At 65.5% G+C, this 57,671-nt stretch carries 44 protein-coding genes, 2 tRNA genes and 1 pseudogene (2 of these 47 only partly in view); 21 read left to right on the top strand and 26 right to left on the bottom strand.

Going from position 1 to position 57,671, the window contains the following annotated elements; genetic code table 11:
* The 7 genes from folD to ACW7G3_RS02890 all read left to right on the top strand — a co-directional run.
* Positions 1–699: the 3' portion of a bifunctional methylenetetrahydrofolate dehydrogenase/methenyltetrahydrofolate cyclohydrolase FolD gene (gene folD / locus ACW7G3_RS02920; RefSeq protein WP_456980969.1), read on the top strand. Its footprint begins 189 nt before the window's first position; only the last 699 of its 888 coding nucleotides appear in the window; its start codon lies beyond the left edge, outside the window; the stop codon is at positions 697–699.
* 252 nt (positions 700–951) lie between these two features.
* A complete protein-coding gene (locus ACW7G3_RS02915) occupies positions 952–1,806 on the top strand; it encodes a hypothetical protein (RefSeq protein ID WP_456980968.1) in 855 nt (284 codons plus the stop codon).
* A gap of 1 nt (position 1,807) precedes the next feature.
* Positions 1,808–1,987 carry a hypothetical protein gene (locus ACW7G3_RS02910; protein WP_456980967.1) on the top strand — a complete coding sequence of 60 codons (180 nt, stop codon included), beginning with the start codon at positions 1,808–1,810 and terminating at the stop codon, positions 1,985–1,987.
* Between the two features lie 195 nt (positions 1,988–2,182).
* Positions 2,183–3,640, top strand: coding sequence for an IMP dehydrogenase (gene guaB / locus ACW7G3_RS02905; RefSeq protein WP_456980966.1), 1,458 nt, complete (start codon positions 2,183–2,185; stop codon positions 3,638–3,640).
* Between the two features lie 183 nt (positions 3,641–3,823).
* Positions 3,824–5,392, top strand: a complete 1,569-nt coding sequence (gene guaA, locus ACW7G3_RS02900) for a glutamine-hydrolyzing GMP synthase (protein ID WP_456980965.1) — start codon at positions 3,824–3,826, stop codon at positions 5,390–5,392.
* 90 nt (positions 5,393–5,482) lie between these two features.
* Complete coding sequence (locus ACW7G3_RS02895; protein WP_456980964.1) at positions 5,483–5,695, top strand: AbrB/MazE/SpoVT family DNA-binding domain-containing protein; 213 nt, start codon at positions 5,483–5,485, stop codon at positions 5,693–5,695.
* A complete protein-coding gene (locus ACW7G3_RS02890; protein WP_456980963.1) occupies positions 5,695–6,111 on the top strand; it encodes a PIN domain-containing protein in 417 nt (138 codons plus the stop codon). Before ACW7G3_RS02895 ends, ACW7G3_RS02890 begins: the two co-directional genes overlap by 1 nt.
* A gap of 133 nt (positions 6,112–6,244) precedes the next feature.
* Here the strand turns inward: ACW7G3_RS02890 and ACW7G3_RS02885 are convergent, their stop codons facing one another.
* Positions 6,245–6,985: a TorF family putative porin gene (locus tag ACW7G3_RS02885; RefSeq protein ID WP_456980962.1), complete on the bottom strand. Its 741-nt coding sequence runs from the start codon at positions 6,983–6,985 to the stop codon at positions 6,245–6,247.
* Positions 6,986–7,083: 98 nt separating this feature from the next.
* On the opposite strand from ACW7G3_RS02885, the gene ACW7G3_RS02880 reads away from it, so the two are divergent.
* From ACW7G3_RS02880 to orn, 6 genes are all read left to right on the top strand, one after another.
* A complete protein-coding gene (locus tag ACW7G3_RS02880; RefSeq protein WP_456980961.1) occupies positions 7,084–8,262 on the top strand; it encodes a polyamine ABC transporter substrate-binding protein in 1,179 nt (392 codons plus the stop codon).
* A gap of 3 nt (positions 8,263–8,265) precedes the next feature.
* The gene (locus ACW7G3_RS02875) at positions 8,266–9,423 is read left to right on the top strand and encodes an ABC transporter ATP-binding protein (RefSeq protein ID WP_456980960.1); all 1,158 of its coding nucleotides are present in this window, start codon (positions 8,266–8,268) and stop codon (positions 9,421–9,423) included.
* Entirely contained in the window at positions 9,420–10,412 is a 993-nt protein-coding gene (locus ACW7G3_RS02870) for an ABC transporter permease subunit (protein ID WP_456980959.1), read from the top strand. The genes ACW7G3_RS02875 and ACW7G3_RS02870 overlap by 4 nt, the downstream gene beginning before the upstream one ends.
* Positions 10,409–11,212 (top strand): ABC transporter permease subunit, encoded by an 804-nt coding sequence (locus ACW7G3_RS02865; RefSeq protein ID WP_456980958.1) that lies wholly within the window; start codon positions 10,409–10,411, stop codon positions 11,210–11,212. Before ACW7G3_RS02870 ends, ACW7G3_RS02865 begins: the two co-directional genes overlap by 4 nt.
* A gap of 36 nt (positions 11,213–11,248) precedes the next feature.
* Entirely contained in the window at positions 11,249–11,758 is a 510-nt protein-coding gene (gene tadA / locus ACW7G3_RS02860) for a tRNA adenosine(34) deaminase TadA (protein ID WP_456980957.1), read from the top strand.
* A gap of 69 nt (positions 11,759–11,827) precedes the next feature.
* A complete protein-coding gene (gene orn, locus ACW7G3_RS02855; RefSeq protein ID WP_456981149.1) occupies positions 11,828–12,394 on the top strand; it encodes an oligoribonuclease in 567 nt (188 codons plus the stop codon).
* Between the two features lie 159 nt (positions 12,395–12,553).
* Here orn and ACW7G3_RS02850 read toward each other — a convergent pair whose 3' ends face one another.
* Together ACW7G3_RS02850 and ppsA are read right to left on the bottom strand one after the other, a co-directional pair.
* Positions 12,554–13,417 carry a mechanosensitive ion channel family protein gene (locus tag ACW7G3_RS02850; protein ID WP_456980956.1) on the bottom strand — a complete coding sequence of 288 codons (864 nt, stop codon included), beginning with the start codon at positions 13,415–13,417 and terminating at the stop codon, positions 12,554–12,556.
* Positions 13,418–13,429: 12 nt separating this feature from the next.
* On the bottom strand, positions 13,430–15,802 hold the full coding sequence (gene ppsA, locus ACW7G3_RS02845) for a phosphoenolpyruvate synthase (protein WP_456980955.1): 2,373 nt from the start codon (positions 15,800–15,802) through the stop codon (positions 13,430–13,432).
* 96 nt (positions 15,803–15,898) lie between these two features.
* On the opposite strand from ppsA, the gene ppsR reads away from it, so the two are divergent.
* Positions 15,899–16,738 (top strand): posphoenolpyruvate synthetase regulatory kinase/phosphorylase PpsR, encoded by an 840-nt coding sequence (gene ppsR, locus ACW7G3_RS02840; RefSeq protein WP_456980954.1) that lies wholly within the window; start codon positions 15,899–15,901, stop codon positions 16,736–16,738.
* A gap of 18 nt (positions 16,739–16,756) precedes the next feature.
* Positions 16,757–17,266, top strand: coding sequence for a DUF1249 domain-containing protein (locus ACW7G3_RS02835; RefSeq protein ID WP_456980953.1), 510 nt, complete (start codon positions 16,757–16,759; stop codon positions 17,264–17,266).
* On the opposite strand, the gene ACW7G3_RS02830 is transcribed toward ACW7G3_RS02835, so the two are convergent.
* From ACW7G3_RS02830 to ACW7G3_RS02785, 10 genes and pseudogenes are all read right to left on the bottom strand, one after another.
* On the bottom strand, positions 17,239–17,895 hold the full coding sequence (locus tag ACW7G3_RS02830) for an SAM-dependent methyltransferase (RefSeq protein WP_456980952.1): 657 nt from the start codon (positions 17,893–17,895) through the stop codon (positions 17,239–17,241). The two genes, ACW7G3_RS02835 and ACW7G3_RS02830, sit on opposite strands and share 28 nt — an antisense overlap.
* On the bottom strand, positions 17,892–19,256 hold the full coding sequence (locus ACW7G3_RS02825) for an APC family permease (RefSeq protein ID WP_456980951.1): 1,365 nt from the start codon (positions 19,254–19,256) through the stop codon (positions 17,892–17,894). Before ACW7G3_RS02825 ends, ACW7G3_RS02830 begins: the two co-directional genes overlap by 4 nt.
* Positions 19,257–19,484: 228 nt before the next feature.
* Positions 19,485–19,560: transfer RNA gene (locus tag ACW7G3_RS02820), tRNA-Glu, on the bottom strand.
* Between the two features lie 52 nt (positions 19,561–19,612).
* A tRNA-Ala gene (locus ACW7G3_RS02815) sits at positions 19,613–19,688 on the bottom strand.
* Positions 19,689–19,774: 86 nt separating this feature from the next.
* Positions 19,775–20,260 (bottom strand): pirin family protein, encoded by a 486-nt coding sequence (locus tag ACW7G3_RS02810; protein WP_456980950.1) that lies wholly within the window; start codon positions 20,258–20,260, stop codon positions 19,775–19,777.
* On the bottom strand, positions 20,236–20,367 hold the full coding sequence (locus ACW7G3_RS02805) for a hypothetical protein (RefSeq protein WP_456972231.1): 132 nt from the start codon (positions 20,365–20,367) through the stop codon (positions 20,236–20,238). Before ACW7G3_RS02805 ends, ACW7G3_RS02810 begins: the two co-directional genes overlap by 25 nt.
* A gap of 76 nt (positions 20,368–20,443) precedes the next feature.
* Positions 20,444–21,943, bottom strand: coding sequence for a catalase (locus tag ACW7G3_RS02800; RefSeq protein ID WP_456980949.1), 1,500 nt, complete (start codon positions 21,941–21,943; stop codon positions 20,444–20,446).
* Positions 21,944–22,132: 189 nt separating this feature from the next.
* Positions 22,133–22,705: an NADPH-dependent FMN reductase gene (locus ACW7G3_RS02795; RefSeq protein ID WP_456980948.1), complete on the bottom strand. Its 573-nt coding sequence runs from the start codon at positions 22,703–22,705 to the stop codon at positions 22,133–22,135.
* 327 nt (positions 22,706–23,032) lie between these two features.
* Complete coding sequence (locus ACW7G3_RS02790; RefSeq protein ID WP_456980947.1) at positions 23,033–24,217, bottom strand: Fic family protein; 1,185 nt, start codon at positions 24,215–24,217, stop codon at positions 23,033–23,035.
* A 214-nt stretch (positions 24,218–24,431) separates the two neighbouring features.
* Positions 24,432–24,614, bottom strand: a pseudogene (locus ACW7G3_RS02785) (DUF3653 domain-containing protein); the annotation flags it as partial.
* Positions 24,615–24,723: 109 nt separating this feature from the next.
* Here ACW7G3_RS02785 and ACW7G3_RS02780 point away from each other — a divergent pair.
* Together ACW7G3_RS02780 and ACW7G3_RS02775 are read left to right on the top strand one after the other, a co-directional pair.
* Positions 24,724–24,936 (top strand): DUF3653 domain-containing protein, encoded by a 213-nt coding sequence (locus ACW7G3_RS02780; RefSeq protein WP_456980946.1) that lies wholly within the window; start codon positions 24,724–24,726, stop codon positions 24,934–24,936.
* Positions 24,937–25,137: 201 nt separating this feature from the next.
* Positions 25,138–25,446, top strand: coding sequence for a hypothetical protein (locus ACW7G3_RS02775; RefSeq protein WP_456980945.1), 309 nt, complete (start codon positions 25,138–25,140; stop codon positions 25,444–25,446).
* Positions 25,447–25,642: 196 nt separating this feature from the next.
* Here the strand turns inward: ACW7G3_RS02775 and ACW7G3_RS02770 are convergent, their stop codons facing one another.
* From ACW7G3_RS02770 to ACW7G3_RS02740, 7 genes are all read right to left on the bottom strand, one after another.
* Positions 25,643–26,524 carry a DUF3553 domain-containing protein gene (locus ACW7G3_RS02770; RefSeq protein ID WP_456980944.1) on the bottom strand — a complete coding sequence of 294 codons (882 nt, stop codon included), beginning with the start codon at positions 26,522–26,524 and terminating at the stop codon, positions 25,643–25,645.
* A complete protein-coding gene (locus ACW7G3_RS02765; protein ID WP_456980943.1) occupies positions 26,521–28,221 on the bottom strand; it encodes a GmrSD restriction endonuclease domain-containing protein in 1,701 nt (566 codons plus the stop codon). The genes ACW7G3_RS02770 and ACW7G3_RS02765 overlap by 4 nt, the downstream gene beginning before the upstream one ends.
* Before the next feature lie 42 nt (positions 28,222–28,263).
* Entirely contained in the window at positions 28,264–31,752 is a 3,489-nt protein-coding gene (locus ACW7G3_RS02760; protein ID WP_456980942.1) for a DEAD/DEAH box helicase family protein, read from the bottom strand.
* A gap of 57 nt (positions 31,753–31,809) precedes the next feature.
* Positions 31,810–32,931, bottom strand: a complete 1,122-nt coding sequence (locus tag ACW7G3_RS02755; protein ID WP_456980941.1) for a Fic family protein — start codon at positions 32,929–32,931, stop codon at positions 31,810–31,812.
* A 219-nt stretch (positions 32,932–33,150) separates the two neighbouring features.
* Positions 33,151–33,324 carry a hypothetical protein gene (locus tag ACW7G3_RS02750; protein ID WP_456980940.1) on the bottom strand — a complete coding sequence of 58 codons (174 nt, stop codon included), beginning with the start codon at positions 33,322–33,324 and terminating at the stop codon, positions 33,151–33,153.
* A gap of 3 nt (positions 33,325–33,327) precedes the next feature.
* The gene (locus ACW7G3_RS02745) at positions 33,328–34,374 is read right to left on the bottom strand and encodes a restriction endonuclease subunit S (RefSeq protein ID WP_456980939.1); all 1,047 of its coding nucleotides are present in this window, start codon (positions 34,372–34,374) and stop codon (positions 33,328–33,330) included.
* Positions 34,375–34,406: 32 nt separating this feature from the next.
* Positions 34,407–35,888: a type I restriction-modification system subunit M gene (locus tag ACW7G3_RS02740; protein WP_456980938.1), complete on the bottom strand. Its 1,482-nt coding sequence runs from the start codon at positions 35,886–35,888 to the stop codon at positions 34,407–34,409.
* Positions 35,889–36,062: 174 nt separating this feature from the next.
* On the opposite strand from ACW7G3_RS02740, the gene ACW7G3_RS02735 reads away from it, so the two are divergent.
* Positions 36,063–36,215 (top strand): hypothetical protein, encoded by a 153-nt coding sequence (locus ACW7G3_RS02735; RefSeq protein WP_456980937.1) that lies wholly within the window; start codon positions 36,063–36,065, stop codon positions 36,213–36,215.
* Positions 36,216–36,483: 268 nt separating this feature from the next.
* On the opposite strand, the gene ACW7G3_RS02730 is transcribed toward ACW7G3_RS02735, so the two are convergent.
* The 3 genes from ACW7G3_RS02730 to ACW7G3_RS02720 all read right to left on the bottom strand — a co-directional run bounded on the left by ACW7G3_RS02730 (position 36,484) and on the right by ACW7G3_RS02720 (position 49,563).
* Positions 36,484–36,981, bottom strand: coding sequence for a glycine zipper domain-containing protein (locus ACW7G3_RS02730; RefSeq protein WP_456980936.1), 498 nt, complete (start codon positions 36,979–36,981; stop codon positions 36,484–36,486).
* A 76-nt stretch (positions 36,982–37,057) separates the two neighbouring features.
* Positions 37,058–45,673: a GH36-type glycosyl hydrolase domain-containing protein gene (locus ACW7G3_RS02725; RefSeq protein WP_456980935.1), complete on the bottom strand. Its 8,616-nt coding sequence runs from the start codon at positions 45,671–45,673 to the stop codon at positions 37,058–37,060.
* Positions 45,670–49,563 (bottom strand): GH36-type glycosyl hydrolase domain-containing protein, encoded by a 3,894-nt coding sequence (locus tag ACW7G3_RS02720; protein WP_456980934.1) that lies wholly within the window; start codon positions 49,561–49,563, stop codon positions 45,670–45,672. Before ACW7G3_RS02720 ends, ACW7G3_RS02725 begins: the two co-directional genes overlap by 4 nt.
* A 105-nt stretch (positions 49,564–49,668) precedes the next feature.
* Here ACW7G3_RS02720 and ACW7G3_RS02715 point away from each other — a divergent pair, with 105 nt between their 5' ends.
* From ACW7G3_RS02715 to gnd, 3 genes are read left to right on the top strand one after another with little or no spacing between them, the layout of a single operon-like run.
* Complete coding sequence (locus tag ACW7G3_RS02715; protein ID WP_456980933.1) at positions 49,669–51,072, top strand: glucoamylase family protein; 1,404 nt, start codon at positions 49,669–49,671, stop codon at positions 51,070–51,072.
* Positions 51,072–52,574 carry a mercuric reductase gene (locus tag ACW7G3_RS02710; RefSeq protein ID WP_456980932.1) on the top strand — a complete coding sequence of 501 codons (1,503 nt, stop codon included), beginning with the start codon at positions 51,072–51,074 and terminating at the stop codon, positions 52,572–52,574. The genes ACW7G3_RS02715 and ACW7G3_RS02710 overlap by 1 nt, the downstream gene beginning before the upstream one ends.
* A 33-nt stretch (positions 52,575–52,607) precedes the next feature.
* Complete coding sequence (gnd, locus tag ACW7G3_RS02705) at positions 52,608–53,513, top strand: phosphogluconate dehydrogenase (NAD(+)-dependent, decarboxylating) (RefSeq protein WP_456980931.1); 906 nt, start codon at positions 52,608–52,610, stop codon at positions 53,511–53,513.
* 12 nt (positions 53,514–53,525) lie between these two features.
* On the opposite strand, the gene tkt is transcribed toward gnd, so the two are convergent.
* The 3 genes in view from tkt to pgi are tightly spaced (at most 32 nt apart) and all read right to left on the bottom strand, a layout consistent with a single transcriptional unit that may run on beyond the window.
* The gene (gene tkt, locus ACW7G3_RS02700) at positions 53,526–55,598 is read right to left on the bottom strand and encodes a transketolase (RefSeq protein ID WP_456980930.1); all 2,073 of its coding nucleotides are present in this window, start codon (positions 55,596–55,598) and stop codon (positions 53,526–53,528) included.
* A 32-nt stretch (positions 55,599–55,630) separates the two neighbouring features.
* Complete coding sequence (pgm, locus tag ACW7G3_RS02695) at positions 55,631–57,280, bottom strand: phosphoglucomutase (alpha-D-glucose-1,6-bisphosphate-dependent) (RefSeq protein ID WP_456980929.1); 1,650 nt, start codon at positions 57,278–57,280, stop codon at positions 55,631–55,633.
* Positions 57,280–57,671 carry the 3' portion of a glucose-6-phosphate isomerase gene (gene pgi, locus ACW7G3_RS02690; RefSeq protein WP_456980928.1) on the bottom strand. Its footprint extends 1,279 nt past the window's final position, so 392 of the gene's 1,671 nt are visible here — the last part of the coding sequence; its start codon lies off the right edge, out of view — the gene reads right to left on this strand; the stop codon is at positions 57,280–57,282. The genes pgm and pgi overlap by 1 nt, the downstream gene beginning before the upstream one ends.

The raw sequence follows: 57,671 nt of genomic DNA, 5'->3' as shown, positions 1-57,671 counted from the left end.
CGCGCGCTTGATTACGACATGCCGGCCGGCACCACCGAGGCCGAGCTGCTGGAATTGATCGACCGTCTGAACGTTGATCCGGAGGTGCACGGGATCCTGGTGCAGCTGCCGCTGCCGGGCATTCCCGACGCCACCCGCCTGATCCACCGCATCGACCCGCGCAAGGACGTGGACGGCTTCCATCCGGAGAACGTCGGTCATCTGGCGCTGCGCCAGTTCGGCCTGCGGCCCTGCACCCCGCGCGGCATCACCACGCTGTTGGCGTGGACCGACCGTCCGGTGCGCGGCCAGAACGCCACCATTGTCGGGGTCAGCAACCACGTGGGTCGGCCCATGGCGCTTGAGCTGCTGATCGCCGGTTGCACTGTCACCTGCTGCCACAAGTTCACCCCGCGGGAGGTCCTGCGCCAGAGCGTCGCCAACGCCGACATCCTGGTGGTGGCTGTGGGCCGCCCGGACCTGGTGCCGGGCGAATGGGTCAAGCCCGGCGGGGTGGTGATCGACGTGGGCATCAACCGGCTGGACGATGGGCGCCTGGTGGGTGACGTTGGATTCGAGGCCGCCGCGCAGCGCGCCAGCTGGATCACGCCCGTGCCGGGTGGGGTAGGGCCGATGACCGTGGCCACCCTGATGCAGAACACGTTGGAAGCGGTAGAGGCCAGTGAGTCGGGTGAGCTGAGCCTGCGCGCTGCCCGATAGGCAGTGTTTCCTCGGACGGTCGCTAGAGTCCGGAATATAGGTCGCGCCTATCGCATTCAGGGGTGTGGCTTTTCTAAGAGGGATTAAACGTTTAGAAAGACGCAAGTCTCTATTGCTCGGCGGCAACGCACTTGACATTTGGAAATCTGGCGTTACGGTTGCTCTTGGGTCCGTTGCCAGGTGTTGCTATCATGGAATCCGGTAGCGAGGAAAATGCCCATAGTGAATGTTGAGTGGCCAAGGAGGGTCGATATGAAGTTCATAAAAGTCGTATTGTTCGCGTTCCTGTTTTTGGTTCTAGACAATTCGTATGCGCAGTCCGGCATAAAAAAAGTGTCTACGGACCCGATTGGGCAGCAAGCCATAATTCAGCTGTCCAATGGCAATCGTGTAGTGGCCGATTACGCTACCGATACACTGTATATCAGTGATAATGCGACGGGTGATGTGGTCGAAGTCGGCTTCTCAGACGCTGTCAGCTCTATTGAGGCTACACCCGCGCACCGTCAGCAGTTGCTCAACGAACTTCGGGCGTCTCTTCGTGACCCCGAGCACCTCATCACAATCGCACCCCCGAGAGTAGCGACAGACACATCCCTTTGGACGCCCCCGTGGGAATGGTGCGGAGACGTGGTATGTATTTCCCCTTTTTCTGATACAGATTTAAGCCTGTCTCATGAAACAAGCGCACTCCAAGGCCACCAATGCGGCGCTCCTCCCCATCCGGATTGCGTGCTTCCTTGTGATTTCGGGCCTTGTCATCCGAATCCTTGGCCTGGCGGCGATGGCAAGCTCTTCTACAGCGGGTTTGGCGCGGGGTGGGAACCGGATGCGGGGGGTGGGACTGTGACCATGCAGGAACTGGTTGCATACGATAAGGATAGATTTGAGGCCGCGCGCCAACAGGCTTGCGGTGCCAAGGTCGAGTATGCAGCGACAACCGCAGCGACGGGAGCAGTGACGGTCGGAAGCTGTATGGCCTGGGAAACGGTCGTTGGTGCTCTTGGGTGTGGCGGTGGTGCAATCCTCTATCTAATCGGATTACACAAGACTAACCAGGCCAACAAGCAGTGCCAAGCTGCCTATCCCGGATTGGGCCGGTGGTGAGATGATCTTCGACGCAACTTCGATCGTTCTCCTGGCCGTTCCGCTTATTGCCGGAATTTTTGCATTCTATGTCGTGCGTCAGCGGCCGCGCTGGAAAAGGCCCTTGGCCTGGATGGGCGCAGGCGTCGTGTTTTTTTTCCTTCTCAAGCTGACGTTGGAGTTTCTTCTGGACATCGCGTAGTACCGGATCCGGCTTTTTAGGCTCCCTCATTAGCAAGACGTCCGACGACGTTGAATATTTCACATGGGCCATGGGGGCTCGATTATTTGCAATTGACGCGCGGCACCGCCCCGCCTGAGCGCGGGGTGGATGCCACTGGCGCACGCAGCCTTCCGGCGCGGTACAATGGCGCGCTTCCCCAGATCCGGACCGCCCATGCTGCGCATCCAGGCCGAAGCGCTCACCTACGACGATGTTTCCCTCGTCCCAGCGCATTCCACCGTCCTGCCCAAGGACGTTCTGCTCACCGCCCGGCTGACCAGGAGCCTGCACCTGAACCTGCCAATCGTGTCCGCCGCCATGGACACGGTGACCGAGGCTCGCCTGGCCATTGCCATGGCCCAGCTCGGCGGCATCGGCATCATGCACAAGAACATGAGCCCCGAGCGCCAGGCCGCGCACGTGCTGCAGGTGAAGAACTTCGAAGCCGGGGTGATCCGCGAGCCGTTCACCGTCAGCCCGCAGACCTCGATCGGCGAGGTGCTCAAACTCACCCGCGCGCGCAACATCTCCGGCGTGCCGGTGGTCGAAGGCGACCAGCTGGTGGGCATCGTCACCGGGCGCGACATGCGCTTCGAGAAGAAGCTCGACGATCCGGTGAAGAACATCATGACCCGCAAGGACAAGCTGGTCACGGTGAACGAGGGCGCCAGCGACGAGGAAGTGATCGAGCTGCTGCACCGCCACCGGATTGAAAAGGTGCTGGTGGTCAACGACCAGTTCCAGCTGCGCGGCCTGATCACCGTCAAGGACATCCAGAAAGCCCAGGACAACCCGAACGCGGCCAAGGACAACTCCGAAAGCTTGCTGGTGGGCGCCGCCGTCGGCGTGGGTGGCGACACCGAAGAACGCATCGAACGCCTGGCCGCTGCCGGCGTGGACGTGATCATCGTCGATACCGCCCACGGCCATTCCCAGGGCGTGCTGGACCGCGTGTCGTGGGCCAAGAAGAACTACCCTCAGCTGCAGGTGGTGGGCGGCAACATCGTCACCGGCGATGCCGCGCTGGCGCTGATGGATGCCGGCGCCGACGCGGTCAAGGTCGGCGTGGGCCCGGGTTCGATCTGCACCACCCGCGTGGTGGCAGGCGTGGGCGTGCCGCAGATCACCGCGATCGACATGGTTGCCGAAGCACTGCAGGACCGTATCCCGCTGATCGCCGATGGCGGCATCCGCTATTCCGGCGATATCGGCAAGGCGCTGGCCGCTGGCGCCTCCACGGTGATGATCGGCGGCCTGTTCGCCGGCACCGAGGAAACCCCCGGCGAGACCGAGCTCTACCAGGGCCGCAGCTACAAGAGCTACCGCGGCATGGGCAGCCTGGCGGCGATGGAAAAGGGCTCCAGCGACCGCTATTTCCAGGAAGCAGCCACAGCCGAAAAGCTGGTGCCGGAAGGCATCGAGGGCCGGGTGCCGTACCGCGGCCCACTGGGCGGCGTGATCCACCAGCTGATTGGCGGCCTGCGCGCCACCATGGGCTACGTTGGCTGTGCCAACATCGAAGAGATGCGCACCAAGCCCCAGTTCGTGAAGATCACTGGCGCGGGCCAGCGCGAAAGCCACGTCCACGACGTGCAGATCACCAAGGAGCCGCCGAACTACCGCATGGGGTGAGGCAGCGGCGACCCCGGTTTTTCAGCTCGCGCCCTCGCGGAGGCAGGCTCCCCGCAGGAGCTCGCCACGCGCGCGAAACCGCGTGACTTCCGCCACTCCCCGTTCAATGACGACATCCGCTCCTCCGGATCACCCCGGCCAACCGATCCCCAGCTCCCAGCACCCCGGTACAAGACCCCGCCAATGACCGACATCCATGCCGACAAGATCCTGATTCTCGATTTCGGAGCGCAGTACACCCAGCTCATCGCCCGCCGGATCCGCGAGATCGGCGTGTACTGCGAAGTCTGGGCATGGGACCACGACCCATCCGAGATCGCCGATTTCGCGCCGAAGGGGATCATCCTTTCCGGCGGCCCGGAATCGACCACGATGGAAGGTTCGCCACGCGCGCCGCAGGAAGTCTTTGACAGCGGCGTGCCGCTGCTGGGGGTGTGCTACGGCATGCAGACCATGGCACGCCAGCTGGGCGGACAGACCGAATCGGCCGACCAGCGCGAATACGGCCACGCCGTGATCGAGCGCCTGGCCCAGGACCAGCTGCTGACCGGACTGGCCGACCATCCCGGCACGCCCGCGCGGCTTGACGTGTGGATGAGCCATGGCGACCACGTGTCGAAGGAACCCCCAGGTTTTGTGGTCACCGCCAGCACCGATCGCGTGCCTGTGGCCGCGTTCGCCAACGACGACAAGCGCTGGTACGGCGTGCAGTTCCACCCGGAAGTCACCCACACCACCCAGGGCCAGGCGATGTTCCGCCGCTTCGTGGTCGACATCTGCGGCTGCCAGACCCTGTGGACCGCGGCCAACATCATCGAGGACCAGATCGGCCAGGTACGCGCCAACGTAGGCAGCGACGAGGTGATCCTGGGCCTGTCCGGCGGCGTCGATTCCTCGGTCGTTGCCGCGCTGCTGCACCAGGCGATTGGCAAGCAGCTCACCTGCGTGTTCGTCGATACCGGCCTGCTGCGCTTCCAGGAGGCCGACCAGGTGATGGCCACCTTCGCCGATCACCTCGGCGTGCGGGTGATCAAGGTGGACGCAGCCGACCGGTTCTTTGGCGCACTGGCCGGGGTCAGCGACCCGGAAGCCAAGCGCAAGATCATCGGCAACCTGTTCATCGAGATCTTCGAGGAACAGGCCGGCAAGCTGAAGAACGCCCGCTGGCTGGCGCAGGGCACCATCTATCCCGACGTGATCGAATCGGCCGGCAGCCGCACCGGCAAGGCCCACATGATCAAAAGCCACCACAACGTGGGCGGCCTGCCGGAACACATGAACCTGGGCCTGGTGGAGCCGCTGCGCGAGCTGTTCAAGGACGAGGTGCGCCGCCTGGGCGTGGCGCTCGGCCTGCCCGAGAAGATGGTCAACCGCCACCCGTTCCCCGGACCGGGCCTTGGCGTCCGCATCCTCGGTGAGGTGAAGCGCGAGTACGCCGAACTGCTGGCCCGCGCCGATGCGATCTTCATCGAGGAACTGTTCCGCGCCGGTCTGTACGACAAGACCAGCCAGGCGTTTGCCGTGTTCCTGCCGATCAAGTCGGTGGGCGTGGTGGGCGATGCACGCGCCTACGAATGGGTGATCGCCCTGCGCGCGGTGGAGACAGTGGACTTCATGACCGCCCGCTGGGCGCACCTCCCGCATGAGTTTCTGGGACGCGTCTCAAACCGCATTATCAATGAGTTACGGGGCGTTTCTCGCGTTGTTTATGACATCAGTGGGAAGCCGCCGGCCACGATTGAGTGGGAGTGATGACGAAACCGCCGGCGCGGAGCCGCTGGTTTTCGCAACCGCAATGACACATTCTTACCTAATCCTCATCGATGCGGATAGGGTATGAAAATGAACGCGACAACCACTCTTTCCAGCAAATACCAGATTTCCATCCCGAAGGCCGTGCGGGAAGAGCAGAACTGGAAAGCCGGGCAGGAATTTGTGTTCATCCCAAAGGGCAAGGGTGTTCTGCTCATACCGGTGCCCGAGCTGGAACAATTGGCCGGAATTGCCAAGGGCGCCCGTACTGACGGATACCGCGACCGCGAGGATCGCTGCTGATGGCGGCGGCGCTGCGCTTGGTCGACACCTCGGCCTGGATCGAGTGGCTGGTCGGCAGCGCACTGGGCAAGCGCCTGGGTAAGCAGATTCCGGACAAGCAGGAATGCATCGTACCGACGATTGTCCAGCTCGAACTCTCGAAATGGCTAGCGCGTGAACTCGGCGATGACCAAGCCGATCAGATGATCGCTTATACCCAGAAGTGTGTCGTGGTGCCTCTGGATACGTCTATCGCTCTGCTCGCGGCGCACCTCACCGTGAGCACAAATTGGCCACCGCCGATGCCATCGTTTACGCAACAGCCCGGCACGAGGGGGCGGAGCTGCTCACCTGTGATGGCCATTTCCAGGGATTGCCCGACGTGGCATTGTTCGCCAAGACCGCTTGAGGATACGCACAGCACCGATGCGCCATGAGCGGACAGTCGCAGGCCGCAGCGGCTCGCGGGTTGTAGGGAGTCACTCTCAGGGGAAGGGCCTGATCAACTGCTCCGGCAAGTCCTACAACGAAGCCTATGGCTCGGCCTGCCGACCCGATTGAGCCGCAGGCTCAGAACGCCCAGCTCAACACCAGCGCCACGCGTCCATCCGCCAGGCGTGCATCACCCACGGATTCCGCCACCAGCTCGCTGTAGCTGGAGGTATCGCTGTACTGCAGGCGGGCGTTGATCGGCCCGAAGTCACGGTCAAGGCCCACCAGCCAGTCGCTGTAACTGTCTCCGGCCGCATCATCCAGGTCGTAATGGCCGGCCTGCAGGCCCAGGGTGAGGCCGGTGTCGCCCAGCGGGAAGTCGGCGCCGGCGTAGTAATACCAGCCCTTGCCGCCGAGGTTGAAGATGTCGGGCGAGTAGGCCACACCGACGTTGTAGTACCCGGCGAATGCCAGGTTGGCCTCGATTTCGGTGTAGTCGATGTCGTAATCGGGGCCGTTGTGGCCGGGGTAGGCCACACGCGAGATGAACACGTCCAGCTCCGTGCCGGCACCCAGCTCGCCGGCCCAGCCGAGATAGGCACTGACTTCGTAATCCATCCCGTCATCGGGATCGCCGAAATCCACGTTCGAGCCGGCGGCTCCCAGGTAGAACCCGCTGGCATGTTCAACCATCAGGTCCAGCTGCAGCGCCGGATCTTCCATGGTCTGCGAGACGCCGCGCCAGACATAGTCGCTGGCGGCGACCACTTCGCCGCCGAACGACCAGGCGGAATCCCCGTCGGCCTGCTGGGCGTGGGCGGGCAGGGCGGCAACGGCAAAAGCCGCCGTCAACGCAACGCAGATCGTGGACTTCATCATTTCCTGGACTCCAGCCCCGGAGGGGCAAACCGGGCGACAATATACGCCAGCGGCCCCTGCGTAAATTCGCGTTGACAGGGCAGGGGTACGCTCCCACCATGCCTGCCCCCGAAATTTCCCCGGAGAACGCCGTGTCCCTGCGCTTTGGACCCCTTGCCTGCGCCCTGATCCTCTCCGCCTGCGGTGGCAGCCAGCCCGGTGCCGATGGTTCCGGCACAACCGGTGGCGCCGAGGAAAAGGTCCTCAACGTCTACAACTGGTCGGACTATGTGGCCGCGGATACGATCGCCAACTTCGAGGCGGCGACCGGCATCAAGGTCAATTACGACGTGTACGCCGAGAACGAGACCCTGGAAACCAAGCTGGTGGCCGGAGGCTCGGGCTATGACGTGGTCTTTCCTTCGGCGCGCCCGTTCGCGCAGCGCCAGATCCGCACCGGCCTGTATGCGCCGCTGGACAGGTCGCAGCTGCCGAATCTCAGGCATCTGGACCCGGACATCATGGAGGGGCTGACCGACATCGACGAGGGCAACGCCCATGTGGTGCCCTATATGTGGGGAACGACGGGCCTTGGCATCAACGTTGGGAAGGTGACCGCCGCGCTGGGTGCGGATGCGCCGCTGGACTCCTGGAGCCTGCTGTTTGATCCGGCCAACGCGGCGAGGCTGGCCTCCTGCGGCATCCATGTACTGGATGATGACCAGGAAGCCTTCAGCGCGGCGCTGATCTGGCTCGGTCGAGATCCCAATGCCGGTTCCGCCGACGAGATCGACGCGGTCAGGGAGGCCTATGCTGGCATCCGTCCGCATATCCGCACTTTCAACAACGCTGAATACAAGGACGCGCTGGCCAACGGCGACGCCTGCCTGGTGATGGGCTATTCGGGCGATATCGGCCAGGCCCGCGACGTGGCCACCGAGGCCGCCGAAGCCACCGGCCGCGCCGCGCCCGACATTCGTTATGTGATCCCGAAGGAGGGGGCGGTGCGCTGGATGGACGTGATCGCGATTCCCAAGGACGCCCGCCACCCCGGCAACGCCCACGCGTTCGTGAACTATCTGATGGAGCCGGAAGTGATCGCCGCCATCACCGACCACGTGGCCTATGCCAACGCCAACCTGGCGGCCACGGAGCTGATTGATCCTGACATCGCCGCTGATGTGGGTGTTTATCCGCCTGAGGATGTGCGCGAGCGGCTGGTGGATCCGGTCTCACTTCCCGATGACGTGCAGCGCCAGCGCGTGCGCGCCTGGACCGGCATCAAGAGCGGCCGCTAGGCAATGTCGGTTCCAGCGCGCAGCGTGATTGCCGAACCCTGGCGCGATCCGGGTGCACAGCCTTTCGTCCGCATCGAGGGCGTCACCCGGGTGTTCGGCCAGACCTACGCCTGCGATGACATCTCGCTGGATATCTACCGCGGCGAGTTCTTCGCGCTGCTCGGCGGCTCGGGCTCCGGAAAAAGCACGCTGCTGCGGATCCTGGCCGGGCTGGAACAGCCCGACCAGGGACGGATCCTGATCGACGGCCTGGACGTGACCAACCTGCCGCCGTACCAGCGGCCGGTGAACATGATGTTCCAGAGCTATGCGCTGTTTCCGCACATGACCGTGGCGCAGAACATTGCCTTCGGCCTGCGCCAGGACCGCATGCCGTCCGGTGAGATCCGCGACCGGGTGCAGGAGATGCTGGAGCTGGTGCGCATGCCCCAGCTTGGCAACCGCAAGCCGCACCAGCTCTCCGGCGGCCAGCGCCAGCGCGTGGCCCTGGCCCGGGCGCTGGCCAAACAGCCCAAGCTGCTGCTGCTCGACGAGCCGCTGGGCGCACTGGACAAGCGCCTGCGCGAGCACACCCAGTTCGAACTGGTGAACATCCAGGAGCGCGTCGGCACCACCTTCATCATGGTCACCCATGACCAGGAAGAGGCGATGACCATGTCGTCGCGAATCGCAGTGATGGATACCGGGCGCATCGTGCAGGTGTCCACGCCGGCGATGCTGTACGAGTACCCGGCCACGCGCTTCGTGGCCGAGTTCATCGGCGGCATCAACATCTTCGAGGGCCGGGTGCTGGGCATGGACGAGGCGTCCGGCCAGGTGCGGATCCAGTGTGATGCGCTGGATGCAGAACTGCTGGCCCGCCATACCGACCCGCTGCCCGAAGGCACGGCGGTGAGTGTCGCGGTGCGGCCGGAAAAAGTGGACGTGCACGAGACCGAGCCGCAGCGCGGCACCGCCGCCACCGAGAACGTGGTGGTGGGCAAGGTGCGTGACATCGCCTATCTGGGCGACGTATCCATCTACCGGGTGGAGACGGAAGCCGGCGCCATCGTGCGGGTGCAGGAAACCCACGTGGCGCGCAGCTCGGAGCCGCATTACGACTGGGATGACACGCTGTGGCTGTCCTGGGAGGCGGCCAGCGCGGTGGTGCTGGCCACATGAGCAGCCGGGGGCGCAACGCCGGCCTGTGGGACTTCTGGTTCGACGTGGTGCGCAACCTGTTCGGCTGGTTCCGCGCGGTCGGGCAGGAGTTCCGCACCCGCCGCGGCCGCTTCCTGGTGACCGCGCTGCCGATGCTGTGGCTGGGGCTGTTTTTCCTGGTCCCGTTCCTGATCGTGCTGAAGATCAGCTTCGCCCAGGCCGTGTTCGGGCAGGCGCCGCCGTACACCGCCTTGATCGAGCACACCGCCGACGGGGCGGCCTCGCTGCGGTTCCACGTCTCCAACTACGCGATGCTGCTGTCCGATCCGCTGTATGTATCGGCCTACGTGAAATCGCTGCTGTTCGCGTCCGTGTCCACGGTGTTCTGCCTGCTGCTGGGCTACCCGATCGCCTATGGCATCGCCCGCGCACGCCCGACGGTGCGGATGCTGCTGCTGGTGCTGGTGATCCTGCCATTCTGGACCAGCTCTCTGCTGCGCACCTATGCGCTGATCGGCATCCTCAAGACCAATGGGTTGCTGGCCCAGGCGCTGTCGGCGCTGGGCCTGGTGGGCCCTGATTTCGCGCTGCTGCATACCGATATCGCGGTGTATATCGGCATCGTCTACAACTATCTGCCGTTCATGATCCTGCCGCTGACCGCGACGCTGATGCGGCTGGACTTCACCCTGCTGGAAGCCGCGGAGGATCTGGGCTCCCGGCCGTGGCAGGCGTTCCTGCGGGTCACGCTGCCGCTGTCGATGCCGGGCATCATCGCCGGCGCGCTGCTGGTGTTCATCCCGGCGGTGGGCGAGTTCGTGATCCCCGACATCCTCGGCGGGCCGGATGCGCTGACCATCGGCCGGGTGCTGTGGATCGAGTTCTTCACCAACCGCGACTGGCCGCTGGCGGCCGCGGTGACCATCGCCATGCTGGTGCTGATCGTGCTGCCAACGCTGCTGTTCGAGTACTTCGAGAACCGGCGCAACGAGCGGGAGGCCGAGGCATGAGGCGCAACCCGACGCTGCTGTACACGGCCATGGTGGCGGGATACGCGTTCCTGTACATCCCGATCATTTCGGTGATCGTGTATTCGTTCAACGCGTCGCGGGTGTCCACGGTGTGGGGCGGGTTTTCCACCCGCTGGTATGTGGAACTGCTCGGCAACCAGCAGCTGCTGGATGCAGTGCAGCGCAGCTTCCTGATCGCCGCGTTGACCGCCAGCGCGGCGGTGATGCTGGGCACGGCCTGCGGGCTGGCGCTGTCGCGCTTCGGCAGGTTTCCCGGCCGCGGTCTGCTGAGCCTGATGAACTCGGCGCCGATGGTGATGCCCGATGTGATGATGGGCCTGTCCTCGCTGCTGCTGTTCGTGACCCTGCAGCAGGCGTTCGGCTGGCCTGACCGGGGCATGGTCACCATCACCCTGGCGCACATCACGCTCACCGCCTGCTACGTGACCGTGGTGGTGCGATCGCGCATGGCCGGCATGGACGACAGCCTGGAAGAAGCCGCCATGGACCTGGGCGCCAAACCCTGGCGGGTGTTCTTCGTGATCACCCTGCCGTTGATCTCGCCCGCGCTGCTGGCGGGCTGGCTGCTGGCGTTCACCCTGTCGCTGGATGACCTGGTGATTGCCAGCTTCACCTCGGGCCCGGGCTCCAGCACCTTGCCGATGGTGGTGTATTCCAAGGTAAAGATGGGCGTGACGCCCGAGATCAATGCCCTGGCCACGATCATCGTGGTGCTGGTGGCACTGGGCGTCTGCCTGGCCGGGATCCTGATGCATCGGCGCACCCCGGCGGATACCTAGGGCGGGGCGCTCGGAGCGGAACGGTAGAATGCGGCCATGCAGCCCGAAGCACCTTTGATCGCTGACAGTGATGCCGATGGGCCGGACCAGGTCTGGATGCGTCGCGCCCTGGCCTTGGCCGAGCACGCCGAACGCGAGTTCGATGAGATCCCGGTCGGTGCGCTGCTGCTGGGGCCGGACGGAGATGTGCTGGGCGAGGGTTGGAACCGCAACATCACCGATCACGATCCCACCGGCCACGCGGAGATCATCGCCATGCGCCAGGCGGGCAGGGCGCTGGGCAATCACCGCCTGCTCGGCTGCACCCTGTACGTGACCCTGGAGCCCTGCGCCATGTGCGCGATGGCCATGGTGCATGCGCGCATTGCGCGTGTCGTTTATGCAGCCCCGGATCCCAAGACCGGCGCGGCCGGCGGGGTGTTCAACCTGCTGGAGGATCCCCGCCACAACCACCGCGTTGAGGTGGTGCGCGGGGTGCTGGCCGAAGAAGCGGGCCGGCGGCTGACCAATTATTTCCGGCGCAAGCGGGGCAAGGCGCCGCTCTGAAAACGGCAGGGGCCGGCGCCATCGCTGCGCTATCATGACCGGCTAACCCAGCCGGACCCGCGTATGAATATTGTCTCCCCAGATGCTGCTGAAACCCGCCTGATCTGGCTCGACCTGGAAATGACCGGGCTGGACCCGCGGCGTGATTCCATCCTGGAGATCGCCACGGTGGTGACCGATTCGCAGCTGGAGATCCTGGCGGAAGGCCCGGTGTTCGCCATCGGCCATGATTCGGCAGTACTGGAGGCGATGGACGACTGGAACCGCAACCAGCACGGTGGTTCCGGCCTCTGGCGCCGGGTGCTGGAAGAAGGAGTGCGGATGGATGAAGCCGAAGAGCAGACCCTGGCCTTCCTGCGCGAATGGGTGCCAGCCGGGGTGTCTCCCATGTGCGGCAACTCGATCTGCCAGGACCGGCGATTCCTGTACCGCCGGATGCCGCAGCTGGAGCGCTATTTCCATTACCGCAACCTCGACGTGAGTACGCTCAAGGAACTTGCCCGCCGCTGGGCACCGGAGGTGTTTGCCGGGGTGAAAAAGAACGCCGCCCACACCGCACTGAGCGATGTGCACGATTCAATTGCGGAACTGCGTCACTACCGCAAGCACATGGCGCAATTGGCCGGCACCTCGTAGGAGCGCGCCACGCGCGCGAAACCGCGTGACGCATCGCCATGGAATGCGGTTTTGGCGGGAACGTCCATTCCATCCGGCCCTTCGCGGCATGGACATGATTCACGCGGTTTCGCGCGCATGGCGCGCTCCTACCGGGGGGTATCCATCCGGCGGCGGGGATTACCGGTGGGGCGGTGCTTTGGGGCGGTCGGCCTGGGGCAGGGGCGCGCCTTGGGGATCGTGGTGGAACACGCGCACGTCGCGCGGCGCCGAGCCGGGATTCATGCCCATCTCCTGCAGGCGGCTGCGCACGCCCAGCAACAGGTCGCTGCGTGTGCTGCCCAGCTCGTAGGACTTGGCCCAGGCGAACAACGTCAGCTCCACGCCGTTCTCGCCCAGCTGATTGAACACCACTGCAGGCGCTGGATCGTCCAGCACGCCGGGGTGTGCACCGGCGAGCTCCAGCAGCGCGTCGCGCGCCTGCTCCGGGTCGTCCCGGTAATCGAGCAGCAGGGGAATCTCGAAGCGGCGCCGGGGATAGGCGGTGAAATTGACAATCGCTGCGGTGGTGATGCTGCTGTTGGGCAGCACCACCACCCGGTTGTCCGCCGTGCGCAGGCGGGTCTGGAACACGCGGATGTGTTCCACCGTGCCTTCCTGGCCAGCCACCTGGACCACATCACCTTCGCGGAAAGGACGCAGCACCACCAGCATGATCCCGGCGGCGATGTTGGACAGCGAGTCCTTCATCGCCAGCGCGATCGCCAGGCCGGCGGCGCCCAGCACCGCCACGATGGAAGCCACCGGCACCCCGAACTGCTGCAGGGCGGCAACCACCGCCACCACCAGCATGGCGGCGTACGACAGATAGCGCAGGAAGCTGGAGACCGTGCTTTCCGCGCCGATGCGCTTGAGCACCAGCTCCAGACGCTGGCTCAGCCGGCGTGCCAGCCAGACGCCTACCAGCAGGATCAGGGCCGCCCCGAGCAGTTTCAGGCTGGTTTGTTCCAGCCAGTGCAGGTAGCGGCCCCAATCGATTGCCATTGCCGGCTCCGGTCAGCCCGCTTTGGACTTGGCCAGCCGCAGCCAGGTGTCCACCACGGTGTCCGGGTTCAACGAGACCGATTCGATCCCTTCGTCCATCAGCCACTGGGCCAGGTCCGGATGGTCGCTCGGACCCTGGCCACAGATGCCCACGTACTTGCCGCGGGCGCGGGCGGCCTTGATAGCCATCGACAGCAGCTTCTTCACCGCCGGATCGCGCTCGTCGAACAGGCCGGCCACGATCGAGGAGTCGCGGTCCAGGCCCAGGGTGAGCTGGGTCAGGTCGTTGGAGCCGATGGAGAAGCCATCGAAGATGTCGAGGAACTCGTCGGCCATCAGGGCATTGGAGGGCACTTCGCACATCATGATGATCTTCAGGTCGTTCTCGCCCTTGCGCAGGCCGTTTTCGGCCAGCACCTCGATCACGCGGCGACCTTCATCCAGGGTGCGCACGAACGGGATCATCACCCACAGGTTGTCCAGGCCCATCTCCTCGCGCACGCGCAGCACGGCCTGGCACTCCAGGGCGAAGGCGTCGGAGAAGGACGGGTCGACATAGCGGCTGGCGCCGCGGAAGCCGATCATGGGGTTCTCTTCCTCGGGCTCGTAGCGCTGCCCGCCGATCAGATTGGCGTACTCGTTGGACTTGAAGTCCGACATGCGCACGATCACCGGGTTCGGCGCCACCGAAGCGGTGAGGGTGGCAATGCCTTCAGCCAGGCGGTCGACGTAGAACGACACCGGATCGGCATAGCCGGCCGTGCGTTCATCGATCTGGCGCTTGATGGCCGCGTCCTGCTGGTCGTATTCCAGCAGCGCCTTGGGATGCACACCAATGTGGCTGGCGATGATCATCTCCAGCCGCGCCAGGCCGATGCCGGCGTTGGGCAGCTGGCCAAAGTCGAATGCGCGCTCCGGGTTAGCCACGTTCATCATGATCTTCAGCGGCGCCTCGGGCATGGCATCCAGATCGGTGGTGATGCGTTCGAAGGGCAGGGCACCGTCGTAGATGAAACCGGTGTCGCCCTCCGCGCAGCTGATGGTTACTTCCTGCCCGTCCTGGATCAGCTCCAGCGCGTTGCCGGTGCCAACCACCGCCGGCACACCCAGCTCGCGGGCGATGATGGCCGCGTGGCAGGTGCGGCCGCCGCGGTTGGTCACGATCGCCGCCGAGCGCTTCATCACCGGCTCCCAGTCGGGGTCGGTCATGTCGGCGACCAGCACATCGCCGGGCTGCACCTTGTGCATGTCGTCGATGCTGCGGATCACCCGTGCGGTACCGCTGCCGATGCGCTGGCCGATGGCGCGGCCTTCAGCCACCACCTTGCCGCGTTCGCCGAGCTGATAGCGCTCCATCTGGGTGGCCTTGGCGCGCGACTTCACCGTTTCCGGGCGCGCCTGAAGGATGTACAGCCGGCCGGTCACGCCGTCCTTGCCCCATTCGATATCCATCGGGCGGTCGTAGTGTTCTTCGATGGTCAGTGCCTGGCGGGCCAGCTCGTGCACATCCTCGTCGGTGATCGAGAATTTCGAGCGCAGTTCGGCCGGGGTGTCCTCGGTGCGCACGCGCTCGCCCGGGACATCGGAATACACCATGCGCAGCTGCTTGCTACCCAGAGAACGGCGTAGGATCGCCGGCTTGTCCTTCTTCAGGGTGGGCTTGTAGACGTAGAACTCGTCCGGGTTCACCGCGCCCTGGACCACCATTTCACCCAGGCCATAGCTGGCGGTGATGAACACCACGTCGCGGAAGCCGGACTCGGTGTCCAGGGTGAACAGCACCCCGGATGCGCCGGATTCCGAGCGCACCATCAGCTGCACGCCGGCAGACAGGGACACTTCCTCGTGCTTGAAACCATGGTGCACGCGGTAGGCGATCGCCCGGTCGTTGTAGAGGCTGGCGAAGACTTCCTTGACCTTGAGCACCACGTCATCGGCGCCAGTCACGTTCAGGAAGGTTTCCTGCTGGCCGGCGAAGCTGGCGTCGGGCAGGTCTTCGGCGGTCGCCGAAGACCGCACCGCCACCGCCACGTCGCCGCCGCCGTTGTCGGCGCACAGCTTCGCGTAGGCCTCGCGGATATCGCGGTCCAGCTCGGGCTGCAGCGGCGCGTCCACCACCCAGCCGCGGATTTCCCGGCCGGCCTCGGTCAACGCCTGCACGTCTTCCACATCCAGCGCACTGAGTCGGTCGAAGATCCGCTGGTACAGGGTGTTGTGGGCGATGAATGCCTGGAATGCATCGGCAGTGGTAGCAAATCCGCCCGGTACGGTCACCCCCAGCTGGGACAGGTTGCCGATCATCTCGCCCAGCGAGGAATTCTTGCCGCCCACCTGGGCCAGGTCATTCAGCCGCAGGTCTTGCAGCCAGAGGGTATTGGCGCTCAAAGCGATGCTCCGGGAGGAATTTGGAAGTGGGATGCCGGGCACGGTCCGGCGGAAACCGCGCTATTTTAGCAACCCTCCACGCTTTAAGGCCCTTTCATGCCCACTGATTTGTCGCAACTTCCCGTCAGGCCGGTGTTCTACGTCTCCGACGGCACCGGAATCACCGCCGAAACCATCGGCCACAGCCTGCTGACCCAGTTCGCCCAGGTCAATTTCCAGACCGATCGGATGCCGTTCATCGACACCGAGGAGAAGGCTCATAAGGCGGTCGCCGAGATCATCGCGGCGGGGGAAACGCACGGCACGCGTCCGATCGTGGTGAATTCCTGCGTCAACCCGGAGCTGAACAAAATCCTGATCGGCAGCGGGGCGCTGATGCTGGATGTATTTGCCCCGTTCATCCAGCCATTGGAGGACGTGCTCGGCACCAAGCGTCAGCTCAACGTGGGGCAGGCCCACGGCATGGTGGATTTCGACACCTACCACCGCCGTATCAACGCCATGAATTTCGCCCTCAGCCACGATGACGGCATGTCGGTGAACTACGACGAGGCCGAGGTGATCCTGGTCGCGGTTTCACGGGCGGGCAAGACGCCCACCTGCATCTATCTGGCGCTGCACTACGGCATCCGCGCGGCGAACTACCCGCTGACGGAGGAAGACCTGGAACAGGACCGGCTGCCCGCACGGCTGCGCAAGCACCGCCGCAAGCTGTTCGGACTCACCATCGATCCCCAGCGCCTGCACCAGGTGCGCCAGGAACGGCGGCCCAATTCCCGCTACGCCGAGTTGGAAACCTGCAAGCGCGAGGTGGCGGCCGCCGAGACCATGTTGCGCATGGAGCGCGTCCCCACGCTCAGCACTACCCACGCTTCGATCGAGGAGATTTCCAGCCGGATCCTGTCCCATCTGGACATTCATCGGGAAAAGTTCTGAGCGTGTAGCATCGGTTGCATGTCACACGTTGCCACCCGCACCAGGCGTCTCCCCGGGCTCAGCCGCCTGAGCTGGCTGATGGCGCTGTACGCGGAAAACCACGCGCTGCTGACCCGGCTGTTCGAGCCGGCCGACCTGCTGCCCGGCAGCTATCTGTCTCGCGCAGGGGATGGCATCGACCTGCGGCTGGATGTGATCGAGTGCCACCGTTACACCACCGAGCTTCGCCTGAGCTACGGGCTGTGCGACCCGGTCACCGGCCAGCCCGATCCCTCCGCCTACCTGCGCTTTTACCACGATGCCAAGCAGGTGGAGGCGACCCACTGTTACCTCGGCCGGCGCTGGCAGGACGTGATCGGCATGCACCCGCCGCCGGCGCGCCTGGTCGGACACCGGATGCGCATGAACACCTTTCTCGGCAAGTGGCTTCACTACCTGGGTGAACGTGGCCACGGGGTGGCCACGCTGGTGCGTGACGATGCGGCACCTCTGCCCGCGGTTCAGCGCTCGGGCACCGTCCACAGATAAACCATGCTGCCGTTGACCTCGCGGGTCTGCTCCGGCTCCCACTCGTTGGCCATGTCGAACGAGTGGCTGACGATGCGGGTCCCCGGGCGCAGTTCGCTCAGCAGCTTCGGGCGCAACTTTACGTTCAGGCTCTGCAGCAGGTAGAGGGTCACCACCGTGGCGTCGCTGATGTGCGCGTCGAACAGGTCGCCTTCGATGAAGGTCACCTTGTCGGTCACCCCAGCCTCTTCGGCGTTGGCATTGGCTTCCATGATCCGCACCGGATTGATATCGATGCCCACCGCGCGGATCCCGAACCTCTTGGCTGCGGTCACCGGTATGCGGCCGTCACCCGAGCCCAGGTCGTACAGCACGTCGTCAGGGCCCACTCCTGCCATTTCCAGCATGGCGTCCACCACCGGCTCGGGCGTGGGCACGTAGATCACGTCCGGCGTGCGGGCTGGGGGCGGGGCGCCATCTTCAAACGGTGACTCCGGGCCGGTCGCGGCCGTGATCGGAGGCAGGGTCCCGATGTCGTCCTGCCCGGCTGCCTCCACGGTGTGCATGCGCGCTTCCACGGCTTCGTCCGCACATGCGGACAGCAGCGGTACCAGCAGCACCAGGCAGGCAAGGGTTTTGATCACTTTCATTCGCGGCTCTCCCGTTCAATTGGATCGGATGGTTTCAGATACAGCAGCAACACCCCGCCGGCCAGCAGCACCGCTACGCCGGCCACCGCCCCGGCGCCGGTATAGGCCAGGCTGGAATAGAGCAGGTACGCGCAGGTCAGGCAGAACACCAGCGGGAGCAGGGGATACATCGGCACCCGGAACGGCCGCTCGATGCCTGGCGAACGGCGGCGCAGTACGAACAGGCTGATGCCCACCAGCAGGAAGAACAGCCAGAACACCGGCGCTGTGTATTCCACCGCCATCCGGAAGCCATCCAGCGCCAGCGCTCCCAGACCCACGAGAAGCAGCGCAAGCCCACCCTGGACCAGCATGGCGGTACGCGGCGACCCGCTGCGTTCGTCCCAACGGCCGATGAAGGCCAGCGCCGGAAAATCCCGGCCCACCGCATAAACGCTGCGTGCGCCGGTGATCATCGTGGCATTGGCTGAAGTCAGCGCCGCCGCCACCACGATCCCGCTCATCAGCCATGCCCCACGGTCACCGAACACGTGCGCCATCAGGTCCGCGGCCACTGCGTCGGAGTCCGCCATGCCTCCCAGCCCAAGCACGCGCAGGTAGGCGAAGTTGATCAGCAGATAGAGCAGGGAGATCACCACCAGGCTGAGCACCAGGATCCGCGGCATCCAGCGCTGCGGATCGCGCACCTCGGCGGTGATGTAGACGGCCTCGTTCCAGCCGCCGAAAGTGAGCAGCACGAACACCAGGATCAGGCCCATGGCGCTGTCCCCGCCGGCAGGCGCCGCAACCGCGGTATCTCCCGGCGCCAGCAGCAATCCAGCGACGATGATCAGCACCACGCCGCCGATCTCCAACACCGTCAGCCAGAACTGCGCCGCAGCACCCTGGCGGATCCCCAGCCAGTTGATGGCGGTGAGCACCACCACCGACAGCGCAGCGTAGAGGGCGGCCGACCCGGCTCCCAGGCTGAACACCTGCGACATGTAATCGCCCACTACGAAGGCCAGCAGCGCGATCGATCCAGTCTGGATCACCGCCAGCCGCGCCCACGCGTACAGAAACGCCAGCCGCGGTCCATAAGCCCGGCGCAGGTAGTTGTAGTCGCCCCCGGCCTGGGGATAGGTGGTAGCAAGCTCCGCGTAACAGAGCGCGCCAATGATCGACAGCAGGCCGCCCACCAGCCAGGCGCCCAACATGACCGCTTCGCTGCCCGACGCCCCGGCCACCAGCGACGGCATGCGGAAGATGCCAGCACCCACCACGATGCCGATCGTGATCGCAAACGCGTCCCGGGGACGCAGGATGGGGCGGGGCAGGGCAGAGGCCAAGGAGGAGCCGGGCCGCTGTCGTTTCAGATCCATGAAACTCCGCTATTCGAAGCGATGCGCCACAGGCCGCACCGCCGGAATGGCCGGCGTTGGAACAGCCGGGGGATTTCGGATGACGTGAACCAGACCGATGGTACCCGGTACGACGATGGATGAAGACGGGCCCGCGGAACGCACGAATGGAGACTGCAGCAGACAGGCGCTGTGCGGATGACAGACAGCAAAAAGGCCCGCCGAAGCGAGCCTTTTTGCTTGAATAAGTGGCGTCCCCACGGGGATTCGAACCCCGGTCGCAACCGTGAAAGGGTTGTGTCCTAGGCCTCTAGACGATGGGGACGCTGATGCAGTCATGATATCCGACCGGCCTGTGGCCGGATACCTTCAAATTGTGGTGGAGCCAGGCGGGATCGAACCGCCGACCTCCTGCATGCCATGCAGGCGCTCTCCCAGCTGAGCTATGGCCCCACATCGTGTGGAGCCGGAAATTGTAATGGGGGTTTTGATTAAGCGCAACACCCTGCTGATCCGTCAGCTGTCTTCTACCGGAGGGTTCAAGCATCTTGGTGCTCCAAGGCGCGGCGTGGCTCCGGAGCGGGACCTTGATCAGGACATGGGTTCCAAACGAAGTTCCAGTCGATGTAGCGCGGGCCTACCGGCTCTCCGCCCAAAGCCATCACCACCGCGTCGCTCAGTGCAGTGATGTCGGCGGATTTTCCCGGAGCCAACACGGCCATGCTTCCGACTTCCACGCGTTGGCCGGCAACTTCGACGTCACCCCTGGCCACGTAAACGGCGCGCTCGGTGTATTCAGGCGGCAAAGATGTGCGCGTGCCGCCTCGCAGCTGCCAATGGACGTAGAACTGGGGCGAATCCACCTTCACCGGCGACTCCACGCCGGCCAGGCGCCCGGCGATCAGGCGTCCAACAACGCCATCCCCGCTGAACACCGGGAGAGCTTCACTGGTGTAGTGCCAGAAACCCGGATCCATTTCTTCACGCTCATTGGGCAGGGCTACCCAGGCCTGGATGCCATCCATGGGCCCGCCGAGGGACCGATCATGCGGCGCTTGGCAAACGGCAGCACCCGCCCGACTTCAAACGCCCCCAGGTCACGACGGCGTTGCTGGATGATGAGTTCGATCATCTCGAACCTCCGGTGCTCGTGGCGATCAAGGCAGCCCGCGCACCGCTGGCGACAGCCGCCAGCGGTGCAGGGTGCATCAGCTTTCGCTCATGCCCGAGGCTGGCTCGGGTGCGCTTCCGTGACGCACCTTTTCCTCGATCCGGCGGCCCACGTCAGGATCGATCGACTTCCAGTATTCGAACGTGCGTTCCAGCACCGGGCTGCGCACGCCGCCGAGAAGGGCACCGGCGACCGTCTCCACCAGCCCGTCGCGCTCGGCATCGGTGAACACCTCTCGCACCATGGTGCCGGGCTGGATGAAGTCGTCATCGTCCGCACGCAGGGTGTAGGCGCTGCGTACCATCTGGCCGTCGCACTCCCAGCCGTCCTCCACCGGCCCGGTCTCGTCGGCCCAGGTGCGGCCGCCGCTGTTGGGGGCGTACACCGGTGCCGCGCCGCTGTGGTGATAGGTCATGTGGCCATCAAACATGTAGGTGTTGACCGGCACCTTGGGCTGGTTGACCGGCAGCTGGTGGAAGTTGGTGCCGATCCGGCGGCGCTGGGCGTCGTTGTAGGCGAACGCGCGGCCGAGCAGCATCTTGTCCGGCGACAGCCCAATCCCCGGCACCGTATTGCCTGGCGAGAACGCCGCCTGCTCGATCTGGGCGAAGAAGTTCTCCGGATTGCGGTTGAGGGTCATGGTGCCCACGCGGATCAGCGGGTAGTCGGCGTGCGGCCAGACCTTGGTCAGGTCGAATGGATTGAAGCGGTAGGTCTTGGCGTCCTCATACGGCATCACCTGCACCGACAGCACCCACTGCGGGTGGTCGCCGCGGGCGATGGCATCGAACAGGTCGCGGCGGTGGAAGTCGGCATCGCTGCCGGCCATGTCCATGGCCTCGGCGTTGGAGAAGAACGCCATGCCCTGCTGGGTGTGGAAGTGGTACTTCACCCAGAACCGCTCGCCGGCTGCGTTGATCCACATGAAGGTATGCGAGCCATAGCCGTTCATGTTCCGCCAGCTGCGCGGCAGGCCGCGCGGGCCCATCAGGTAGGTCACCTGGTGGGCTGATTCCGGGTTGGAACTCCAGAAATCCCACTGCATGTGGTTGTCGCGCAGGCCCGAATCCGCCAGACGCTTCTGGCTGCGGATGAAGTGCGGAAACTTCATCGAATCGCGCACGAAGAAGATCGGGGTGTTGTTGCCGACCAGGTCGTAGTTGCCTTCGTCGGTGTAGAACTTCATGGAGAAGCCGCGTACGTCGCGCCAGGTGTCGGGGCTGCCCGACTCCCCGGCCACGGTGGAGAAGCGGATCAGCATGTCGGTCTTCGCGCCCGGCTGGAACAGCGCCGCCTTGGTGTATTTCGAGACGTCTTCGGTGGTCTCGAACACGCCGAACGCACCGCCGCCCTTCGCATGCGGCTGGCGCTCGGGCACCTTCTCGCGGTTGAAGTGCGCCATCTGCTCAAGGAAGTGCACGTCGTGCAGGACGACCGGACCGTCGGGCCCGATGGTGAGCGAGTTGCGGTCGCTGGGTGCTGGCGCGCCCGTGCTCATGGTCGAACCGGTCACGTGTCTGTCTTCTTTCTTTGCCATGCGAGGTCTCCTTCTCGGCAGGTACCGGGGAGATGATGCCCCCCGATATGTTGCAAGGACGTTAGATGTATAGAGGCCCGAAATGCCCGGGCCTTGGAGAAGTGATCATCCAGCCGCGCTCATCACCTGCACGTCGCCGGCCTCGGTGCGGCCCTTGTTGCCCAGGCTGTCCTGATCGGTGATGAGCAGTCAGGCACCCCTGGGAAGAACCGTCAGGACGCGGGCGATGAAGTCGTGGAACTCCTTGAGGTAGTCCCCAAGGAATTTCGCCGTGGAATCATCCGCGATCTCGCCGGCCTCGTTGATCATCCCGTCCTTGAACTGGATGTAGGCCTCCGGCGCGTTCATCTGCGGGGAGTTGAGGAAGCCCAGGATGCTGCGCAGGTGTTGCTGGCCCACGGCGGTCCCGATCGAACCCGGCGAAGTCCCGATCACGCCCGAAGGAATGTTGGCAAAGGAGTTCGTGCCCCAAGGGCGGCTGGCCCAGTCGATGGCGTTCTTGAGTCCACCGGGTATCGACCGGTTGTATTCCGGGGTGACGATCAGGATCGCGTCCGACTCCTCGATTGCCTTCTTGAACTTTCGTCCGACCTCGGGATAGTCGTCGTCATAGTCGTAGCTGTACAGCGGCAGATCCTTGTACGGGATCTCCTGGAACTGGAGTTGTTCCGGCGCCAGTTTGAACAGCGCGCTGGCGAGCTTGCGGTTGATCGATTCGGTAGCGAGGCTACCGACCAGGTAGCCCACTTTGTACGTTTTCATTGTCATCTCCAAGGTGGCGAATTGGCCTGCAGCGGACGCTAAACCGATGCCTCAACAAACCTATCGCACTCATTGTTCAAAAAGCGCATAGCTTGAGGCTGGCGATTCGCGGTCGCATTGGGGTTCGCATCGCTGGCCATGCCCGCGAGCGCTGCTGAGCGGCGCTGGAAGCGGCGGGCCTTCAGCGGGCGCGGAGTGAAGTACTGGCCGGCGCCGGACTTGGTCTCGGTGGGCGCTTTTCTGCAGCAGACCCTCGTACAGCTCAACCAGGCCGTCGTCGCGAAGGACGTCGCAGAGTCCAGAGCTTCTGGACGATGTCCTTGTGGGTCATGCCTTGGGTTCTTCTGTGGAAGTGGGGCAGGGCGGCAGCGGGATGCCCGGTGCCAGGGCGTTGATCTCGTAGCGGGTGCTGCGACCGCCACCGGGCAGGCGGCGGATGCAGCCCTTCTCCAGCAGGTCGGCCAGATGGCGGGTGGCGGTGGCCTTGGAGACCTTGGCGACCGCCTGGTAATGGCGTGCGGTCAGGCCCTGTTCGAAGCCGCGTTCACCACCGTCCAGCAGGCGGTTGAGCACCTTGGCCTGCTCGGCCGACAGGGCCTGCTCGCGGTGGGCCTGCCAGAAGCGCGCCTTGGCCAGCACGCGGTCGATGCGGTGCAGGGCGCGGGTCAGGCTGTCGTGCAGGGTGCGCAAGAACCAGTGCAGCCAGGCGGTGATGTCGAGGCCGTCCTTCTGGCTGGCTTCGAGCACGCGGTAATAGCCTGCGCGGTCGGCAAGGATGCTGGCCGACATGGCGTGGAAGCGGATGACCTGCGGCTGCGCCTGGGCGAGCGCAAGGTCGGTCAGGGCGCGGGTAAGGCGGCCGTTGCCGTCGTCGAAGGGATGCAGGGTGACGAACCAGAAGTGCGCGACACCGGCCCGGAGCAGGGGATCGAGCGCGCTGTCCTGCCGCGAGGCGTTGAACCAGGCGATGAAGTCATCCACCTGCGCTTCGAGTCCTTCGCGGGGTGGGGCTTCGAAATGCACGGTGGGGCGGTCGATGCGTCCCGAGACCACCTGCATGGGGTCGCTGCCGCGCAGCGCACCCACCTGGATGCGCGCGGGCAGCAGGTCGTCGCTGGCGGCGAACAGCCAGCGATGCCACTGCAGCAGCCGCGGCAGGTCGAGCGGGGCGTCGGCATGCCGGGTAGCGTCGAGCATCAGCTCGGCCAAGCCTTCGGCGTGGGCGGTGGTGCGGCGCGCCGCTTCGTCGGCCAGGCCCAGGCGGCGGGCCAGCGACGAGCGCACCGAACCCACGTCCAGCTGCTCGCCCTCGATCGCCGAGGAGTCGACGATGTTGGAGAGCAAGGTGTCAAGCGCGTCCTCGTCCTGCAGGTCGCCAGCGGCGGCGCCGGCCATGCCGAGCAGCTGGCCCTGCACCTGCTGGCAGTCGCGCAACAGGCAGGCCAGCGCCGTGGCATCCCATGTGAAGCGGGGCCAGGCGGGCTGCCGCCAAATCCAGCGGGGCGGGGTCATCGGGTGGCTTGCATGAGCTGAATTCGCGGTCTATTTGGCTCGAAAGATGAGCCGAATATACCCCGTAATCGGCTCATCTGCATCTTAGCCGACTTGGTTCCAGAGCTGCTCCCCGATATCGTCCAGGATCCGGTCGAGCTGGCCATCGAGCAGTTTGTCGAGCCTGGGGGCGCCGCTGCAGAGGAGTCCAGGCACGGCTGGCGTAGATCGCCTGCATGCTTTGCCACTCATACTTCAGCGACAGCCACCGGAGATCGTCGTGGTTGAACTGGTGGCCTTCGGGTGAAATCAGGGTGTTGTTTCGGAACTCGTAGCCGGACCATTCTCCGGACAATTTCAGGTCATGCACAGATGGCGCCTCCGAACCGGCGTCATAGCAAGCAGACCACACCGGCATTGCACCGATCCTGCGCCCATTGTAATTGACATAATATACATTATGCGCAGTTGGATGCGGAGGCTGGTCGCGGCGTTTGCGAACATGATCCGCCGATTTGGAGCCTTGCATGCGCCCGCCTTGCTGGCTTGAAGGTACACCCTGTCCCAACTGGTGCGCCCGCGAGAACTACAGCCGAACCGTCCACAACCATCACCATCTGCCTGGACCATGGACCGGCTGGCGCTTCGCCGGTCGCTGGCTGATCAACCCGGACGGCGAGCGCATCGCTCCCCATTTGCTTGATCGGTGGATGTACCGGCATGGGGCCATGTTCCGCTGAAAAGCGGTCTACAGGTGGAACAATGCGGGCTGGCAATTCATGCCGGCCCGGAATTTGACCCGGATTGCATGCACCACCGCAACAAGAGCGGTCGCCGTGGTCAGGCCTGCGGACCGTGGCCCAGCACCTCGACCACGATGACCCGCAACGGCCCCGGCTGGTATCTTGCCCCCTGGCAATTGCGGAACCGGGGAACGAACCATGCTTGCAAGCCTGATCCTAGCCACAACGCTAGGTGCGCCGGAAGTGCGCATGCCACCCGACTTCTACCATATGTGCATCACCGAACACCCGTACGAATCGCAAGAGTTCTGGCGATGCGCCGTTGAAATGGACGAAGCGAACCGTAAGAACATCGGCCCAGAAGGCTTCAAGCAACTAGAAGTTTGCCGGGACGCCTTGGCTGTGCTAGACGCCGGCCAAGTCCACCGATTAAAACTTACCATCGACGGTATCGAAATAGAATGCGAGGGCCGGCCACCCTCGGCCGCTACAACACCGAGCGCGTGATCGTGCCGAACTCAACGGCAACTACGTCCCCGCCGCTCTGCGTAGTTGTCGCTCTCGGCAAACGCCTTGCGCAACTTCAAGCTCGTCCGCCACCATTTCGACCCGGATGAGGTAAGGAGGAATCCTTACCCATGATAAACATCCCTAATCCCCTACCCAATGGTGATCGACGCCACGCTATGGATCGGCCGGAAGGCTATACGTCATCGGCCCCATACGTTCCTGGAGCAATGCACCACATGAACGACTGCACATCAATCATGTCCCTAGGTTCGACCTCCGAGATCGAATTCATCAGATGGCTGGAGAAGTCAACGATCGAGCGATAAGTCTTCGCATTGACCTCAGGCCGATAGTTAATCTCGTAAGCGCAAACCTCCGCAGCATTCTGCGTGATGGTCGGCTTCACGAACATGTGCCGGTCCGGGTACATGAAGAACAGGAAATACGTTGCGACCGTCCATTTGCAGGCACCGATATCCTCAAGGCAGGCGGCGTACCTGTCGAACCTGCCGTCAAAATCCCCTTCGCCGTGAAGCACGTCGAACAGGGATTCCGCAAACGTCTTTTGGGATTCTTCGGACTTCAAGCCGTCCCGCATTGCCATCTTCTCGTTCTTGAAGATCATGGCATTCGCACGGACACCCGTCAGCTTCAGTGCCCGGTTACATATGTCCCGATACTCCCCCGCATCAAGCATGGCGCGCATGGCGGTACGATCCAGCCCGACCTGCACATCACCCGAGATCTCTTCCTTGTGGTCGCGTTCGTGGGCTCGGAATCGCTCTCCCGAGAAACCGCCGGGGAACTCCTTAAGGAAGTACTGCATCGATGCGGTGAGGCTTTTGTAGCGAACGCTGACCTTGCCTCCGTCGATCTTGAGATTGTCCAGAACTGGGCTTTCCGCGTCCAGCCCTGAAACCACGACCGGTTCCACATGACTGAGCACAACGGTTTTCTCGCCGACATCCACGAAGAAGATCCGCGCTCTAGCGCCGTCGCTGTCCTCCAGCACGAGTCCCAACCCCCAGGAATCCATCCTGGGATGCCGAACCCTATCCCCCTTTCTGTACTTCATTTCTGTACTCCATCCTCGGACAGATAGGCGTTGAGCCGTTGGGCGATCGCTTCACGCCGGGCCTTTAGGAATTCGCTGTAGGCATCAACGCCAAGAAGCGCTGGGGCGAGTGGAATGCATTGTGCGTCGAATGGCCCGGCACCGACCTTGTCCAGGTAGCCCGGCAGGTATTCGACTGGCGCCTTGTCGCTGATCTGCCGATTGGTCTTGCCTGCAATGAACGAGAGATTGGCGATATCGTCGGCTTCGCGTGGTGATCGACCCGCCTTCCTCAGCAACGCTTTGGGAAAGATGTGATGAAACTGGAGCCGATGTTGCGACCCGGCATGAGCCAATGAAATTGCCAAGTTGGATCGCCAGTCCCTGGCGCCGGCGGCATGGAAGGCCAGAAACATCGTCTTGAACAAGGCACTGCGCTGATTCCGCCCTTCAAGCTCTTCGGCAGAGATATCCAGGCGCCCCATCTGCAGGCGCAAGCGGTCGATCATCTCGGCCGTGCCGCCGCCTTGCCGCAGCGAGGCCAAATCCTGGTCGAGGATCGTTTCGCTTGATCCACGCGAAAATCGCCCCTTAGCATTCGCAAGCAGTGCCCAGTAGCGCAACCGATCGGCTTCTTCGAGGCTGAGGTGATAGTCGCGCTTGTGCCCGAAGTACGCCATCGCGATCAGGATGAAGGGCGACGACAGCAGGGCCGGACTTGCGATTCCTGCATTGCTCCGCATGAAGTTGAGTGCGAACTCCATCCCCAGGCGACTCTCCTTCCACGCCGCCTGCAACGTATCGAGGCTGAGGTTTCCCACAGTCAGGAAGCGGGATTGACCCGTGGCAAAGGCAACAAGGTTCTTGAGATGGATGCCAAGGTCCAGATCGAAACCCATTCCGGCACAGGTCTTCTGGAAGGACTGGAACTCAGCCAGCGAGTTACGCCACTTTGCCGTGATTTGCGCCAGCGCCAGGTCAGAACTGCGCAATTTCGCCCCAAGCGAGTTGACCCGCACAAAAATCTCCGTGACTTCGTCGTAACTCAGGCTGCTTTCGAGGACATCCATGCGGTAGCTGTACTTGCGGACATTCCTGAGTCGCGCCAATCGCTGGCAGTACTTCTCCATCCTCGGGTCATCCATGCTTGTGATCCCGGCGGCCTTGAGGAAAGGCATGTCGCTTGAATCCCGGAACACATCCGACACCTTGACCCACTGCGGCAGTTGCTCCAGCTTGCGGGTCGCCACCACGAATGCCATCTTGCTGAAGCGCTGCATCATCTCGTCCTCGGATGAATCCGCCTCATCCTCGTCCTCGATATCAGCATCTTCGTTGACCTCTGTGACAAGGGACAGGTGGTCTGGATGTTCCAGGTTGAAAAGCAGCTCAATCGGTCGCTTGCGGCCGCGAACCTGCACCGGTTCACCACGGATCACCGCCGATAGCGAGGTCAATCGCTGCTGGCCATCCAGCAGCAATTGCGTTTCTTGGTAACGGTTGTCTTTCTGGGCAACCGCGAAGTCCTGCAGGGGAACCGCTTCGTTGGTTCGCCATAGCAGGATCGCGCCGGAAGGATATCCGCGATACAGAGAGTCCATCAGGTCGCGTACTCGTGGCGAGCGCCAAACGTAACGACGTTGCATCTCGGGCAGGCGCAGCTGCCCGCTTTCGATCATGCCCACCAGTTCCTCAACGGTAGCTTCTGCCTTCGCCATGCTCTCCCCCGTTCAATGCATCATTACTTGCAACCCGGCAGCTTATGCCGCCGCCCGGCGATTGATTTCCTCGATAACCCCGACGATGGTGTCGGCATCTGCGTCACCGAAGGCGCCGTCCAAGCCCTGATAGTGCAGGCTCGTAAACGGCGGCTCGTAGAGTTGCCCCGGCTCCATCACCCCGCCCTGCGTCAGCCGGTCGATGATCATCTCGACGAAGCGGATCTGCTGACTGGTGTAGCGGTTCTCATCCAGGAACTCGCCGAAGGCGTCCTTGGCCGCGTTGCGGTCCAGACCGACCAGTGAGCGAATGAAAGCGGTCAGGGGCCTGTCACTGCCGAAGCTTTCCTCGAAGCGCTTGCGGCTTTCCACCACCGCAGACTCATAGACGAAACGCTCCAGCTCGGACAGGTCGGTCGGCGTCAGCGGCCTGTTGTGCTTGAGCTTGGCAATGGCGACGTGGTGCTCGTTGGCCCGGATGTAAGCCTCCACCTTGCGCTTGTACTGGGCGAGATTGATGCCGGTGCTGAAATCCTTGAGCCCGACTTCCTTCGCCTCGCCGATCTCATCGGTGAGCACCGTGTAGACCGGCTTGACCGCCTTGCGCTCGATGAACTTCACCAGGTCGCGCAGCCCACGGCGTACCGATTCGATCATCGGCAGCGTGATGTCCTTCCAGAAGGCTTCGGTCTGCACTTCCTGGATCAGCGCCAGTTTCGCTTTGACCGCCGGGATCGCATCCATGGTCTCCAACGCCATGGCGATCTCGATGATCCGGTCACGACTGCCGATAAAATTCTGTGTCCTGTTGATGAGCGCCAGCTGCAGGTTGAGACAGACCAGGTCGAACAGCTTGGCGGTGATGTGCTCTGGATCGCGCTCGCTAGGCAGGCCCGCGACATGTTCGCGCAGGTCGGCCAGCGCACTCTCGTCGATCCCGCTCCATGCCTTGCGCTCGCGGAAGCGGCTGACGTGCTCGCCTTGCGGTCGGACGATGAAATTGTCGAGATTCATTGCCGCGACTTCGCCATGCAGCTCGTCAGCGACCTCTTCGCGCAGGGCCACCAGCCCGTCGTAACCGCCCTGACCTTCACCAAGGTTGCCAGCGGCTGCCGTCTCGCCCCCGGTAGGGGCAACCATCGGCAGCATGGAAAGAAGCTCCAGGCGACGCTTGAACAAGCGTTTCTGCAAGGGCTCGCTCAGAGTGCCGGCAGCGCCGGCCGGATGCTCGTCGAAGTACTCGAAATTGGCGCAGAAGTCGAAGATGAAGAACTCGCTCTTGTCCTGGCCCGGGCCAAACAGGTCCGGGCACAGGCGTGTGCCCCGCCCAATCATCTGCAGGAACTTCACCTTCGATCGCACCGCCTTGAAAAACACCAGGTTGACGACTTCGGGCACGTCGATGCCGGTGTCCAGCATGTCCACCGAGATTGCGATCTGCGGCAGCTTGGCTGCGATGCTGAAATCGTCGATCAGGCTCTGCGCGTAGTTCACCGCATGGGTGATGACCCGCGCAAATGTTCCCTTGTAATGCGGGTAGTGATGATCGAAGCGCCGGGCGATGAACTGCGCATGCTGCTGGTTGACCGCGAAGATGATGGTCTTGCCCAGCTTGTCGCCGCCGTCAACCTTCAGCCCATGCTCCATCAGGTGCCGCAGCATCAGGTCGACGGTGTGCTCGTTGAACAGCCGCTTGTTGACCTCGGACGCGTGGATCTCGTCGGGCGGCTCACCGCCCTCGTCGTGCTCGCCCCAGTCCAGCGACTCCCAGTGCTCCTTTTCCTCTACGCTCAGTTCGTCATAGCGGATGCCCTCGCGAATGAACCTGACCGGCACCGACTGCGCACGCGGCGGAACCAGGTAGCCATCCGCCACCGCCTCTTCCAGGCCGTAAGCATCGGTGGGCACGCCGGTTTCCAGCCCGAACAAGTGGTAGGTATCACGGTCAACCTCGTCGCGCGGGGTCGCGGTCAGGCCGACCAGGTAGCTGTCGAAGTAGCGGAAGATCGCACCGTACTTCTGGTAAACGCTGCGGTGGGCCTCGTCGATAATGATGAGGTCGAAGTGGCCGACGCCGTATTTTCGGCGGTCGCCCTCCATTTCTTCGATCAGGCCCATCATCGTCGGGTAGGTGCACACGTACACCCTGCCCTGCCCCTTCCTGTCGGTCACAAGGTTGACCGGGCCGGCATCCGGCAGGTGCGCCTTGAAGGCATTTGTGGCCTGCCTCACCAGCGCCACGCGATCGGCGAGAAACAGCACGCGCTTGACCCGATTGGCGCGCATCAGAACGTCAACCAGTGCGATCGAAACGCGGGTCTTGCCGGTGCCGGTAGCCATGGTCAGCAGACCGGCCCGCCGGCCCTGCGCCAGCGACTCGGTCATCGCGCGGATGGCGCGCACCTGGTACGGGCGTCCGGCGATGGCCGGGTCAACCTTCAGGCTGCGCGGGTCGGTCTCCAGCTCGCGGCGCTGGACGGCGAGTTCCAGTTCTTCCCTGGTGTAGAAACCCTGCACCTCGCGCGGCGCCGCCCGACAGTCGTCCCACAGCCAGGTGTGGTGTCCGTTGCTGTAGAAGATCAGTGGCCGCTGGCCTTTCATTTGCTCCAGGCAGTCTGCATACAGCTTGGCCTGCTGCCGGCCCACGTCCGGGTCCTTCAGGCTGCGCTTGGCTTCCACTACCGCCAGCGGCTGGCCGTCCGCGCCCCACAGCACGTAGTCAACGAAGCCCTCGCCCTTCTGGTTGGGCATGCTGGTGACGGGCACTTCAAACGACATGTTGTCGCCGTCGATCCAGCCGGCCTCGCGCAACAGCACATCGATGAAGAACTTGCGGGTATCGGCCTCATGGTAGTTGTGCCCATCCGGCACCGCGATGTTGGCGGCTTTGGCCTGGGCCAGCTCAGCGCGTGCCTGCGCCAGCTGGGCGTTGACCTCCGCCAGTGCTGCTTCGCGCTCGGCGAGGCTGGCCGCGGTCTCGGCGATGCGGGCCTCGCGTGCTTCGACCTCGGCGTGTTTGGTCTCTATCTGCTGGCGGAACTGCGCTTCCTGCTTGGCCAGTTCGTCGCGGGTAAAGCTGACCGCCTCGTCGGCGCGCACCAGGTGCGGCACCTGCTTGTCGTCGAAGCTGGCCTCGATGCTTTTCGGATCGCTGGCGCGGGTGTAGGTGCGCGCCAGCCAGAACAACACGTGGAACAGCTCGCGCACCAGCCGCATCGCATCGCCGCCGCCGATGCGCCCGTTGCCGTGCACAGCCTGGTTGCCGAGCTTCTGGATCAGCCGCGCCTTCTGGTGGATGTGCGGCGGCAGCAGTTGCTCGAATGCCGGCTGGGTCAGCAGCACCCCGAGGCTGTTGTCGTACGGCATCCGCAACGTGAGGTCATGCGCGTACAGCCAATGCACCGCCTGCTCCAGCGCATGGCGGGTGCGCATGCAGCAGGCGCGCGGATCGGAATGCACCAGTTGCTCGGCACCGCGAGCCGGCTCATAGAGCGGCTTGAACTCGGCTTGCAGAAACTGGAAGTTGCTCATTGCGATCCCCCGGCAGCTCCGACCATACCCCGACTTATAAAGAGCCGGCGGGGCGCGTCACACACGGACGAGCTCCATCAACGGCTCAAATCGGTACATGGCCGAGCGTCGTCCGGCCGGCTGGCGGACCACCTGCAGCAGTCCCTCCTGCAACAGCACGCGGCTGAAGCGGGCGGCGGTTTGCGACGGGATGCCGGCGCTGCGCGTGAAACGGCTGTTGCTGAACACCGGGTGGGTGAACAGGTAGTCCAGTGCCGCCACCGCGTACTTGGATGCCAGCAACTCGGCAAAGCGGGGCTTCATTTCCTCGTACAACTGGCCAATGGCCTGCGCCGCCTCCAGATTGGCGATGGCCTGCTGCTCGACCGCCGCCAAGAAGAATGCGCACCAGCCCTCCCAATCGTGATCTGACGACACCGCACGCAAACGGCCCAGGTACTCGTCCTTGTGATCCTCGAAATAGCGGCTGATGTAGAAATGCGGCGCGCCGATCACCCCGCCCTGCCACAGCATCAGCGTGATCAGCATGCGTCCGACGCGGCCATTGCCGTCCTCGAACGGGTGCAACGCCTCGAACTCGGCATGGACCAGCGCAGTGCGCAGCAACACCGGCACCGCTTCATCGTTGACCAACCGGAACAACGCCTCCATGCCACCGGGCAGGTGCTCCGGCGCGATCGGCACGAAGCTCACTCTGCGGCTGCCGCGCTCGCCGATGTAGTTCTGCTCGTGCTTGTAGACACCGGGCGATTTGGTGGCCCCACGGCCGAAGGACAGCAACTGGCGGTGGATGCTTTTCAGCAGTGACTCCGACAGCGACTGTCCCTGCTCCATCCGCAACTGGGCGGTATTGAGCGCACGCCGATACAGCGCCGTCTCGATGGCATCGGATCGGAACTCCAGCGCGGCACGCTCATCGTCCTCCTCGAACTCAACCTCGAGCTGGAGGATCTCGTCGAGCGTGCTGATGGTGCCCTCCATCCGCGAGGACACCACCGCTTCCTGGCCTCGCAAGGGCGCCAGGAACAGCTCACTGTTGTGCATGCCACGCAGCATCTGGTCATAGCGCGCCAACGCCGCCGTGGCCCCCAGCAGGCCCGGCATCAGGCGCCCGTAGTCCAGCGCGCCCGGCGGAAAATGCCCGGAGTGGTAGGAGACGGCTTGACTGGTGTCGATCATGGTCACGGCAATTGTTGTTAACGAAAAAGGAAATTTTGATCGCAAAAGAGCTTGCTCATCACCCGTTACCGACAACCTATGTTGTCGTTAACGGCAACGCACTTTGCAATGAACAACCCGATTTGTGCACAACAGATAACCAACAACCCCACTTGGCATCAACAATAGTCTAAATATTGATGACAAGCCACCAGCCTGCCTGTGACGCACACGCGCGCTTCAAGCGACGTTTGTACCGGCGTTTCTACCGACATCCGAACGCTGGCCAGTGAGAGTGAGTCCAACGAATCCCGGGAACGACGTGCAGCGGTTGGCGGCCTTCCACGCGCCCAGCCGCTCGGCGATGTCCGCCACCAGCGCGGTCATGCGGTGGGTGAGCTGGTAGGGAGGCATGGGTCAGATGGTGCCGGAGAAGGCGCGGTGTTGAAGGGTTTGAAATAACCTTGAAAACATTGCATCCGACGCGACCATCTCTGCGCGTCGACTGTTCAATACCGAACAACGGCGGTTGAACTCCGATTGCAGCGCTAGCGGGGGCAAGGGAAGACGGGCCTCCGTCAAATTGCCCCTCTTAATGTATTTAATAATTCCTCCGATACTTTGCTTTCTCAACTCGCCAACATAAGCGTCCAGGAAGTGATAGAGATAGTTTGTTGTCAGTCGAGACTTGTCGGTGGATTCGACAATATAAGTGCGTTGATATGCGTCGAACTTACCTGAGTACTGCTTAACGTTTAGATCTCCGTTTCCGGCAACCAGAGCACACTCGCAATCGTAGCTGTAGGACGAAATACGCAGAGGTTCGCGAGCGCATGTGAAAAATGGGTACGCCCCGTCACTGCTACTGGCGTTCGCATCCAGCTTTCCCGTTCGGATGCTCGTCAGGTCGCCCAAAGAAGTCTCTGGAATTCCCTTCGAGTTCGTCACCAGATCGCCAAACATATCGAGGAACACGGACTGCAGCAGTTGGTCGAGCTTGGCGATGGCTTCGCGGCGCTTGGCGCGCAGCGCGTCGGCCTTGTCCAGGATCGCCGCGATGCGGCGTTGTTCGGGGAGTGGGGGAAGAGGGATCTCAATTTGAGCCGCCCCCGCCTTCGTCAGCTTCGCTCTGGTCGACCCAGTGATCCAAGGAGATACGTCGTAGTTCTCTAGCGCTCTGCAGAGATAGCCTTGGTCAACGCCAGGCTGGGCGCGAAGAACATGGGCGTGATTGTTCACCCAAGTTTTGCCTTCGATACGATAGGCGATCCCGCGGCCAGGATTGTCGAAGTGGCCACCATCTTCGGCGAGAAGGATCAGCGGTTCGTCGAAGATATAGTTGTCGATAGATCCCTGTATTCCATTGGCGCCGTAGTAGGGGTACGGCCCCGACTTCCGGTCTTCCTTCTTTACCGGCCGCCGCCGACTATCCAAGAACTCGACCAGGTCGCCGAGTTTGCGCACGTTGCGACCGCCTTGCACAGACTGTCGCGTAATCACTTCAACAGTCCCTGCAACTCGTCCATGCCCAGCATGATGTCCGCCTCCAGCGCCTTCAGTTCGGCCAGGATCTTCTTCGGTGGGTCGTACTCGACGGCCTCGTGCACCACTTCCTTGTACCGATTGATCGACAGGTCGTAGTCATTGCCGGCGATCTCGTCCTTGGGCACCAGGAAGCTCTGCTCGGTGCGGGTACGCTTGGCTTCTTTGTCACGGTGCTGCCAGCGCTTGAGGATGTCCGGCAGATTGTTGGCCTCGTGCTTGTCGGCATCCAGCGGATTGCGCTTGTCGTCCAGCGAATAGCCATCGGCCTGCATGTCGTAGAACCAGACGTTGTCCGTTCCGCCGGAGTCGGTCCTGGTGAACAGCAGGATCGCGGTGGATACGCCGGCATAGGGGCGGAACACGCCCGAGGGCATTGAGACGATACCGTCGAGCTTCTGCTCCTCCACCAGCATCCGCCGCAGGGTTTTGTGTGCCCGGGATGAGCCGAACAGCACGCCGTCCGGCACGATCACCGCGGCGCGGCCGCCGGGTTTGAGCAGGCGCAGGAACAGGGCCAGGAACAGCAGCTCGGTCTTCTTCGTCTTGACGATCTGCTGCAAATCCTTGGCGGTGCTCTCGTAGTCCAGCGAGCCGGCGAACGGCGGGTTGGCCAGGATCAGGCTGAACTGCCCGGCCACGCCGGCGTGGCCTTCGCTGAGGCTGTCGCGGTTCTCGATGGCCGGGTTCTCCACCCCGTGCAGCAGCATGTTCATCGAGCCGACCCGCAGCATGGTGCTGTCGAAGTCGAAGCCGTGGAAGGTGTCGTGGTTGAAGCGGCGCGCGGCCTCGGGGGTGGCGTAGATTTCCTGCCCGTGGTGCTCGCCGAGGTACTCGCTGGCGGCGACCAGGAAGCCGGCGGTGCCGCAGGCCGGGTCGCAGATGGTGTCGGACGGCCTGGGCGCCATCATCTCCACCATCAGCTTGATGATGTGCCGGGGGGTGCGGAACTGCCCGTTCTGGCCGGCCGAGGCGATCTTTCCCAGCATGTACTCGTACAGGTCGCCCTTGGTGTCGCGGTCGTCCATGGGGATGGCGTCGAGCATGTCCACCACCCGGGCCAGCAGTGCCGGCGTGGGGATGGTGAAGCGCGCATCCTTCATGTGGGTGGCGTAGGTGGAATCCTCCGCCCCGCCCAGGTTCTTGATGAAGGGGAAGACCTCGTCGGCTACCAGTGCATACATCGCCGCCGGGTCGCCCAGCGACTTGAATTTCGACCAGCGCAGCTTCTGCTGCCCGCTGTTGAAGATAGGGGCCTCGACCGGCTGCTTGATGCGGTTGGCCTTCTTCTCCTTGACCGTCTGCAGCTCGTCCAGCCGCTTGATGAAGAGCAGGTAGGTCATCTGTTCGATGACCTCCATGGGGTTGGAGATGCCGCCGCTCCAGAACGCGTTCCAGATCTGGTCGACCTGGGTCTTGATGCTGCCTGTGATCATGGTGCTCCCCTGCCCTCGTCCATTGCAGTCTTCCGGCACCAAGCGGCGCCGAGCCACTCCCGGTTCTCCGGGTGCAGGCTAGCGTTGGACTTGCGAGCAAGCTGGTTGTCGATGAATCGCTCTACATTGTCGTGGACTTCCCGCGTCGCGTCACGGTCGACCTGCCAGCGGTCGGTGTCCATCGGCTCAAGGAACCACGACACGACCATCGACGGGCAAGTGCTGGATGAGGCGCCCGAATATTTCGAGAAGATGAGCGAGATCGAGGCGCGCCGCACTGGCTCAAACCCGGGAATTGGAATTTCCGGCGTGAAGATGATGCCTTGACTGAGCTCGGCGCGGCATACCCGTCAAACATATATCCGATCCATAAGAAGCGGAAATAGCAGTGGTCGATGACGGTCGCCTGATCACCGGCCAAAACCCTACTCAACGACGGCGGTGGCCAAGGCGATCGTGCGCGGCCCGCGCAGCGGTGAGAGCCTTACCCCCGATAACTTTCCCTGTCTTCCGCAAATTCCCAGTCCAGATTAGAGAGGCCCCGCAAGCGGGGCCTCATGGTTGCTGCTGATCGGCGGGTCTGCCGACGCCGCGATCAGCGGCCGTCGCCGTCTGCATCGCCCGGCAGCGCCCGTTCCACGCGGTGCCATGCCGCGCGCGTGGCGTGCTTGGCGTCGTTCCACTCCAGGCGCGAGTTGCCCTTGGCCTGCTCATAGTCGGTACGCAGGTTGTTTTCGGCCTGCTCGAAGCTCTGGTCGGCATAGCGCGAACGGGCTTCGTAGCCGGTGCGATAAGCAGGCTGGTACTCCTCGTATCCGTACTCCTTGTTGGCGTACGGCTCCTTGGAATAGTTCTCACGCCAGTACGCGTCTTCGACCGTCGGATTCATCGCCTCACCCGCAGCCTTGCCACCCAGGCCGCCGGCCACCGCGCCTACAGCGGCGCCTACCGCCGTGCCTACGGGCCCTGCTACGGAACCGACGGCCGCGCCAGCGACACCGCCGGCCGCCGCGCCTACGCCGGTACCGACCGGGTGCGCACCGGGGGTTCCGGTGATCGGGTCACGGTTGGCATCGTGCTTGTCATTGTTCATGTCGCTCTCCATTGATGATCGGCCGCTTGCCGATTACCAACATGCACCCCGTGGCGTGAGGCGGGCGTGGCGGCCGTTACTCCGGCTGCGGCAGCCACAGTTCCACAGCATGCTGCGCATGGTCGTCGCACAGCGGAACGGCCAGTCCGGGCTGCTCCATGCCGTCGACCAGCAATCGCGGCGGCATGCCTTTCCCGGCTTCCTGGCGCACGTGGATGAGGTAGACCGTGTCGCGGTAGCAATAGCGCACGCGGTAACCGGGCCAGTCGGGAGGGATGCAGGGCGACAGCCGCAGGGTGTCCCCCTCGAGCCGCAGGCCCAGCAAGGATTCGACGACCAGCCGGTACATCCAGCCGGCCGAGCCGGTGTACCAGGTCCAGCCGCCGCGGCCGACATGCGGTTCGACCGCGTACACGTCGGCGGCGACCACGTAGGGTTCCACCTTGTAGGTCGCGATGCGTTCTGCGGTGTCGCCGTGGTGGATGGGGTTGATCATGCGGAACAGTTCCCACGCGCGCGCATGGTCGCCGAGCTCGGCGAAGGCCATGGTCGCCCACACCGCCGCGTGAGTGTATTGGCCGCCGTTCTCGCGCACGCCGGGCACGTAGCCGCGGATGTAGCCGGGGTCCTGCCCGGTCTTGTCGAATGGCGGGTCGAGCAGTTGCACCAGGCCTGCATCGCGTCGCACCAGGCGCTGGTCCAGCGATTCCATCGCCTGCCTTGCGCGCACCGGATCGGCTGCGCCCGACAGCACCGACCAGCTCTGCGAGATCGAATCGATCGTGCACTCATCGCTCTGCGTCGAGCCCAGCGGCATTCCGTTGTCGAACCACGCGCGCCGGTACCACGCGCCATCCCAGGCATGGTCTTCCAGTGCCTGGCGCAGCTGCGTTGCGCGTTCGAGGCAGCGTTTGGCGAACAGCAGGTCGCCGCGGTCGCGCGCCAGTTTGTTGAAGCGGTTTAGCACCTCGTACAGGAAGAACCCCAGCCACACGCTCTCGCCGCGACCGCCCTCCCCCACCCGGTTCATGCCGTCGTTCCAGTCGCCGGTGCCGATCAGCGGGAGGCCACGTTCTCCAAACAGGTCGAGCGCACGTTGCAGGCCGCGCACGCAGTGCTGGTACAGCGTTTCACGCAGGCCTGAGCGCGAAGGCAGGTCGTAGTAGGACTCCTCGTCCGGGTCGACATGGCGACCTTCAACATAGGTCATGCGTTCGTTGAGTACGTCGCGGTCGCCGGTAGCTTCGACATAGCGGCAGGTGGCCAGCGGCAACCACAGATAGTCATCCGAACACCGCGTGCGCACGCCGCGATCCAGCGGCGGGTGCCACCAGTGCTGCACGTCGCCCTCCATGAATTGGTGCTCGGCGCACAGCAACAGGTGATCGCGTGCGAGCTTTGGCTCGGCGTGCAGCATCGCCATGATGTCCTGCAGCTGGTCGCGAAAACCGAACGCGCCGCCGGATTGGTAGTAGCCGCTGCGCGCGAAGTAACGGCAGCCGATGGTCTGGTAGAGCAACCAGCCGTTGGTGAGCAGGTCAACGGCCGGCTCGGGTGTTTCCACCTGTACCGCGCCAAGCGTGCGCAGCCAGCCCACACGCACCTCGTCGAGCGCGTCCCAGGCAGCATCGCGTCCCTGCGTCTCCCGCAGCGTCGCCAGCGCCTCGGCGCGCGTACGCCCTGCGCCGAGGCGGAATATCACGTCGCGTGACTGCCCGGGCGCCAAGTCCAGCGGCACCTGGATCGCGGCGCAGGGATCAAGTCCGGCACCAAGTCGCCCGGACAAGCGTTCGCGCGTCATCGCCGCCGGCGAGCGCAGACTTCCGTTGCGGCCAATGAACTCGTTGCGATCGCCGGTGACGCTGCGGCGCTCCTCCTCGCCGTGCCATCCCCCGGTTGCGATATCGGCGGCGAAAAAGGCGGCCCGGCGGCTGAATTCGGTGTTGTACGCATTGCGCGCCAGCACCGCATCGTGTTCCGTGACGGACTCGGTGACCACGTGCATCTGGGTGCGCGCGTGCAGATCGCCGAGGATCCATTCCACGTAGCCGGTGGCACTGAGCCGCCGCGTGCGCTCGCCGGTGTTGCGCACGCGCAGCACGCTGAACTTGACGGCCGCGTCGCTCGCCACGTAGACCCAGAGTTCGCTGGCGACGTCGTCCTGCTCGTGCTCGTAGACGCTGTAGCCGAAGCCATGCCGCACCCGGTACGCACCCTCGCCGCGACATGGCAGCGGCGTCGGCGACCAGAACCGCCCGGTCTGCTCGTCGCGCAGGTAGAACGCTTCACCGTTGCTGTCTCCCACCGGATCGTTATGCCACGGCGTGAGGCGGAACTCGTGCGCGTTCTCGGCCCACGTGTAGCCGGTGCCGGATTCGCTCACCACGCAGCCAAACTGCGGGTTGGCGAGCACGTTCGACCACGGCGCAGGCGTGTTGCCGCCCGGCTGCAGGTCGATCACGTATTCGCGACCGTCGGCCGAGAAGGCGCCGATGCCGTTGCCTTCGCGCAGCGGCCCGGTACCCGGGTCAAAGGGCCACGGGTCGAGAGCCGTGTCCCCGCCGCGGCCGGTAATGGCGTGCTCGTCGGCCGTGGGCATAGGCATCAGGTCGTACTGGGTGAGCAGTGGCTGCAGTGGTGGCATCACCACCTCCTGCGGCGGCCGATGCGCAACCTGTTCGGCCAGCGTGCCGTGCGCGTCGCTCACGATCACCCGTGCCACCGATTGCAGCAGGATGCGATCCTCCTGCGGCAGCTGGTGTGCGGATCGGGCGAAAATACCGCCGGGGCGGTCGATCACGTTGGCTTCCACGCCGGCCGATATCAGACCCATGATCTGGTCGTGCAACTGCTGGCGATAGCCGCCCTGCTCGCCGTTCCAGATCACCAGGTCGACGGTCAGGCCCTTGAGCCGCCAGTACGCGTAGGCCTGCACCATCTGCCGCACCAGTTCGATGTTTTTCGCGTCATCGATCTGCACCAGCACGATCGGGTGGTCACCGGAGATCGCCTGCCCCCAGAGCCCCGATTGGCCGCGGCGGTTCTGCAGCAGCACGGCCGGCTCTGCGCGCAGCGCCGGGTTCGCGTGCAGCACCAGCCCGGCCAGGCGTTCGTACAGCTGCGCGTCGGCCTGCGAGGCGTTGATCTGGCGCCGCACCACCTGGCTATGGGTCCAGGCCAGGTCGAACACGCGGTCGGCCAGCCTGCGGTCCCGGTATTTGTCGACCAGCACCCGACAATCATCGCGCGCGGCCGCGACGCCGGTAACCATGTCGATGGTCGCCGTCTGGTCCGGCGCCAGGGTGATCCGGGAGCGGATCGCGACAACCGGATCGAGCACCGAACCCTGGCTGTTGGACAATGGCGCCGGCTCGAGCACGGCGCGCGGTGCGCGCGCGTCGTGGCCGCGGCCGATGAAGCGTGACCGGTCGGTCTCGTAGGAAATTTCCACGATATCCGCGCCGTGCACCGCGACCAGATGGAACATCCACGGCGGCACTTCATCGTGCGCTCGCGGGCGTCGTGTGCACAGGATCGCCTGCCGTTCCGGCACCAGTTCGGTCTGCACGAACAGATTGCTGAAGGCCGGATGCAATTCGTCCGAGATCGCCAACGCCAGCACCACCTCGGCGTAGGTGGTGACTTCGATCGTGCGCGCCGTGCGTGACTGGTTGGTCACGTGCAGCCGGCGTAGTTCGATGTCGTCCTCTGGCGACACGGCGATCTCCAGGTGGGTTTCAAACCCCTGTTTCCGGCCGCGGAACTCGGCTTTGGCGTCGGAGAAGATCGCCTCGTATCCGGACACCTCCACAGCCGTGGGCTGGTACGAAGCCGACCAGAACTCGCTGCTGTCCACGTCGCGCAGGTAGCACCAGCTCCCCCAGTGATCACGCGTGCCATCTTCGCGCCAGCGCGTCACCGCCATGTCGTGCAGGCGGCTGTAGCCGCCGCCGGCGCTGGTCAACATCACGTGGTAGCGGCCGTTGGACAGCATCTGGATCGCCGGCTGCGGCAAGGAGGCGTTGCGGAAGATGCGCAGGCGGGTTTCGGCGGGGTCGGACATCACCGACGCGCCGGCGACCTCGGTCGTGTGCGGATGGAAGGTACCGGTGCGCGGGATGCGCTCCTGCAGCAGCAGCAGCGTGGCCCTGAACTCGGGGTCGGCCACGAACCGGCGTTGCATCGGCTGGTCGTGGAGCAGGTAGTCCAGCGCCAGCAGCCCCATGCCCTGGTGGTGGGCCATGAACGAGCGCACCAGCGCGTGAGGCTGTCCGCGCGGCAATCGCGCAGGTGTGTAGTCGATCGCCTCGTACAGGCCGTAGCGTCCTGCGAAGCCGGCGGCGGCCATCCGCTGCAGGTTCCGGCACGCTTCCCCGGGCGCGACCATCAACGCCATCATGCTGGCATAAGGCGCGATCACCAGATCCTGCGCCAACCCGCGTCGCAGGCCGAGTCCCGGCACGCCGAAGGCGTGGTATTGGTAATTCATGCGCGCGTCGACGGCGTTGTAGCCGGATTCGGAAATGCCCCAGGGCACGTCGCGCTGGCGCCCGTACTCGATCTGCCTGGCCACGCTCGCCTGAGCGGTCTGGTCAAGCAGCGAGCCCTCGTAGCTGGGCATCACCAGCTGCGGCATGAGGTACTCGAACATCGAGCCGCTCCACGACAGCAGCGCCGGGTCGCCACCGATGTCGGTCAGCAACCGGCTCAGCGCGAACCACGCGTCCTGCGGCAGCTGGCCCTGGGCAATGCCGAAGAAGCTGGCCAGGCGGGCCTCGGACGCCAGCAGGTCGTAGAAGCCGGGGTCGCTCCGGTGTTCGTCGACGTTGTAACCGATGGTAAGCAGATGGCGGCTGCGGTCGTAGAGAAAATCGAGTTCGTTCTGCGCGCACTGGCCGGCGAGGTGGGCCAGGCGCTCGAACTCCGCGATGCGGGCTCTTGCGGTGGCCTGCACCTGCCCGTCCGGCGAGGTGCGCGAAAGTTCGCGCAAGGTCGGGATCGCCGACGTCGACAGCGTCGATGGCAACCATGCCAGTGCGGCGCTCGCGGCACGGCACTGCGCCAACAGTTTCCGTCCCCAGCACGACGCCTCCGTCGACACATCCGCATCGGAGTCCTCGCCGGCCGGTGCGTCGTGACCGGCCAGTGGTTCCGCCAGTACCGTGAGTTCGGCAAGCGCCAGCACGGCTTCGCCGCAGGTGGCCGGCGGTACGGCGAGCAGCGCCTCGATCTTCCCGCGCAAGGCATCGGGTACGCCGACGCCGGACTCTTCCAATACCCCCGCGGCATCGCCCAAGCCCTGCCAGGTAGCGGGCGCCAAGACCGCCGAATCGGGCTGTGCCAGCAGTCCCTGGCGCAGGGTGAGCAGATGTCCGGCGAGGTTGCCGCTGTCGACGGTGGACACGTACAGCGGCGGCAGCGGGCGCAGCGTTTCGGTGTCGTACCAGTTGTAGTAATGGCCGCGATGCCGCGGTAGCAGTTCCAGTGTCGCAAGGGTATTGCCGACGCGTTCGGCCATGGCATCGGCCTGCTGGTAGCCGAAGTCGTACGCGGACAGGTTGGCGAGCAGCGACAGGCCGATGTTGGTCGGGGACGTGCGCCGTGCAACCAGCAGCGTGCGATGCTCCTGGATGTTGTCGGGCGGCAGCCAATGGTCGGCGGCGGTCACGAAATCCTCGAAGTACGCCCACGTGCGCCGCGACAACCGGCCGAGGAACCTGCCCTGCTCCACCGACAGCCCGTGCGCCGCGCGCACGCGCGGCCGCCCGGTCCACCAGCTCAGCCAGGGTGACAGCAGCCACAGCCCGAGCAGCGGCGCGGCCACGGGCAGCGCCATCGGCTGCAGGCGGAAGAGCGCGGCCGCCACCCCCAGCGCGAACGCGGGCGCAAACCACATCGAACGCAGTGACGCCGCCAGTCCGTCGCCGAGGGTCTTCTCGACTTCGCTGGAGGGACTCCATTGCAACATGTGCCGGCGCGACACCAGCATCCGCCACAGTGTCCGCACGATGGCGTCGAGGCTGTAGAACGCCTCGTACGGCAGCAACGCCGCGCCCAGGATGATCCTCGCAAAATCGTGCCCCGCCGCCTGCACGCGATGCAGCAGGTGCGCGCGCAACGGCAGTTCCTCCGGCTTGTCGAGCAGCGCGGTCATTGCCGCCAGCAGCGGTGCGAGCAGCAGCGTCGACAGCACCCACATCGTCCAGCGCAGCGGGTGAGGCGCAAGCATCCAGCCAAGCACGAACAGCGACACCGTCGCCACGGGCACGAGGCTGCGACGCAGGTTGTCGAGCAGCTTGCCGCGCGAGAGCATCGACAACGGGTTGCGTTCGCGGCGGCCTTCGCCGCCCGGCACCCACGGCAGCAGCCACGGCAACAATTGCCAGTCGCCGCGGATCCAGCGGTGCCGGCGCTTGACGTCAAGTGCGTAGCGCGACGGATAGTCCTCGTACAGCTGCACGTCGCTGATCAGTCCGGCACGGGCGTAGCAGCCTTCGAGCAGGTCGTGGCTGAGGACCCGGTTGTCGGGCAAGCGCGCGTCCAGCGCCTGCTCGAACGCCGCCACGTCATAGATGCCCTTGCCGACGAACGAACCCACGCCGAACAGGTCCTGGTACACGTCCGAAACGGTACGCGTGTACGGGTCGATTCCCGGCTCGCTGCCATAAAGGCGCACGTACCACGAACGGCGTTCACCATCCATGCGGGTGCCGACGCGCGGCTGCAGGATGCCGTAACCCCTTTCCACCACGCGCCGCTGCGGATCCAGTCGGGCCCGGTTGAGCGGATGCGCAAGCGTGCCGACCAGTTCGCGCGCGGCGTCACGCGGCAGGTGGGTGTCGGTGTCGAGCGTGATCACGTAACGCACGCCGCGCAGCACGCCCGGCTCGCCGGCGATCATCGAGAACGCGCTGGCATCGCCTCCGTGCAACAGCGAATTGAGCGCGGCAAGCTTGCCGCGCTTGCGTTCGTGGCCCATCCATCTGTGCTCACGCGGGTTCCAGGTGCGCGGCCTGTGGAGGATGAAGAAGATATCGTCGCCGCCGCCGGCGTGGCGCCGGTTGAGCGCCTCAGTGTCGCTGCGCGCCGTGGCCAGCGCTTCGGCATCCTGCGGCAGTACCTGCTCGTCGGCGTCGAGGAAGTCCGTCAACAGGGCGAAGTGCAGGTTGTGGTCGCGGTTGGCCAGGAACCTCACCTCCAGGGCATCCATCAGCGGGCCCACCGTCGACGCGTCCCCGATCATGGTCGGCACCACTACCAGCGTGCGCACCTCGTTCGGGATACCCGCGGAGAAATCCAGTCGCGGCAGCGCCCGCGGCAACACCAGCAGCGTCGCGAACCAGTTGACCAGGACCACACCGAGCTCGCTGAAGGCAACTACGCACAGCACGCCCACCAGCCACAGCACATTGCGCGCGCCAAGGATCGCCTGCGCGTCCTGCACCAGCCCGAAGGTGAACAGCGCGATGATGCCGACGATCGGCAACAGATAGACCGGCAGCGGCACGTGTCGGGTTCCGCGGCGCAGCGAAGCCAACGGTCTGTCCCGCAGCGACAGCCTCCGTTCCAGCTGCCTGCGTCCGGCATCGATCAGGTAGTAACCCACGTGTGCGCTGCAGTCGCCGGTGCCCGCTTGTCCAGCGCCTGCGCGCGCCAGTTCGAGCACGGCTGATGCCACTTCGGTTTCGGGCAGTTTGCCGCGCCGGGCGATGTACTCGACCACGTGGCGGTAGCGGTCCCGGGTGGCGAAGTCCATCCGCCTGTAGGTGCCGTCGGGGTCGTCGCGCAACGTGGCCTCGACCATGCTCATTGATTCGACGAACTCGCGCCAGTCGGTCATCGCCAGCAGACGCAGGCTGCCGATGCTGTTGCTGATGGAAACCTGGTTGGCGGCCTGCTGCTGACTCTCGGCCCGCACCAGTTGCGCGATGCTCTGCTCGTGATCGGCCAGCCACTGTTCGATCCAGGTCAGCGGCAGGCCCAGCGCTGCGCCTTGCCCCTGCAGGCGCCGCACGATTTCGGCGACGAACGCACTGCTCGGCGGCGGCTGGGAACGCGCCATGTCGGCGATTACCAGCATCACGCTCTTGGGATCGGACTCTGCCACCGCCGAGAAGCGGTCGGCCCACGAGTCGGCAAGGTCGCGATCCATGCGGCCGGCAATCACCTGCACGCTGACCCGGCGCAAGTTCTCGATCAGCGCCAGCCGCAGCATGATCGGGATCGCCCATAACTCGCCGAGCGTGAGCGACGTGACTGACTGGTAGGCGACGATGAAGCGGTCCAGGCTCTCGACGTCGACGCGACCATCGCCGTGCGAAATCGCGTTGAGGGCGATGTCGTAGACCCGCGGGAGCTGATCGGACGGGCCACCTTGCAGCCGCGGCAGTTCGCGGCTGTAACCCTTGGGCAGGTGGCGTCGGGCGATGCGGACCTGTTCCTCGACCAGGTACAGGTTGTCGAGCAGCCAGTCGCCGGCAGGGGTCAGCCTGCGCTTGGCGTGCGCGGCCTCGCCGAGCAGCTTGCTGGCGCGTTCGATCACAGTCTCGTTGGCGCTCAGCCGCGCCAGCAGCAGGTCGGCGCCGCGGTGTCCGCTCAGCCGGTGCGCCTGTGCCAGCACGCGGCCGTGCTGCTCCATCTGTTCAGCACTGAACAGCTGCGCGCGCAGGGGTTGCTCGTGCGCCGCGATCAACGGCCGAACTCGATGGTCACGCGGTGCGATTGGCCGTCGTCGCGCAGCGGGATCAGGCAGGGATCAACGTCCAGGATCCCGCCGTCGAGTTCGCAACGTGCGATGCCGCGGCATGCACCGTTCGGGTTGGCGACTTCGATCAGATAGCGGCTGCCGCCGTGGCGGTACTCGATCGAGAAGCCCGGCCACTCGCGTGGAATGCAGGGATCCAGGCGCAGATGCGCGCCCTGCAGGTGGAAGCCCAGGACCGCTTCCAGCCCCGCCCGGTACAGCCAGGCGCCGGAGCCGGTGTACCAGGTCCAGCCGCCGCGGCCGACGTGCGGCTCGACCGAATACACGTCGGCGACCGCGACATAGGGCTCGACCTTGTAGCGGTCCACGCCTTCGGGCGTGGATGCATGGTGGACGGGGTTGATCAGCGAGAACAGCTCGAATGCGCGGTCGCCGTCGCCCATCTTCGCGAAGGCGAAGATCGACCACAGCGCGCCGTGCGTGTACTGGCCGCCGTTCTCGCGCAGGCCCGGTGGATAGGCCTTGATGTAACCCGGGTCGTGGTCGGTGTGTCGGAACGGCGGGGTGAACAGCAGCGCGACCTTCTCGTCGCGCAGGATCAGCTGGCGGTCGACCTGCTCTATCGCCGACTTCGCATGCGCCGGATCGCCGCCGCCGGCGATCACGCTCCACGACTGGGCGATGGCGTCGATGCGGCATTCGTCGCTTTCGTGCGAGCCGAGCGGCGTACCGTCGTCGTAGTAGCCGCGGCGATACCACTGGCCGTCCCAGCCGCCGGCATCCAGACCCTTGCGCACCGTGCTCGCGACATCTTCCCAGCGCGCTGCGCGCTCGTGCTCGCCGCGCGCCTTCGCGTATGGCGCGAACGCATCGATGGTGGCGCACAGGAACCAGCCCAGCCAGGAACTCTCGCCCCTGCCCTCCTCGCCGACACGGTTCATGCCGTCGTTCCAGTCGCCGGTACCGAACAGCGGCAGGTCGTGCACGCCCAGCGTGAGGCTCACGTCGATGGCGCGTGCGCAGTGTTCGTACAGGCTGGCATCGCTGTCCGCGGTCGTGGGCCGGTAGTAGGCCTCGTCCTGCCCGGGCTCGAGCTGCGGGCCCTCGATGAAGAACTGGCGGGTATCGAGCACGTCGGTGTCGGCGGTGGCATCCATGTAGTGACAGGCGACGAACGGCAGCCACAGGCGGTCGTCGGTCATGCGCGTGCGGATGCCTTCGCCGCTCGGCGGCAGCCACCAGTGCTGCACGTCGCCCTGCTCGAACTGGCGGCCCGCGGCGCGCAGCAGCTGCGCGCGGGCTTCCCCGGGGCGCGCGATGCAGGTGGCCATCACGTCCTGCAGCTGGTCGCGGAAGCCGTAGGCGCCGCTGGCCTGGTAATACGCCGTGCGCGCCCAGACCCGGCAGCACAGCGCCTGGTAGAGCAGCCAGCGGTTGAGCAGCAGGTCCATCGCCCGGTCGGGCGTGCGCACCTGCACGGTGCCGAGGATGTCGTCCCACTGCGCGACGGCTGCCTGCAGGACGGCGTCGAGGTCCGCCTCGCGGTAGCGGCGCACCAGCTCGCGCGCGGCGCCGGCGTCGGTCGCGTCGCCGAGCAGGAGCACGATCTCCTCTTCGCCGTCCACTGACAGTTCGAAGCGGGTTTGCAGCGCGCCGCAGGGATCCAGCCCGGCGCCGGTGCGTCCGGACAGCGCTTCGCCTCCCTGGAGTGCCGCCGGCGCGGCCAGGTCGCCCCGCAGGCCGAGGAACCCGAGGCGATCGCCGCTGTGCGCCTGCTGGCGGCCACGCAGGTCCATGAACGCGACGCGTTCGCCAAACTCCGCGCGCCAGGCATTGCCGGCGAACAGCGCGCCGGTGTCCCTGTCCAGAGAGGTGGCGACGAACGGCGCCGGCTGCGAGCCATTCGGCCCCAGCGCCCACTGTACGAAGGCGGTCACCGACAGCCTGCGCGTGCGCCCCGAGCGGTTGCGCAGCCGCAGGCGCGAGATCTTCAGGCCATCGTCGAACGGCACGTACTGCAGCAGGTCGAGCTCGATGCCATGTTCGGCGTGCTCGAAGCGGCTGTAGCCGTGGCCGTGGCGCGCGACGTACTCGCCGTCGTCGCCGCAGCGCGGCAGTGCTGTGGAGGTGAACAGCCGGCCATCCTCGTCGTCACGTACGTAGAGCACTTCCTGCGGCGGATCGGAGACCGGATCGTTTGTCCACGGCGTGATCGGGTTACGCTGGCTGTTGCGCGACCACGCGTAGCCACCGCCGGCCTCGGTGGCGGTGAAGCCGAAGTCCGGATTGGCGACGACGTTGAGCCATGGCATCGGCGGCAGCGCGCCGTTGCGGATGATTGTGACGTACTCGCGCCCGTCTTCGGCGAAGCCGCCGTGGCCGTTGAAGAACTCCAGGGACGCCTCGATGCCGCCGCCCGATCCGCGCGACGGCGACGCGGCGGCCGCAGTCGGCTGGCGGGCGGCATCGGGCGGCAGGTCTGTCCCTGTCCCGGCCGGCAGCGCATCGACCTGTGCCGCGAGGCCACCGTCGCGCTGGTCGAGGGCAATCGCGGCCGCCGTCGCCAGCCCGGCCTGCAGTGCGTCTGGCGCCTCGTCGGCGCGGAGTACAAACAGGTTCTGCCTGCCGCCCGGCGGCGGATTCCGCGTCGCGTGCCCCATGAAGCGATCCTGCAGCACGTCGTACGCCGACGCCGACCCGGCGACGGCCACAAGGTCGGCCTCGAGACCGTGCGCACGCCAGTACGCTTCGGCGCGCAGGACGTCATCCGCGAGCGCCAGCCCGGTCTCGTCGGTGATGTGCAGCAGCACGATCGGACGATCGCCGGAAATCCCGCCGGCCCAGAGCGTGGGCGCGCCGCCCTCCCCCTTCCCCAGCGCCGCGGGCGCGGTGCGCAGCGTCGGATCCGGGTACAGCAGCGCGGCCGCGAGACGCTGGAAGCGCCGCGCCTGCGCCGCATCCAGGCCCAGGCGCGACAGCAGCGCGTGCGCACGCTTCGACGCGTCCCCGGACGCCTGCGCGAAAGCATCCGCGCCGCGGAGCCGATCGACCAGCGCGAGCACCTCGTCGCGGCCGGCGGCCGCCACCGTCCAGAGCTGCAGCGTGGCGGTTTCCCCGGGCGCGATGCGCACCCGGCGCCGCAGGCTGAACACCGGATCAAGCACGGTGCCGACCGTGCCCGAAAGCGTCTCCGATTCGAGCGCCGCCGGGGCGTGCGCGTCGCGGCCGCGGCCGATGAAGCGCGCACGGTCGGTCTCCCACTGCGGTTCGCTGCCGTCGTCGCCTTCGACCTGCAGCCACTGCGCGGCACAGATCGACGGATCGCCTGGCGTGCGCACGCGACGAGTGGCAAGCAGCACGAGACGGTCGGCCAACCACTCGGTGCGCACGAACATCTTCGAAAACGCAGGGTGCGCGGCATCGCCCTGCTGCGGCGCAAGCACCAGTTCGGCGTGGCTGGTCAGTTCGATGATGCGCTCGCGGTCGCCGCTGTTGCGCAGGCCGACGCACCGGACCTCCGCATCGGCATTGCCGGCGACGACGACCTCGGTGGTGGTTTCGATGTCGCCGTCACGGCGGCGGATGCCGGCGCGGCCATCGGTGAATTCCAGCGCATAGGTATCGGGCACGGCCCCGGTGGGCTGCAACCCGGCCGACCAGGCCGCGCCGCTGTCGACGTCACGCAGGTAGAGCCAGCAGCCGTGGTTGTCGCCGGTCGGATCGGCGCGCCATCGGGTGATCGCGCAGTTTCCGAGATGGCTGTAGCCGGAGCCGGCGGCGGTCAGCATCACGGTGTAGCGCCCGTTCGACAGCAGCTGCAGTCGGGGCGCCTGAAGGAGGAGGCCGGGCGGCGTGCTTCCGGATGCGTGGTCTTGCATGGAACGAGGACTCCGGAAGGTGTCTTCCCCTTATTGCACGTTGGCGGTCACGGCGGGGTCAACGTCATGACCTGCTAACACTGCGAACCCTAGACTGCAGCCAACGTGCCAAAGACGATACAAAACAGCATCGCCGAGGCCGCTGTGGACGACACCGCGGCCACGGCCGGCGACCGCGTGCGCGGCCCGACGCCGCCCCCATCCAAAGCCGGCGAACCCTTGCTGGACCGCTACCAGCGCACCGCCTTCGGCTACTTCCTGCGGCACCGCAATCCGGTCAACGGTCTGTACGCCGACACCTCGCGCGAATGGTCGCCGGTCAGCATCGCGGTCGTCGGGTTCGCGCTGTCGACCTACCCGGTCGCGGTCGAACGCGGCTGGATCGGGCGGGCCGAAGCGGTCGAACATTGCGCCGACGCGCTGCGCTTCTTCCGCGACAGCAACCAGGACGGCAGTCCCGGTTCCACGGGACACAAGGGCTTCTACTTCCACTTCCTCGACTGCGACACCGGCACCCGCGTCTGGCGCTGCGAGCTGTCGATGATCGACACTGCACTGCTGATCATCGGGGCGCTCATGGCCAGCCGTTACTTCGATGCCGACACGCCCGACGAGACGGAGCTGCGCGCCATTGCCGATGAACTGTACCGCCGCATCGATTGGCGCTGGGCGCAAAACGGCGGCGAAACGATCATGCAGGGCTGGAAGCCCGAGTGCGGCTTCCTTCACTACGGCTGGGAAGGCTACAGCGAGGCGATCGTGCTGTACGTGCTTGCCCTGGGTTCGCCCACCCACCCGATCGGCGAGGACTGCTACCGGGCCTGGACCAGCACCTATCAGTGGGAGAATCTCTACGGCCACGGCTTCCTGTACGCCGGCCCGCTGTTCATCCACCAGTTCTCGCACGCGTGGATCGACTTCCGCGGCATCCGCGACAGCTTCATGCGCCAGAAGGCCTGCGACTATTTCGAGAACAGCCGTCGCGCCATCCATGTGCAGCGCGCCTACGCCTGCATCAACCCGCGCGGCCACCGGGGCTACGGGCAGGATTGCTGGGGCCTGAGCGCCTGCGAGGGGCCGACCGACGAAGTACAGGGAGTGGAGGCGGAGCCGCGACACCTGTTCGGCTATGCCGCGCGCGGCGTGCCCTACGGGCCGGACGACGGCACCCTGTCGCCGCCGGCGGTGCTGGCGAGCGTGCCGTTCGAACCGGAACTTGCGCTCGAGGCCATCGGCACGATGTGCCGACGCCATCCGGAGATCGTCCACGAACACGGCTTCACCAGCGGCTTCAACGCCGACCTGCGCGACAAGGCCGGAAAGGCGTGGGTATCGCCCGGCCTGTTCGGGCTCGACCAGGGCATCATCGTGTTGATGCTGGAAAACCATCGGACCGGCCTGCCCTGGGCGCTGATGCGCCGCTGCCGGTACGTGGTCGACGGGCTGCGCCGCGCGGGCTTCGAAGGCGGCTGGCTCGATGTCGCCGCGTGCGACGGGGAGCGAGGCTGATGCACCACCGCGACTCCGGCATCGGCATCGGCACCGTGGTCGACCCGTTCGTCCGTGACGAACTGCGCGACAATCTGCGCCCGGCCCGATGGCGCAATCCCGAACCGGCCGAACGCTACGGGCTGGTCGTCGTCGGCGCGGGCGCCGCCGGCCTGGCGGCCGCGCAGGATGCTGCCGCCACCGGCGCGCGCGTTGCGCTGGTGGAGCGCGACCTGCTCGGCGGTGACCGGCTCAGCTTCGGCTGCCAGCCCTCCAAGGCCCTGGTGCGCACCGCTCGTGTGTACGCGGAAATGCGCGATGCCCGGAAATACGGCGCCATCGTACCGCCACGGGTCGAGGTGGACTTCCACGCCGCGATGGAGCGCGTGCTGCGGCTGCGCGCGCGCATGAGCCGCGCCAGCTCGCCGCGGATGCTGCGCGATGCCGGCATCGACCTGTTCTTCGGCCATGCCATGTTCAAGGCCCCGGACCGGTTGGAGCTGGACGGCGTGCAGCTGCGGTTCGACAAGGCGTTGATCGCGACCGGTGCCGAGCCCGACGTGCCCGACATCCCCGGCCTGCGCGACGTGGGCTACCTGACCAACGAAACGATCTTCGGCATCGCCGCCCTGCCCCGGCGACTGCTGGTCATCGGCGGCGGCCCCTTGGGCTGCGAACTGGCGCAGGTGTTTCGCCGCTTCGGCAGCCGCGTGATCATCGTCCAGAACATGCCGCTGTTCCTGCCCCACGAAGAGCGCGATGCGGCGCAGATCCTGTCGGTGGCGTTCGCTCGCGACGGGATCGAGGTGCGCCTGAATACCGAGGTGACCGCCGTGCGTCGCGTCGGCGACGGGATCCACGCCGACCTGCGCACCGACGACTACGTGACAAGCGTGGTTGCCGATGCCGTGCTGGTCGGCACCGGGCGGCTGCCGCGCATCCACGACATGGGCCTGGAGGCGGCGGGTGTTGGACATGATGCGGTCGAGGGCATCCGGGTGGACGATCACCTGTGCACGGCAAACCCCGCGATTTACGCGGCCGGTGATGTCTGCATGGCCCACCGTTTCACCCATGTCGCCGTGGCCACCGGGCGCATGGCGGTGGCCAATGCCCTGCGCGGTGAACGGCAGCGCCTGGGCGATCTGGTGATTCCGTGGTGTACGTACACCGATCCGGAGATCGCACACGTGGGCCTGTACGTACGCGAGGCAATGCTGCGCGGAATCCCCATCTCCAGCAGCACGATCCCGCTGCACGCAGTGGACCGGGCGGTACTCGACGGCGACGAGATCGGCTTCATCAAGCTGCACGTCGCCGACGGCTCCGACCGCATCCTGGGAGCGACAATCGTGTCCCGCCGCGCCGGCGAACTGATCGGGCAGGTTACCCAGGCGATGGTCAACGGCACCGGCGTGCGCGGGCTGGCGCGGGTCATCCACCCTTACCCTACCGAGTCGTCCGCGATCGGCACGGCGGCGCGGGCCTGGTGTCTCGAACATCCTGTGTCGCCAAGGGCGTGACGAACAACGCGGTTTCACAACGAGGAGGAAGACATGGAACTTGGCATGATCGGCTTGGGCAAGATGGGCGCGAACATGGCGCAGCGCCTGGTGCGCGGCGGCCATCGCGTGGTCGGTTTCGACCCGAAACCCGAGGCGCGTTTACTGGCCGAAGGCTTTGGCGCGGAGTCGGCCGCCTCGCTGGAGGCGCTCGTCGGCAAGTTGTCGTCGCCACGCGTAGTCTGGATGATGGTGCCGGCGGGGGCCATCACCGGCGGCACGGTCGATGCGCTCGCCAAGCTGCTGGCGGCTGGGGACACCATCGTCGACGGCGGCAATTCCAACTACAAGGACACCGTGGATCGCGCCAGGGCCCTCGCCGGTAAAGGCCTGCACTACGTCGATTGCGGCACCAGCGGCGGCGTGTGGGGCCTGGCCGAGGGCTACAGCATGATGGTCGGCGGCGAAGCCGATGCGGTCGAGCGCCTGCGCCCGGTATTCGAGACGTTGGCGCCGGGCAAGGACCAGGGCTGGGGCCACGTCGGGCCGTCCGGGTCGGGGCACTTCACCAAGATGGTCCACAACGGCATCGAGTACGGACTGATGCAGGCCTATGCGGAAGGCTTCTCGATCCTCGGGCACAAGCAGGAATTCGACCTCGACCTGCACCAGGTGGCCGAGATCTGGCGCACTGGCAGCGTCGTACGCTCCTGGCTGCTGGACCTGACCGCCAACGCGCTGGGCAAGAATCCGACGATGGACGGCATCGCGCCGTTCGTGCCTGACTCGGGCGAAGGCCGCTGGACCGTAGCCGAGGCGATCGACCTCAATGTGCCGGCGCCGGTAATCACCCAGTCCCTGATCGCCCGCCTACGCTCGCGCGACGGCGAATCGTTCGCCGACCGGCTGCTGTCGGCGATGCGCAACGAGTTCGGTGGGCATGCGATGAAGAAGGAATAGGCGCGCCCGCCATCAGCTTGCCTCCGTTCCGAGCAGCGCACGGGCGCGTGCGCAGACGTTTTCGACGGTGAAACCGTAGCGTTCCAGCATCTCGCTTCCTGGCGCCGAAGCGCCGAAGCGGTCGACGCCGAGCACGTCGCCGTGGTCGCCGACGTAGCGGTGCCAGCCCTGCGGCGACCCCGCTTCCACCGCCAGTCGCGCAGGCACGGACGACGGCAGCACGGATTCACGGAATTCCTGCGGCTGTTCGTCGAACAGCTCCCAGCACGGCATTGAGACCGCACGCGCGGCGATACCTTCGTCCTGCAGTTTCTCCACGGCCGCCAGCGCGAGGCCGGTTTCCGCGCCGGTGCCAATCACGATGACGTCGGGCTTCCCACCTTCCGCATCGAGCAGTACATAGGCGCCCTTGCGCAGGCCATCGGCCGATGCGTACTTGTCCCGGTCGAGCGTGGACACCTTTTGCCGCGACAGCGCCAGCGCGACCGGCCGGTCGCGTGCTTCGATGGCCACGCGCCAGGCGACGGCCGTTTCGTTTGCATCCGCGGGCCGGATCACCAGCAGCCCCGGCACCGAACGCAGGCCTGCAAGTTGCTCCACCGGCTGGTGCGTCGGCCCGTCTTCGCCCAGCGCGATGCTGTCGTGGGTGAACACGTGCACCACGTGCAGGCGCATCAGCGCGGCCAGGCGCATCGGCGGACGCATGTAGTCGGAAAAGATCAGGAAGGTCGCGCCGTAGGGAATGATGCCGCCGTGCGCGGCCATGCCGTTGCAGATCGCGCCCATCGCGTGCTCGCGCACGCCGAAATGCAGGTTGCGGCCGGCATGGCTCCAGCCGCCGCCGGTCGAGCCCTGTTCGTCCTCGCCCGGCGTGGCGCGGGGATCGAAGTCGCCCAGGCCTTTCACCGCGGTGTAGGTCGAAGGGTCAAGGTCCGCCGAGCCGCCGGTCAGCGCGGGCAGTTTCGGCGCGATCGCCGACAGCACCTTGCCGCCGGCCTCGCGCGTGGTCATGCCCTTCGCATCCGCCGGGAACACCGGAATGTCCGCGTCCCAGCCCTCGGGCAACTTCGCTTCGAGGCTGGTGCGGAGCTCGCGCGCTTCATCGGCATAGGCATCGGCGTAGGCATCGAAACGCTGCTGCCACGCGTCCTGCCCGCGCTTGCCGCGGTCGAGCGCGGAGCGGAAGTGCGCCATCGCGTCGTCGGGCAGCAGGAACGCCGGCTGCCCGGGCCAGCCGAGCTTGCGCTTGGTCGCCACCACGCCCTCCTCGCCCAGCGGCGAGCCGTGCGCCTTGTAGCTGTCCTGCTCCGGTGAGCCATAGCCGATGTGGGTGCGCACCAGCACCAGCGACGGCCGTGTGATCTCGTCGTGCGCCCGCTGCAGGGCCCGCTCGATCGCGGCCACGTCGTTGCCGTCGTCCACGGTTTCCACGTGCCAGTCGTAGGCGGCAAAGCGCGCGGCGCGATCTTCGGTGAAGGTGATGTCGGTACCGGCGGCCAGGGTCACGCTGTTGTCGTCGTAGAGCACGTTGAGCTTGCCCAGCTTCAGGTGCCCGGCAAGCGATGCGGCCTCGGAGGTGACGCCTTCCATCAGGTCGCCGTCGCTGGCGATGACCCAGGTGCGGTGGTCGACGACGACGTGGCCCGCGCGGTTGTAGCGCGCCGCCAGCTGCGCCTCGGCCATCGCCATGCCTACGGCGTTGGCGAAGCCCTGCCCCAGCGGCCCGGTGGTGACTTCCACGCCCGGCGTGTGGCCGCGTTCGGGGTGTCCTGGGGCCTTGCTGCCCCACTGCCGGAACTGCTTGATCTCGTCGAGCGACAGGTCGTAGCCGGTGACGTGCAGCAGGCTGTACAGCAGCCCCGAGCCGTGGCCGGCGGAGAGCACGAATCGATCCCGGTCCGTCCACAGCGGATTGGCCGGGTTGTGCTTCAGGAATCGCTGCCACAGCACGTAGGCCATCGGCGCGGCGCCGAGCGGCAGGCCGGGGTGGCCGCTGTCGGCCTTCTGAACCATGTCGACGGAAAGGAAGCGCAGCGTGTCGATGCAGCGCTGGTCGAGGGAGGCGGATGCTTGTTGGGGGGCCATGATCCTGCTCCGTTGTCTGGATGTGGGTGTCTTCAGGTGTCGGCGAGCGCGGCGTCGACGATGCCCTGCGCCTCGGCGAGGATCGCCTGCAGGTGGTCGGGGCTCTCGAAGCTCTCGCCGTAGATCTTGTAGATGTCCTCGGTGCCCGACGGCCGTGCGGCAAACCAGCCGCTGTCGGCGACGACCTTGATGCCGCCGATCGGGGCGTCGTTGCCCGGCGCTTTGTCCAGTACCTGGCGGATGTCGGCGCCCGCGAGCTTGTCGGCCTTCAGCTGCGCGGGCGAGAGCTTGCCCAGCAGCTCCTTCTGCTGTGCGCTGGCCGGCGCCTCAACGCGGTCAAAGAAGACCTCGCCGAAAGCCTCGCACAGCCCGCGGTAGTGTTCGGCCGGGTCGTGCCCGTGGCGCGCGGTGAGTTCGGCGGCGAACAGCGCCGGTGCGATGCCGTCCTTGTCGGTGGTCCAGACCGTGCCGTCGCGGCGCAGGAAGCTTGCGCCCGCACTTTCCTCGCCGCCCAGGCCCAGCGAACCGTCGAACAGACCGTCGGCGAACCATTTGAAGCCCACCGGCGTTTCGTACAGCCTGCGCCCGAGTCGCTTGGCGACGCGGTCGATCATGCTGCTGCTGACCACGGTCTTGCCCACGGCGGCGTTCGCGTCCCACTGCGGGCGGTGGTGGAACAGGTCGTCGACCATCGCGGCCATGTAGTGGTTCGACGGCAGCAGGCCCGCCTTCGTCACCACGCCGTGGCGATCATGGTCGGTATCGCAGGCGAAGGCGACGTCATAGCGGTCCTTCATCCCGATCAGCCGCTGCATCGCGTACGACGAGGACGGATCCATGCGGATCCTGCCGTCCCAGTCGAGGGTCATGAAGGCGAACGTGGGGTCGACCTGCTCGCTGATGACATCGAGATCCAGCCGATAGCGCTCGGCGATGCGCGCCCAGTAGTGCACGCCGGCACCGCCCAGCGGATCGACGCCCATGCGCACGCCGGAGCCGCGGATCAGGTCGAAGTCGAGCACGTTGCCGAGGTCGGCGACGTAGTGATCGAGGAAATCGTGTTCGCGCGTGGTCGCCGCGTTGCGCGCCTGCGCCAGCGGAAGCCGCGCCACGCCCTTGAGGCCGGCTTCGAGCAGCGCGTTGGCGCGGTCCTGCACCTGGCGGGTAATCTCGGTGTCGGCCGGCCCGCCGTTGGCCGGGTTGTACTTGAAGCCGCCATCGCCAGGCGGGTTGTGCGAGGGCGTGACGACGATGCCGTCGGCCAGGCCCGAGTCACGGTCGCGGTTGTGGACGAGGATGGCGTGAGACACGGCGGGCGTGGGCGTGTACTCGTCGCCCTGCGCGATCCGCACCTCCACGCCGTTGGCGGCCAGCACCTGCAGCGCGCTGTCGCGCGCGGGTGCGGACAACGCGTGGGTGTCGATGCCGAGGAACAGCGGCCCGTCGACGCCCTGCGTCTTGCGGTATTCGCAGATCGCCTGGGTGATGGCGAGCACATGGTGCTCGTTGAAACTGCCGTCCAGCGAACTGCCGCGGTGGCCGGAGGTACCAAACGCCACGCGCTGCGCGGCGACCGACGGATCCGGCTTCACGTCGAAATAGGCGGCAAGCAGCTTGTCGATGTCGACGAGCTGCGCGGGCTGCGCCGGCTTGCCGGCCATCGGGCTGACGTTCGTCCCCATCAGCGCACGCCCCGCTGTTCGCGGTAGCGCCGGATCAACGCGTTGGTGGAACTGTCGTGGCGGAGTTCTGGAAGAGAAGCGGCGGCAAGCTCGCTGGCGGCCTGCTTCGCCAGCGCCTTGCCCAGTTCCACGCCCCACTGGTCGAACGAGTCGATGTCCCAGACCACGCCCTGCACGAACACGCTGTGCTCGTACAGCGCAACCAGCGCGCCCAGCGCATGCGGCGTGAGCTTCTGCACCAGGATCGTCGAGCTCGGCCGGTTGCCCTCGAAGGTCTTGTGCGGCACCAGCGTCTCGGCCACGCCCTCCGCGCGCACCGCGTCGGCGGGCTTGCCGAACGCCAGCGCCTCGCCCTGCGCGAACAGGTTGGCCATCAGCAGGTCGTGCTGGT

The sequence above is a fragment of the Luteimonas sp. A478 genome (genome assembly GCF_054052025.1).
Note: the sequence above shows the minus strand (reverse complement) of the source record. Positions and strands in the feature narration are given on the sequence as shown.

What these genes read in the sequence shown, in the direction of transcription:
- ACW7G3_RS02915 (WP_456980968.1), top strand. Translation starts at nt 952, where the DNA reads ATGAAGTTCATAAAAGTCGTATTGTTCGCGTTCCTGTTTTTGGTTCTA.
- ACW7G3_RS02910 (WP_456980967.1), top strand. Translation starts at nt 1,808, where the DNA reads ATGATCTTCGACGCAACTTCGATCGTTCTCCTGGCCGTTCCGCTTATT.
- guaB (WP_456980966.1), top strand. Translation starts at nt 2,183, where the DNA reads ATGCTGCGCATCCAGGCCGAAGCGCTCACCTACGACGATGTTTCCCTC.
- guaA (WP_456980965.1), top strand. Translation starts at nt 3,824, where the DNA reads ATGACCGACATCCATGCCGACAAGATCCTGATTCTCGATTTCGGAGCG.
- ACW7G3_RS02895 (WP_456980964.1), top strand. Translation starts at nt 5,483, where the DNA reads ATGAACGCGACAACCACTCTTTCCAGCAAATACCAGATTTCCATCCCG.
- ACW7G3_RS02890 (WP_456980963.1), top strand. Translation starts at nt 5,695, where the DNA reads ATGGCGGCGGCGCTGCGCTTGGTCGACACCTCGGCCTGGATCGAGTGG.
- ACW7G3_RS02885 (WP_456980962.1), bottom strand. Translation starts at nt 6,985, where the DNA reads ATGATGAAGTCCACGATCTGCGTTGCGTTGACGGCGGCTTTTGCCGTT.
- ACW7G3_RS02880 (WP_456980961.1), top strand. Translation starts at nt 7,084, where the DNA reads ATGCCTGCCCCCGAAATTTCCCCGGAGAACGCCGTGTCCCTGCGCTTT.
- ACW7G3_RS02875 (WP_456980960.1), top strand. Translation starts at nt 8,266, where the DNA reads ATGTCGGTTCCAGCGCGCAGCGTGATTGCCGAACCCTGGCGCGATCCG.
- ACW7G3_RS02870 (WP_456980959.1), top strand. Translation starts at nt 9,420, where the DNA reads ATGAGCAGCCGGGGGCGCAACGCCGGCCTGTGGGACTTCTGGTTCGAC.
- ACW7G3_RS02865 (WP_456980958.1), top strand. Translation starts at nt 10,409, where the DNA reads ATGAGGCGCAACCCGACGCTGCTGTACACGGCCATGGTGGCGGGATAC.
- tadA (WP_456980957.1), top strand. Translation starts at nt 11,249, where the DNA reads ATGCAGCCCGAAGCACCTTTGATCGCTGACAGTGATGCCGATGGGCCG.
- ACW7G3_RS02850 (WP_456980956.1), bottom strand. Translation starts at nt 13,417, where the DNA reads ATGGCAATCGATTGGGGCCGCTACCTGCACTGGCTGGAACAAACCAGC.
- ppsR (WP_456980954.1), top strand. Translation starts at nt 15,899, where the DNA reads ATGCCCACTGATTTGTCGCAACTTCCCGTCAGGCCGGTGTTCTACGTC.
- ACW7G3_RS02835 (WP_456980953.1), top strand. Translation starts at nt 16,757, where the DNA reads ATGTCACACGTTGCCACCCGCACCAGGCGTCTCCCCGGGCTCAGCCGC.
- ACW7G3_RS02830 (WP_456980952.1), bottom strand. Translation starts at nt 17,895, where the DNA reads ATGAAAGTGATCAAAACCCTTGCCTGCCTGGTGCTGCTGGTACCGCTG.
- ACW7G3_RS02825 (WP_456980951.1), bottom strand. Translation starts at nt 19,256, where the DNA reads ATGGATCTGAAACGACAGCGGCCCGGCTCCTCCTTGGCCTCTGCCCTG.
- ACW7G3_RS02810 (WP_456980950.1), bottom strand. Translation starts at nt 20,260, where the DNA reads ATGGATGGCATCCAGGCCTGGGTAGCCCTGCCCAATGAGCGTGAAGAA.
- ACW7G3_RS02805 (WP_456972231.1), bottom strand. Translation starts at nt 20,367, where the DNA reads ATGATCGAACTCATCATCCAGCAACGCCGTCGTGACCTGGGGGCGTTT.
- ACW7G3_RS02800 (WP_456980949.1), bottom strand. Translation starts at nt 21,943, where the DNA reads ATGGCAAAGAAAGAAGACAGACACGTGACCGGTTCGACCATGAGCACG.
- ACW7G3_RS02795 (WP_456980948.1), bottom strand. Translation starts at nt 22,705, where the DNA reads ATGAAAACGTACAAAGTGGGCTACCTGGTCGGTAGCCTCGCTACCGAA.
- ACW7G3_RS02790 (WP_456980947.1), bottom strand. Translation starts at nt 24,217, where the DNA reads ATGACCCCGCCCCGCTGGATTTGGCGGCAGCCCGCCTGGCCCCGCTTC.
- ACW7G3_RS02780 (WP_456980946.1), top strand. Translation starts at nt 24,724, where the DNA reads ATGCGCCCGCCTTGCTGGCTTGAAGGTACACCCTGTCCCAACTGGTGC.
- ACW7G3_RS02775 (WP_456980945.1), top strand. Translation starts at nt 25,138, where the DNA reads ATGCTTGCAAGCCTGATCCTAGCCACAACGCTAGGTGCGCCGGAAGTG.
- ACW7G3_RS02770 (WP_456980944.1), bottom strand. Translation starts at nt 26,524, where the DNA reads ATGAAGTACAGAAAGGGGGATAGGGTTCGGCATCCCAGGATGGATTCC.
- ACW7G3_RS02765 (WP_456980943.1), bottom strand. Translation starts at nt 28,221, where the DNA reads ATGGCGAAGGCAGAAGCTACCGTTGAGGAACTGGTGGGCATGATCGAA.
- ACW7G3_RS02760 (WP_456980942.1), bottom strand. Translation starts at nt 31,752, where the DNA reads ATGAGCAACTTCCAGTTTCTGCAAGCCGAGTTCAAGCCGCTCTATGAG.
- ACW7G3_RS02755 (WP_456980941.1), bottom strand. Translation starts at nt 32,931, where the DNA reads ATGATCGACACCAGTCAAGCCGTCTCCTACCACTCCGGGCATTTTCCG.
- ACW7G3_RS02750 (WP_456980940.1), bottom strand. Translation starts at nt 33,324, where the DNA reads ATGCCTCCCTACCAGCTCACCCACCGCATGACCGCGCTGGTGGCGGAC.
- ACW7G3_RS02740 (WP_456980938.1), bottom strand. Translation starts at nt 35,888, where the DNA reads ATGATCACAGGCAGCATCAAGACCCAGGTCGACCAGATCTGGAACGCG.
- ACW7G3_RS02730 (WP_456980936.1), bottom strand. Translation starts at nt 36,981, where the DNA reads ATGAACAATGACAAGCACGATGCCAACCGTGACCCGATCACCGGAACC.
- ACW7G3_RS02720 (WP_456980934.1), bottom strand. Translation starts at nt 49,563, where the DNA reads ATGCAAGACCACGCATCCGGAAGCACGCCGCCCGGCCTCCTCCTTCAG.
- ACW7G3_RS02710 (WP_456980932.1), top strand. Translation starts at nt 51,072, where the DNA reads ATGCACCACCGCGACTCCGGCATCGGCATCGGCACCGTGGTCGACCCG.
- gnd (WP_456980931.1), top strand. Translation starts at nt 52,608, where the DNA reads ATGGAACTTGGCATGATCGGCTTGGGCAAGATGGGCGCGAACATGGCG.
- tkt (WP_456980930.1), bottom strand. Translation starts at nt 55,598, where the DNA reads ATGGCCCCCCAACAAGCATCCGCCTCCCTCGACCAGCGCTGCATCGAC.
- pgm (WP_456980929.1), bottom strand. Translation starts at nt 57,280, where the DNA reads ATGGGGACGAACGTCAGCCCGATGGCCGGCAAGCCGGCGCAGCCCGCG.